We start from the raw sequence: 57671 nt of genomic DNA, 5'->3' as shown, positions 1-57671 counted from the left end.
CCTGGGATCGCTCGCCGGCGCAGGGCTGCTCTCCGCACTGTTACTCACCGCAGTGCTTCGTCGCCGAAGCCGCCAACGCCAGCACCGTCGGCCCGGTCGTCGGCTTTCGCACCCTCGCGGGGGTGCCACGGAACGAGCGCTACGCGTGGCCGAGCAGCCGGCCGACGTCGACCGGCTCGACCTCGCCCTGCGCAGCCTCGCTGCCGCACTGGCCGAGCGGGAGCAGCCCTTACCCGACATCGCCGCCGCATGGATCGTCGACCAGGCCGTCACTGTCGTGCTCACCGAGCCCGGCCCACAGCCGCCCGCTCCGTGGATCGACGACCGCAGGCACTGGACCTTGCCTGCAGAGGCCACCGTGCCCGCCGTCACCGAGCAGTTGGCGCCGCTGCCCACCCTCGTCGCCGTCGGATCGCAGCCCGGCCGGCACCTGCTGCTCGATCTCGAACGCCTCGGCAGCCTCACCATCGCCGGCAACAGCGAGCGCACACTCGCCCTTCTGCGCTACCTCGCCTGCGAACTGGCCTGCAACGCCTGGTCGGACGAGGTCGAAGTCGTCGTCACCGGCTTCCCATCGCAGGAGACTGAACTGCTGATCGCCCTCAACCCGGACCGAGTGCGTGCGGTCTCGTCGGTCGATGAGGCCGCCGCACGACTCCGGCGCCGGGCCAGGGCCGTGAGAGGAGCCCTGACGGCATCTGGAGCAGCTGACACCTTCGCCGGTCGCATCACTGACGTCGGCGAGGCGTGGGCGCCTCAGGTGCTACTCGTAGCCGATCCGGACGAAGACGACCTGGGCATTCTCGATGAGCTCGGCACGGAGCTGCAAGTTGCCGGCCGGTGCGCCGTCGCCGTGGCCAGCACGACCATCGCCCACGCGACCGCCGGCCCGAATACCGCCATCATCGACGAGGACGGCCAGCTGCACCTCGCCCTGCCGTTCCTCCTCGTAGACGGAGCCGCAGCAGGACTGCCCGTACGTGAGCTGGAACCGCTCGTCGAGATCATGACGCAGGCGCGGGCCGCCACGGACGAGCGGACACCGCCGGCCGCCGAGCCGGAAGCGTGGGCGGACGGCACCGACGCCGCCGGCTCCGTTCTCGACCTGCTTACTGCGGGGGAGCCCGCGACGGCAGAGAGATCCGATGACGCGGATACAGCTTCTGTCGACACGTCGGCTTCGCCGGATCCCATCGTCGCCGTGCCCCACATCCAGCGCACCCGTATGGTCACCACCGTCCCGCGGCGCGAGGTCACCGCCGCGATTCGCCAGCGACGCCGCCAAGCCGACCCGGAGCTCGATTCGGACTTGCGGGCGTGGCGGGAGCAGAACAAGACCCGTCCCCGCATCAGCGTCCTCGGGGCGGTAGCGGTCGAGGCACCCGGCCCGGTGCCCGACCAGCGCCGCCGCTTCCACGCGGAGCTCATCGTTTACCTCGCTCAGCGCGGTGCCCGTGGAGCATCGGCCGAGCAGCTCACCGACGCGTTGTGGCCCGACCAGCAGGTCAAGGACGCCAGCCGCCGGGTGGCCATCACCCGGGCCCGTCGATGGCTGGGCGAGACCCCGGACGGCACTGCCTGGCTACCCGAGATGGGGCCTGATCGGCTCTACCGGTTGGAGTCGGGCTACCTGCTGGACTGGCACCTCTTCCGCCGGCTGCGCAGCCGCGGCGAGAGTCGGGGCGCCGCTGGAGTAAAAGATCTACGAGCCGCATTGGAGCTCGTTCGGGGCGTGCCGCTCGACGGCGCAGAGCGCGCGTACGCGGCCGGCACCCGCAACCCCTTCACCTGGTTGCCCGAGTCGGACATCTATCCGGGGCATCTCGCCTCCGCAGTCGTGGATACGGCCCACGAACTTGCCGAGCTCTACCTCGACGCCGGCGACATCACCGGCGCGCGGTGGGCCGTTCAGCAAGCCTGGCTGGCCGACCCGGAGCGTGGCGACGACGGGCCCTGGCACGACATCATGCGAGCCGCCAACGCCGAGGGGCACACCGCAGAGCTGCGCAACCTCCTGGGGGAGCTGATGCGGGTCCGCGAGGCTGAGGTGCCGGAGGACCTGGCGCCGGTCACGTATGCCCTGCTGCGCGAGCTCCTGCCTGATCTGCTCGCAGCCAGCAGCGGCGCCGGATAAACCGACCGCGCCTACCCGGCCAGTGGACGTGGTGATCCGGGACCGCGAACCGACATGTTGAACAACCGACCGAACGGAGTGGACGGCCTTGCTGACATCGAACAAAGCTGACGGCATGGAATACATCGAGGCAACGAGGCAAGTCGGGGCTCGCCTCGCGGACGCTGCAGACCAGACCGCCGCGGCGGGAGCTGTCCAGCTGGCGATCGAGGCGTGGAAGTCCCTGGCCGGGAGCGACCTCGCCTGGGACCAGTTCGGCCTGGAGCTGCTCGACATCCGTGCGAGGCTTTATTCGGATTACGACGACGTGGTCGTCGATGCTGCAGCACCAACCCGCGATGACGTTGAGACCCGACTGGCCCTGACGGAATTGGTGGAGCAACTTGCGCGACACCACGAGCGTCTGGCCGCCGACGATCGAGACGACCTGGCTCGTCGCCTCAGTCACGACGCCGGCGCCCAGCAGCTGCGACGTGCGGCGGCGGCCCTGGCATGACCGTTGGCTACTGGCACAGGGAGGCGTATCAGGCCCTGCGTGCGGCGGCCACGGCAATGGGACAGCGGCCCGCCGACCACGCGGCCGACATCAACGCCGCTGTCCTCGCCAGATCTGCCGTCTACGGTCAGCTGGCCCGAGTGACCGAACTGCTGGTCGGTGGCCGCCCGGCACCCGAGGTGCCGGATCGGGCCGGCGCCTCGACCATCCTGAGGCGGCGCGGGCAGCGGCTGACTCAGCTCTACGTCGGGCTTCGGGCCGCTACGCTCGTTGAGCGGCAATTCCCGCCGTCTCCCACCCCAGTGACCGCCGAACCGGCACGCTCGCTGCACCGGGCTGCGGACGCTGTCGGCGTAATCGGCGACATCCTCGCCAGCCACGTTCCTCCGGGCCAGGGACCGCGGACACCGGAAGGGCTCGCTATTCGAGCGGGTGGCGGCGTCCAGTCGGGCATCGCCGACGTCGCCAGGCTCACCTCGAGCCTGGTCATGGTCGATCTCGCATTGCCCGGATGGCTCAGCCACGGGCGCGGTCACCTGACCGAGATCTACCGCCCGGTGGCGGAGACCGCCCGGTGGACCGCCAGCAGTGGCCTGGGCGGGATTGCCGGCGAACTAATCGCCGCTGGGCGAGACCAACCTCCGCTGGACGGACTCGACATCGCGCGCTCTCCGCTGAACCCCGCGCCCAGCGTCCGGACCGTCGACGACGCGATCGCTTCTGTGGCCGCGGCGCGGAGCTGGATGTGGCAGAACCCAGGGCAGATCACGGGGTCCCATCTGCAGCTCGGAACCCAGCTCGGACTCGCCGCGCACATCCTGATCAGCGATGGCGCCCCGACAATGGTGGGCGGTTGGCGGCAGGCGGCCATCGCGGCCGCCGATCTGCGGGCCACCCCGCCGGTCGGTCTGGCCCGCGACGCTGCCGCTGAACTGGCGGGGGTCCTTCGGTGGGCGCGGTCACAGGCGGCGGTCGGCCGCAGCGAGGGCGCACAGGCAGGCAACAAGCAGCTTGTACGCCTCAGCTCGGAGCTTCCGTTCCTGGCCGCCACTCTCCATCGGGGGCTGTCCGCCGCTCTCCAGCGGGGCGAGCTGTTCGTCAAGGCCGAGATGCCGTTGGCGCGTCCAGCCGGCTCGCTCATTTTCCGTGCCGCCGAGCGGTGGAGACCGGCCGTCAGCGATGACGACGTGGTCCAGGACTTGAATCGGGGGCTAGCGCAGCGGCATCAGCCAGGCAACGACGGCCGGGGGACTGCGGCTCGGGCATTTCCCAACCCGCCCCGCCCAAGAGGATTGATGGCCCAGACGCCGACTCGAGCAACGCCCGATGGATTGTCGGGACGTAGTCGGGGCCGAACGCGCTGACCGCTGAGCAGGGCTAACCCAGCAGCGTACGGGCTCGCTGGCTCGGCTTCAGGGTCCTGACCTTGAACGGACAACTCCTGTCGGTCAGCAAGGTGTAGGCCCGGATGGCTCGATCGGCAGCATCCCAAGCTTGCTCGGCGGGTGTCATGCCTCGACCTCGGTTGCGGAACAGGGCGCCGTAGAACGCGGAGCAGAAGACGCCGCTCTCATGCCAGCCGATGATCGCCGAGGTGCCGATGTAAGTGACTTCTCCCTGCAGACAGTCCCGCACCGCCTTCTGCCATACGCCGGTGCCGGTCTTGCAGCCGTCCGCGATGATGGCGCTCGTCGAGATCCCCTTGCTCTGGCCCGCTGCGACCTCTCCCAGCTGCTCCAATGAGATCTCGATCGTGCCGTCCGTGCTGCTGAAGGTTGGCGTGACTGTGTGGTCCCCGTGTGCCATGACGTGCAGAACGTCGCACGACGCGGTGAATGCGGAGAGCACGGTGTCGGGATCCCGTGAACGGACGAAGTCGATGTCGACGACGGGGTCCTCGCTGCCGGCGTTGATGTTCTGCAGGGTCGACTGCACGAAGGTCATCGCGGCGTCGAACGAGGAATCCAACCCCAGATCCAGCAGGCTAACCCTCCTGGGCTTCAACGAGACCGTCCTCCCTGCGCTCTACACCGTTGGTAGAAGGCAGCTCGACTGTATGTGCGCAGCCGGGCCGCGTCGGTCGTGAAAGCGTCTCGGCGCCCCTCCTGCTTTCGGCCCACATCGGTTCCGGTACGACCGTCCAGCCCGGCATGACCCCTCGTGTCGGGTGGCTGACTGCTCGCCATGGGTCCGTTGACGCTCTTGATCACCATCCAGTACGGTTCGTGTTCGCGAAAGAGCCGAACGTTCAGCGGGGGAACATGAGCGGCTTCTACGTAGATCCGGCCGGCATGGACGGGCTGTACAACGTGCTGCACCGGGCGTCAGGGGATGTCGAGGACACGCTCGGCTACGTCAAGCGGCATTGCGACCTCAGTTTCGGCGCGGAAGGTCTACTGGTCATCTTCGCGAGCCCGCACCAGCTGGTCTACGACCGGATGTCGAAAGGCCTGCACCGCCTGCAGACGGTCGCGCAGGGCGCTGCTACCCAGGTCAACCTGGCTCAGCGTGCATACGCCACCTCCGACGCGGAGTCGGCGGGCCGGCTCGACCAGACCTACCCGGGTGCGAAGGATCCGGCCGCGATGCGGAGCGCGTTCAGCACCGGCCGTCCCGACCTGTGGCCCACCGCGCCTCGCTCTTCGTTCGCGGACGTGGCTGAGCCAACGAGCAAGCTGGTGTCGCCCAACTACGCGACCGCGGTGGAGATGTGGAAGATCAATCCGCTCGCGGATCTGATCAGCCCCGCTGCCTGGCTGCGCCAGGTCAGCGTGTGGCTGTTCGGATACGACCCGTTCGAGGACTGGACCAAGCAGCTCAGCGGCGACTGGGACGCCTACATCCATTGCGCCGCGGCTTGGCGGATCATCGGCAACGCGCTGCTCGACGTCGGCCGGAACCTGGTCACCACCGCTGGGGACGTACCCGAGGTCTGGCGCGGCAAAGCCGCGGAGGCCGAGCAGGAGTTCCAGCTCAAGCTCGGCAACGCCGCCATGGCCCTGCACCCGGCCTGTGACCAGTACGCCGAGCTCTACACCAAGGCGGCCGAGGCGGCCAAGCAGCTCTTCGACGTGGTCAGTGGTCTGATCACCAAGCTCATTGATGTCCTGATCGTCGTCAATCTGGCCTCGGCCGTCGGTACGGCGACGATCGAGACTGGGGTCGGGCCGGTCGTCGGCTATGGGGTGGCCGCCTACTACGCCTGGCAGGCCTACGACCTCTACAACGAGATCTCGACCTTCTACGGCAACGCCGAGGCCACCTTCAAGGGCATCGCCGGCACCATTGGCATGATTCAAGCGGGCGCCGCCGTCGCGGCGCTTCCTGACCTCCAGCCCTACCAACACCCCGGACAGCAGGGATAGTCCATGACAGACGAGACCCACCGCCAGCCCCTAGCCCGGGCAGTCCTCACGACAATCGCCAGGAGCCGTGGCGGTAACGATCCCCTGGGCTCCCTGGCAGGCACCGTCCTTCGCGGCGAAGCGGACCTCCGTACGGCGATCCAGTTCTCCTGGCACGGCCGTGCCCTGGACGACGCCTTCACGGCTTCGCTGGCCGAGCGCGACGCTATTCCTCGCGACGAGCGCGCCGAATGGGAGCGGCAGGCGCAGCAGCTGCGTGAGGCAGGCGCGGCGCTGACCGTCGACATGGATCCGTGGGACGGCACCGCCGCCGACGGCCGTGAGGAGCGACGGTGAACGCCCGCATGCGATGGAGGCTGGCCGTTCCACTGATCGGCCTGAGCCTGCTGATGGTCGTACCCGCGGTCTACGGCACCTGGGTGTTCTGGTCCGAGTTCGGCGCCATGTACCGGGCGCTGAGCGTGGTCATCTGCGTAGCGCTGCTGACACAACTGGGGTTGGCGGTGTCGGTCGGCGCACGGCCGACCCGGGATGTGCCGTGGCTACGGATCGGGCTGATTGCGCTCGCGTTCCTGCTGGCCTGTGGGGTCGCGGCGGTGCGGAGATCAGTGTAAGCACGAGGATCAACGTCACGCTTCAGTTCGGATCCGCCGCTGAGGGTTCCGGGGGCGCCTCGCAAAGCAGGTCGCCGGCGCGCTGAACACGCATTCCCGAACCCGGGACGCGTGAGACCAGCTCGCGCATCAGATTTTCGGCGTAGGCGCGGGTCAGATTCGTAGCGACGAACACCGGGCCGGCGGCGGTTGACACTTCCTTCGGAAAATATCCCGGGGTCACGTCGTCGTGATTTGCGCCGACAGCGCCTTTGATGATCGTCGCCGGGACACCCTCGCGCTCCGCGACGAACTTTACTAGATCACGTACGGCCCGCGCGGCGGCGACGGGCCGCCGGACGCCGTTTGGCTCCTCCAAGGAATAGATCGTGAACCGACCACGCACGCGGCGGAGCCGTAGGCGCAGCAGTTGCTGCCGGTCTGCATCCTCGGCAGTTTCGACGTATCGGTCGCGGAAGATGGCGAGCAACTCGTCGTCCAACTTCCGAACGCGGGTCGTCTCGGCCGGATAGTCCATCAGCCGGGCTACCTTGCCCTTTTCGAGATTGGAGAGCGCCGCTTCGAGTTGGCCGATCGTGGTCACCCCCAGCGCGGCCAACTGTTCGACGAGGACGGCGAGCGAGGGCAGGTCGCCCGGCTCATCTGTCGGGAAGCGGTTGGCGACAAGGTCGCCCAGAGTTGCTGGGTCAAGTTGAGTCGGGTCAAAAGCCTCCGGCGACGGCTCGTCCACCCCGATCACCGGCTCATCAGCCGACGCGACGTCGCTGGTGTCCTGCGGCCGGAGTAGATCTTCGATCTCGTCGAAGATCTTATCCATGTACCGGCGCATACCGCCCGCCTCAATAAAGTATTGATCCACGAGGCCCTTGTCGCTGGGTGTCAGCTCTTGGTAGGCGCCGGACTTGTAGCGAATGTCGTGTTCGTACTCCGCCCATGCATGACCCGCCACGCTGCGTACCTGGATTTCCAGGCCCGCGTACTTGTCGAGGTACTTTGCGAGGACCGGGAAACGTTGTACGTCAGGGCCCTTGATGCCGGAGATGATGATGTGTTCACTGTCATACCCGTTGTGCTTAGTTTCGCCGGGGTTCTCCCATTCTAGATACGGGCAGCGGCTGACGATAAGGTCTGCCAAGTCCTTGCGTGCTCGGGTGGTGTAGACGATTACTCGCGCCGCCACGGAGTCCTGGATCTGCGCAGCAGGGTCGGTGTACTTCGGCGTTCCGTCGTCCTTCTTCTTTTCTGATTTTCTCCTGTAAGAGTCCAGGGTCTTGGGGCGTGCCTCCACCAAGTGGACATCGATACTGGCGTCCCGCGCCAACTCGGTAAGAAACCGCTTCATCTCGACGGCCGCATCGGCTAGGAAAGCTTGGTCCTGCGCGTACTGCCACAGATGGGAGGGGATCTGTTCGAAGCCTTCGTCAGGGGACACGCCCGTAGCTTAGCCAGAAGGCGCTCCAAAGTGGAGGGCTCAGGCTCTGTCGGACCGTCGCACTACCCTGCCGGATCCAGTTGGCGCAGCGACCTCCGTTAGCCTCGAGCCATGGGTGCTAGAGGAGACGCGTGGGCCTGCTTCGGAGACGACTGGCCGCATGTAAGGGAGCCGAGCCTCGATGACACGGACGGATGGGTACGGCTCGGGGAGATCCCGGATGATGAGTTGGCGTTCTGGAAAGCGTGCCAGCTTCAGCAGAGCGGCGGTCCTCGGTCGGCTTGGCGAGCCAGGGTTGACTTCTATCTCCATGTCTTCGCTGACAGCCCGGCGCTATCCCTCGACTCAGCTGAGGTGAAGAAGACGGAACCGTTCTGGTTGGGTTTTGTTCCGTTCGTGGGCACGAACCAGCTGTTTGTCTCCCGCTCGAAGGTCTCCCGGGCCGCGCTCGTTCGTCGTGCTCCGGACCGGCACCCTGGCCTAGTCACGGTGCCGCACCGAACGTTGGGCTTTCGGCTCAGGCTGAGCGAGCAGGGCAACTATTTCGACCACGCGGTATAGGGATTTTGACTCAGGGCGGTATCCGGTTCACCCGCGACTGTCTCGTTCAGGAGGGCTGGTCAATCGTCGCTGCCGCCCGCTGAGCGCAGTACACGGCTATGGCGAGTAGCCCGACACCGGTAGCCGCGATCCAGGGCAGAGCCGCCTCGAACCACCGGGTGCCGAAGCGGGCCATCGCGAGGTCGGCCACCACGAGCAGCCCCCGGATCTCGGTGGGGCCGACCCGACCGCGCTTCAAGCGGGTCGTCCCGGTTGCGGCCGACTCCAGATGCGCGTTGACCAGGAACAACATGCACACCACCAGCAGCGCGGCGGCGGCGGGCCGCGCGCCGGGCAGCGCCACCAGGTAGCCACCGAAGATGGCGGCGACGAAGACCGCGTCTAGGAAGTGGTCCATGTGATATCCCCAACGCACATGGCCAGACTCCAGGATGCGGCCGACCTCGCCGTCCACCAGGTCGGTCAAATACTGGGCTGCCACGAGCGCGGCCGTGACGGTCCACCAGTGGGCCGCACTGGAGGCGAAAGCCGCGACGGCGAGCGGCAGGGTGACCATGGTGAGCGTGCGGGTGCCCACGAACCGAGAAACCTGGGCCGCCAGCCGGCGTTTCAGCGGCCGTTCGGCGAACGACAGCAGGGAAGTCTCGGTGTTGCGGTCGTGGGCGAACGTCATGAGGCGCAATCCAGCGGGGTAGAGACGGCCAGAAGGTAGCCGTCGGCCGCATAGGTGAGGGGGAAGGCGCGACGCGCCCACGCCGTGATGGCCGGATCGACGAACTTCGCCCGGTCCGGCGGGGCGAACAGGACACCGACGGCGCCGTTCGCGCCGGCGATGATCTCGGCAGTGGTTAGGTGGCCGCTGCTGATTCGTACGCGTGAAGTGTCGGCCAGCCAGGGCGGTGTGCGCAGGCCGGCACGGGCGGCGATTTCCTGATCGTCGGTGACCAGCACCGACCCAGAGGGCAGGGCCCGAAGGCAGCGCAGCATGGCAGTACTCTCCAAACGCGGACTGACCGGCAGCATCAGCGCCTGCACGACGCAGATCAGCGCCAGCGCCGCTGTCGTCAACACTTGCGCCTTCGGTTGCAGGAACGCGAAGAAGCCGGCGGCCGTGATCGCGGCACCCGAAGCGACGAACAGCAGCAAATGGTGCTCGAAGATCGGCCGGTGCAGGCCCGCGAAGACCACCCCGGTGGTTCCCCACACCACGAGCGCGACTACCGGGAGGCGCCGATCCCGGGGCAGACGACGCAAGCAGAGGTAGGTCCCGGCTCCGGACAGCAGGCCGAACGGCACGATCCACAGGGTGAGCATGCTGATAGTACCGCCGGGGACCGGCTGGTCCTGGATGTCCGCCGCGGTTAGGTGTAGCGCGACGATCTGATCCCACGCCTGCTCTGGCGGACTGGTCACGGCCAGGACTAGGGCGCACACCGCCACGGCCGAAACTGACACCGACGCGAGAGCCGCCAGTCGCCGCCGGCACGCCAGCGCCGCCACGAGCAGGGCGGGTATCGCAACCACCGTGATGAGCTTGATGACCCCGGCCACGCCCAGCAGCGTCCCTGAGGCAAGCCACCAGCGCGGCCGTGCCCGGACCGCGCAGACCACCGACCAGGTGACCAGAGCGGCGGTAGGCAGGTCAGCTCCGAACTGGAAGCAGTAGCGCTGCACCGGCGGCAGCAGCGCCACCAGCAGGGCTGCGGCCATCCCGGCATACCGGCCGGCGAGTAGTCCGCCCAGCACGCCGGCTCCGGTCGAGAGCAGCAACGCCCAGCCGATCGTGAGTAGCCGAGACCCCACTTCCCCAGCGTCTAGAGCGAACGGCAGCGCGGACAGCCATGCATAAAGCGGCGGCTGCGCGAAGAACACGTCCGAGTACGGCTGGTATCCGTCGGCCACCGCCAGCGCGGTCTGCCAGTACACCCCGTCGTCGTAGTCGAGCCGTACGGCCCGCCGCTGGCTCGCCCGCGCCAGAAATGTCGCAAGGACAGCAAGGCCGGTAATGACCAGCATACGGCGGGCCGTGCTGGAGACATTCACAGGCGGCACTCTAGTAATCCTTTTCATCGCTGGCATCAGGCCAGAGGTATCCCGGCCTTCGGCCGTCAGCAGCAGACCAGCCTGTCGGAGCGGCTGCTGCGCGCGGGCAACCGGCGGGGCACGACTGCTGTCACTCGCACCTGCTGCGGACCTTGGCGAAGGCGGCCCGTGGGATCCGGTTCAAGTCGTGCTGTTGGCTCGACCGATCTTCTCGGATCTGTTCGCCCCTCCAACCCGCGAACGACCGCCGATTAGATGGATCTGCTCTTGTGCCTACCTCTCCGGAGCGGGGTCTAGATGTCCTTGGACAGCGGGAGTGGCCTGGCGCATCTGATAGGCCCCAGCTGGCGGGAACAGCGGAGGAGGTTGGTCGGGTCAGGCTTGTCGATCCGTACCCGCGACGCCCCGGACCGGCTTATCAACATGTTCGGGGACCGGGTCTGTCGGCGACGCGGGTCATGTTGCAGGTCGGGGATCCGGCCGGGCACGCCGTAGCCAGCCCTACGGCCCTGGACGAGGCGGGCCGGGTGGCCGAGCATCGTTACCCAGACCGGTGCCGGGCCGGCACCGTCGCGATCACCGCCTCGAATACCTGGAGAATGCGTTACACGCTCTCGGCCTGCCTATTGGAAACGGGTGCAGAGCCAGGTACGGCGTGCCGCATACGGGCTGGAGCGTCAACGCCTGCCCCGAACCACTCTTGCAGCTCGATGTGGCGGTACTGATAGCCGGTGCCCGAGATGCGGAAGAGGCCAGCGGTCCGTGCCCAGTGTAGAAAGGCGCCAAGCCGCCAGGGGAGTAGGCCGCGTCGCTTCATGATCGACATGGCGATCACGTACCGCAGCCACGCCTGCAAGCTCAGCACGAAAGCGCCAGCGAATCCCATGACGAACCCGAAGACCGCCCCGGCTCCAGCCGGGTAGCTCAGCGCTGATGGGAAGAAGACTGCGCCCGTAACGCCCAGCGCCGTAGCCAGCACCATGTCGTTCAGCCAGGCCAGCCCGGGATGGAAACCGCCGGTTAGGCCGCGGTCGAGCCGAACACGGTCCATGGCCGCCGCGAACCCACCCCCAACCACCAGTCCAATCAAGATGGCGGCCGGCGGACCGGCGAGCAGATAAGCGAGTAGCGCGAAGGATCCGCCGATCGCCAGGGCAATCTCAATCGCCGCGACGACCCGCTCGCGGATCGACATTTGCCGCATCTTCAGCGTCCGTACCTGCGCGTATCTGGTCTTGGACCGCCACGGATGCTTTGTCACACCGAGCCACCACGCCCACACATAGAGGGTCGCGACTGCGCCCACGAGCCAGGACAGTCGCAGCATGTCCAAGCCATCCAGCTCGGAGAGTGCTGTGGGCAGGTCGGTGATTGTCGCGAGCCCGTGACCAGCGCCGCCTAGGACAGCGAGCAGGCAGGGAACAGCGAAGAGGGTAACTGCAACTGCATGAATCGATACGTGCACGAAGCGGACCAATCGGTCGCCAGCGATTGGCCACATGGTGTGTAGGTTGAGGTCGGTGCCGGAGATCGCCTCACGCGCTGAGATGGGAGTGCCCCCGTAGCGCTTCAGGAATCGTGCCAGTTGTCCCAGCCAGGTTTCCAGGTCCTCAGGGCTACGCACGGTGAATGACTGGTCCGCTTTGCCGATGTCCGTCAGGCGGCCGTGTGTCGCCCTGGCGAACCGGCCGACGAGTTGGCGCTGCACCTCTTCGACTCGCTCGTCCGCCACTGCCTCGGGCTCATGAACCAGCAGATCGGCTGGGTCGAAGAGGCCCTGCCCACTCGCGGTGAGCGCGAGCATCAAGCGCCACGGAGTGCGCAACACCCGCTCGGCGAAGCAGCCTCCCGCGGCCGCTAGCTGCGCAAGCACCGGCTCCCACCGGGAAGACAGATCGGGCCTTGCCTCGAGCCGTTCCCGCACGTAGCGGACGATCTCGTCTGCACCGAAACTGTCAATCGTCACAATCGTCGCACCAGACAACCGAGTGCCTAGCCGCGTGTACGTCTGGTCTCGGCTGGTGAGCACGTAGGGCCGTTCGTCAACGTGCTCGCGGTGATAGTCGTTGATCTGCAGGATGGCGCGGCGGGCGCGCGAGGCGGCGCTGGACCACGCTGCGCCCCCCACCGGAGTCTCTAGCCGATCCATCTCGTCCAGGCCATCGAGTACCGGCAGGATCAGGCCCTCATCGACCAGCCGCTGCGCCAACACCTCGGGCAGGCCGTACTCGGCGTGCAGCTGGTTGCTGAGAAACCTGCCGAAGTCCGCCCCTTTTGCATGCACATCGTGCCAATTCGCGAGATTGAAGCGGACCGGCACGGGATAGCGTGATGACTTGCCCAGGGTCCCGTTACGAATACCGTCCCGGATGATCGCGATAATCAGCGCAGTCGCCAGGACAGTCTTTCCCGACCCTGCCTCGCCAAGAATCACTAGCCGACGGGACGGGGTAGCTTCGTAGAACCCGTGCACGGACTCCAATGTGCCCGCTCGCTTGCCGCTGACGTCGCGATAAGTAATAGAGTGCTCACGAAAAGTCACGTCGGCTGGTCTGTCACCCGGATCGGTGACGTAGGTAGCGGACGCCTGGTTGCGCTGCTCTCGCGCATAGATCGTCTCCCCGAAGCGCTTGGCCTCTTCTCGCAGCTCCGCGGCTCGTTCGCCGGTCGCGCCGGGGCGCTTGCGCCATCGGGTCACGACTGATTTTATCGCCCAGCCGACGCATAGCACAGGTGCGAGGGCCACCGGGAACGCCGCCAGTCCGAAGAACCGCTCGGGCACAACTGCGCTGAGAACTGCGAGCAGGAGCGCGGCAACCGCGATCACCGCGCCTGCGAACAGCAAGGGCCACAGGAGGGCCGCAACCCAGTTGTAGAGTGCCGGCTTTTGTGGGGGATCACCGATTTCGATGAGCCGGATCTCGACGCCGTCCTTTCCGATGGCACGCCTGGCCTCTGCGTCCTCGATCAGCCTAGTGATCGGGCAAAGCAGCAGTCGGGATTCGGAGACGCTAGTGCTCTCGACCAGCGCGCCTACCAGAAGGCTCTCGTCGCCGAGATCGGATCGGCCGTCCACGAAGATCGCCGCGCCGGAAACCCCCGCCCATGGCTCGTTCTGGCTTCGACGCGGCCACCTGGTCTGCTCGACGATTTGCAACCCGCGTTCAGCCGTCGACAGCGGATACATGGTGCCGTCGAGCTGCTCCACATGCCGGGTCGACGTACCGTAGCCGGCAAAGTCAGGAAACCCCAGGCCGGTGTAAGCGTACGGCCTCCTCCCACTGTACCGAACAAGAGTGGTAGATCGCGGCGGGCGTAGGTCGTCAAGCGGGCTGATGCGCACGAGGGCAAGGTCTGTCTTGTCGCCGCCGGACCAGACGACCGTCCCGGTACGCCACTCCCGATCTCCCATCGACGGGTGGCCGATCAGCATGAGGATGTCCGGATAGGGCTGTCCGTCGCCGGTCTGCACCACGTGTGCGGCGGTGAGCACGAGGCTTCGGCCGATCCGATAGCCTGTGCCGCATCTGACAACCTTCTCGCCCACACCAGCACGGATGTCGACGAGGCTGTTCTCGTCCACTCAGTCCTTCCAGCCACGGCGTGCGGTGGAGCTGACCTTCGCATTGCCACCAGCCACCTCGTCAGTGACGGTGAGCTTCAGGCTTATGCGATGAGTCTGTGCGGTGCTCCGCTTGGCCTCCGCGCCAAGCTCAACGCCGCCAAGTGCGACTACGTCGATCTTCACCTTGCCGCCCGGGCCACCTTCCCGGCTAACCGCCACCTCCAGCTCTACCTCGGCCTCGGTCACCTCAAAGCGCAGACGCTGGCCATCCCCACCCTGCTGCGCGAGCGACAACTCGGCACGTAGCTGGCACAACACCTCGGCTAGACCGATCTGGGACGGTTTGCTCATTGTCTCATCCTTCTCATCTCACTGGGACGACGGGAGTCGACATAAGACGGTCGGACATCGACGATAACTAGCGGCCGGGTGGTGCGGATCCGCCTTCCACTCTCAAAAGTCAGCTCTATGAATGACTGAATACAGTTCTTCCGGCCTGATAAGGGCGTCCATCAAGCCCAACCCATCCCGTGGCTGTGGGCTTCCCGGGGGCTGTCTCGCTATCGGTGTTTCCGGCGATCTTGGTTAGTAGGTTTCAGCGGCTGGGAAGCGGTCGCTGAAGGTGATGGCGAAGGCGTTCAACGCGGGTTTCCAGCGCATCGTCCATCGGGTTCTGCCTGCTCCGGTGGGGTCCAGGGACCTAGTCACCAGGTACAGACACTTCAACGCGGCCTGCTCGTTGGGGAAGTGGCCGCGGGCCTTCACTGCCCGCCGGTAGCGGGCGTTGAGCGACTCGATCGCGTTCGTGGAGCAGATGACCTTGCGGATCTCCAGGTCGTAGTCGAGGAACGGGATGAACTCCGCCCACGCGTTGTCCCACAAGCGGATCACCGCCGGATACCGGCCGCGCCACTTGTCGGCCAGGTCGTCGAACGCCGCCCGGGCGGCGGTGGCGTTGACCGCGGTATAGATCGGCTTGACGTCACGCTTCAGCTCGTCCCAGTACCGGCGCGACGTCAGCCGGAACGTGTTGCGGATCAGGTGGATCACGCAGGTTTGCACCACGGTCTGAGGCCACACGTTGGTGACCACCTCCGGCAGCCCTTTGAGGCCGTCGCAGACGAGGAAGAACACGTCCTTGACGCCTCGGTTGCGCAGGTCGGTCAGCACGCTCATCCAGAACTTGGCGCCCTCACCGCCGGCGCCGGCCCACAGGCCGAGGATGTCCTTGTCGCCGTCGAGGGTGACCCCGATCGCGGCGTAGAACGGCCGGTTCGCGACCTGCCCGTCCCGCACCTTGACCACGATGGCGTCGATGAACACGGCAGCGTAGATCTCGTCCAAGGGCCGGTGGGACCAGTCGGTCATCTCCTCGATCACCTTGTCGGTGATCCGGGAGATCGTCTCCTTGCTGACTGAGGCCCCGTAGATCTCGGCGAAGTGCGCCGAGATCTCTCCGGTGGTGAGGCCTTTGGCATACAGCGACAACACGACCTCATCGACCCCGGACAGGCGACGCTGCCGCTTACGCACAATCTGCGGTTCGAAGGTGCCAGCCCGGTCCCGCGGCACGTCGATGCGCACCGGCCCCGACGCGTCGGTCAGCACCGTCTTCGACCGGCTGCCGTTGCGGATGTTGCCCGAACCGGCGCCGTCAGGTTCGTGTTTGGCATAGCCGAGGTGCTCGGTCATCTCCTCGTTCAGTGCGGTCTCCAGGACCGTCTTGGTCAGCTGCTTGAGCAGCCCGTCCGGGCCGGTCAGCGACAGCCCTTGTTCCTTCGCGGCCCGAACCAGCTCGGCGGCGGCCTTCGCCTCCGCCGACGGCTCAGGCCGCTTCTTGCCTCCGGTCTGGTCATTCAGTGTCGCGGTCATCACGGCACCCTCCTCACCAGGCACAACGCCCGATGGGTCAGGCCGGAAACACCAACTTGTTGGATTGGTGGCGGAGATCAGGGTCTGCAGCCATGATCTTCGAGGTTGTGGTCGGGGTCGCTCGGGAAACACCTGCCGCCCACGGGCTGGCCCTCGAACGGCCTGCGCCCCGGCCATAACCGCCGGCGAGAGTGGCTCGAGAGAGGTCTGTTAAGCCCGAAGTTGGTGTGCCCACCTCGCCGGATCCCCCTTTTTCCGGTCCTGCAAGGAGAACCAGTGCCCGCCGCCGCGTCGTCAACACCACCCCGGGTCGTCATCGCGATCGATCCCCACAAGGCCTCCTGGACCGCCGTCGCGGTCGACAACCGACTCCAGCCTCTGGCCGCGATCCGCGTCGAGGTCAACCGTGACGGCTATCGGCAGTTACGTCGCTTCGCCGGCCGCTGGTCGCATGCCGTCTGGGCGGTCGAAGGTGCCACCGGCCTCGGTGCCACGTTGACCTCTCGTCTGGCAGCCGACGGCGTCGACGTCGTTGATGTGCCCGCGAAGCTCGCCCGCCGCGTTCGGATGCTCTCCACCGGGCACGGCCGCAAGACTGACCAGGCCGACGCCCTATCGGTCGGGATCGCCGCGCACACCGCTGCTCGGCTCAACACCGCCGTGGTGGATGAGGCGATCGCCGCCCTGCGATGCCTCACCGAACACCGCGATGACCCCGTCCGCAGCCGCACCCAGATCGTCAACCGGCTGCATGCGCTGCTGGCACAGCTCGTTCCCGCCGGCCTGTCCCGCGGACTGACCGCCGACAGCGCAGCCGCTGCGCTGCGCAGCATCCGCCCACGGGCGGTGCTGGCCCGCACCATGCGCCAGGTCGCCGTGGAACTGCTCGGCGAGCTGCGGCGCCTCGATAGGCGCATCGCCGAGGCGACAGCAACGCTGTCCGCTGCGGTCGCAGCGTCTGGCACCACCTTGACCGATCTGCACGGCATCGGCGACGTCACCGCCGCGAAGATCCTGGCCCGCTCCGGCGCCGTCAACAGGTTCCGGTCGGACTCCGCGTTCGCCTCGTACTGCGGCGTCGCACCGATAGAAGTGTCATCCGGTGACGTCCAACGCCACCGCCTCTCGCGCGCCGGCGACCGGCAGCTGAACTACGCCCTGCACGTTATGGCCATGGCCCAGATCAAACGAGCGACCCCGGGCCGGGACTACTACCAGCGCAAACGAGCCGCCGGAAAGACCCACAAGGAGGCCATGCGCTGCCTGAAGCGGCGCTTGTCCGACGTCGTCTACCGCACCATGATCAAAGACACGGAGACCTCTCTGCTGCCGACGCCTTGACACAGAGAGGTGCCGTTAGATCCACACTCCCGCTTCCCGCTGAGATGTAGGGAGTGTGGATCTAACGAGCAGCCCCCGGCTGACCTTCACTTTGGATGACCACTCTGCTGATCGCCAAGGACTGCACCAGTTGCCCCTGAGTGGCGAGAGGCATGCTCTGATCCGTCGGACCGTGTGCTCGCAGGCTCTCGACCAGTTTGGCTGTGTATCGCGGGTCAATGACGGTAAGGACCTCGGCGTGGCGCAGTAGGTCACGGACAACATAGGCGTCATCCAGGTTGAGGGCTTGCTGGACTAGGCCTGCGGCGACTCGCCGTGCGCTGGGATGATCAACGCCACCGACTGCATCGATGATCGCAAGCCCAAGGCGAGTATGAAAGACGGCAAGGTGAGGTATCGACGGCAGCCGTCGATAGCTGCTGATCAGGGGGTCGAGGTAGGCCTCTGCCGTTTCGCCGGCGGCACGGGCGCACAGGAGGGCCAGACATGCTGTGACGGCTTCTTCCCAAACCTCACCAAGGGTGGTGTCATCGATCATCATGCGGGCGTGTTCGATGTCTCCAGCGGTCGCGCGGGCGATGACGGCGACCTGTCGCCCGTCGAGCATCCGCTGGCCGATGCCGTTGTGCCGCTGAAGGTGCTCGTACGCCTCTTGCCATCGGCCAGCGCTAGTCAACGCCCGTGCTCCGTCAGCGAGAAGCACGCTCCAGAGCCACTGCCGAACTTCGCGATGGTCGTCCTCGCTTCGGATCAGCCTGCTCGCCGGCAGCGGGCAGCCGTCGATCAGGGCGTCGGTGCGCGATGAGACCGCCCGGAAGAGGTCGTTGAGGAGCTCAAGAGCGGCGTCGCCGCTGCCGTCTCTGATGTGCAGGCGGGCGAGATTGACCAGCGGCTCCAGTGCATGCCGCGCGGCCTGCGCGCCCAAGGGGAGGGCGCGCAGGTACGCGTCGGCATGTTCGTGGCACCACTGCCGGGCCAGCTCGGCCTGGCCGCAGTCCGAGGCGATCAGTGCCGCCTGGTTGTAGACGGCAGATGCCCCGGCGAGGTCGTTCTCTCGATTGGCCCGGTCGGCGAGGGCGCAGAGATCATTGATGCGGACATTCAGCGCCTTGGCGGTTGGCCGTGGTCGGGCCACGAGAGGGAAGTACCTGAGGGCCGGGTGGTTGGGGTCCACACTGTCACTGCCAGGTGACGGTGATCGGGTGGTGGGGCCGATGGAGGACGAACCGTCCCGCTGCCGGGTTCGCCTCGGCCGGCACGTCGGGGATCTCGATGCGCACGCTCCGGTCGCGATAATCGGCGTCCCAGAGCTGGACCTCGTCGGCGACGTGCCCGGTGAGGTCCTTGCCGGAGGGGCCGTGTCCGATGACGCCGACCTCGTAGAGCTTGCCGCCGTCGGCGACAGGTGGTGCGGGGCGGATGGTGAGGTAGGCGAGGTCGGCGCCTCGGGTGGTGGCCATCGCGCCCCAGGGGAACATGGGTGAGACGGTGCCGGACTCGATGGCCTGCGGTGTGGCGTTCATGCGCATGATGGCGTTGTCGAGCCGGCAGGCCAGCCACAGGTCCAGCCACTCGTAGGGCACCATCGGTGGGAAGAGCACGCCGGTCCAGATCTCGTGCCGCTCGGTCTCCAGTACGCCGGCGAGCTCGGCCGCGTCGACGTTCTGGTCCTTGTGCACCTGCAGGGTTACGTCCTGCTCACCGGTCAGGGTGACGATGCGCCGGGCGTCGTCGGCGATGCCGCGCAACGGCATGAAGACGGCCAGCTCGCTGCCGACGTCGCGCCATCCGCTGTCGTACCGTTCGAAGATGACCGAGCGGGATGCGGCCCCGCCTAGCCGTAGCGGCACGACCAGCCTGCCGTCAGCGGTGAGCTGTTCCAGCCAGGCGGTGGGGGTTTCCCAGGCGCCGACGGTGGCGATGATCCGGTCGTACGGTGCGCCATCGGGATGGCCGAGCGCGCCGTCGCCGCGAACGACCTCGACATTGGCGACGCCAGCGGTCGCGAGGTGTTTTCGAGCTGCGTCGACGAGGTCGTCGTCGACGTCGATGGTGACGACATGGCCGGTGTCGCCGGTGACTGCGGCGAGGAGAGCCGCGTTGTAGCCCGTACCGGCGCCAGCTTCCATGATTCGGTGGCCCGGTCGAGCGTCGAGTTGTTCGAGCATCATGGCCACGATCCGGGGTTGCGAGGCGGCGCTGATGGAGGCGCCCCGTCCGTCGGTCTTGGTGTAGACGGCGGTGTCGGCGTAAGCCTGCTCCAGCGGCACGCCGGGTAGGAACAGGTGCCGGGGCGTCTGTCGGATTGCGGCCTCGACGGACGGCGTCCGGATGATGCTCTCTGCCCGGAGCCGGTCGGCGAGTTCGCTGCGCAGGTCAGCGGGGCCACGATGCGTGGTCATCGGGTCGACGCTAGTGGCCGATGGGGTGGGTTCTGCGGTGGACACGGTGCTCCTCCTGGTGGGGTCGAAGACGTTCCTGACCGCGAGCGCGGCAAGGGTGGACTGGTCATGGACGGACAGTCCGACGCGGTTGGCGTGGAAGATGACGTGGTGGGCGATGACGGCGCGCAAGCCCCGTCGGAGGTGGCCGCGCCGTGCCAGGTCGGCGAGGGCCTGACCGGCGGTTCCGAACGCGTCGAGCCACGCCCCGTAGCCGCCGAGCGGGCTGTCGGAAGGGGGACCGCTCAGGCTGCGGATGTCGGCGGTCATGAGTCGGTTCATCGCCCGAACCAGGACGGCGGTGACATCGCCCTCCGCGGGCAGGCTCGAGGCAGGGCGCAGGTCGGTGACCTTGGCCCAGACATCGCCCTGCTCGTACCAGTCCAGGCCGGCGCTCCGCATCAGGACGCTGCACAGCAGGACGGCGAGTTCGCGTCTGCCGAGGGTGGCCGGCTCGGCGAGGCCTGGCCCGAGGAGCAGCTGTCGGCTGTCATGGTGGAAGAGGTTGTGGGCGGCGTGCATGCCGGCAGAGCCGCCGAAGGCCAGCGTTTCCGGCTCGTAGATGCCCCGGGCCCAGTTGACGACGCGGTCGTTGACGGCGAGCGTCTCTAGCAGGTCCTCGAAGAGATGAGAGGTGGGGTCATCGGCGATGTACCGCCACCGCCACGACGGGTACTTGCGGACGAACCACCAGCCGTGCAGGACTCCGTCCTCCTGAGCAGCAGCCAGTGCTGGGGCGAGCACGGTGGTGGCGATGTGCTCGGCTGCGGCGGGGTCGGGAAATTCGACGGTGTATTGCCGCCAGTCAGGTGTCGACATCGGTTCAGCTCCTCACGTCAGGACGGGCGAGGCGGGCGGTGAGCAGGCAGGAGTCCCAGGAACTAGCCGGCGTTGACTCGGTGCTGCAGCTCAGGGCGGCAAGGGCCACTCCGGCGGCGCCTTCGAGCAACCCAGGGCCCGAGGCGGCGGCGATCAGGTCAGCAGCCGTCCGCCGAGGGCCGAGACCCGCAGGGTCGATCCTGCTGAGCAGTGAGGGAATCTGAGCGTCGAGGCGAGCGGCTGTGCCAGGGGGAGCGTCGGCGGCGATGCGGTGGGCGATGTGGGCGAGACCCGCGTACCCGTGGCACAGCGAGGGGTCCGTCGTTGCCGCCTGTTGGCCAGGATCAATCAGGGCGCGGGCGAGCGCGTCTCCGGCAGTCACGCGGCAGACCTTGTCACCGGTCGCGAGAGCGGCGAGCTGCTGCGCACGTGCCAGGCCCGCCGTGCCGTAGCACCATGACGGCCGCTGGGCCGCCGGCGTCGGTGGGCGGTCTGCGCGCAGTTGCGCTCTGGTGATCCAGTACGGCCAGGTTGCGCCGGCGCCGGTATCGCTGCGCCATCGGTCGAGCCACGAGCAGACGGTGGCGATGGCCGCGAGCTGCCCCCGGACGACGAAGCCTTGCCGGGCGGCGAGTGCCAGGAGGGCCAGGGGCCCGGCGATGCCGTGTGCCAGTCCGTTGTTGCCGTGGCCGCCGGGGAATCGGGTATCGGCGCGTCCGTTGAGGCCGCTGCCGGTCCACCAACCTGGTAACACCTCGGCGTCGCGGTCCAGGGGAGCGGTCAGGCGGACCAGGTATTCGAGTACGGCGTGAAGTGCCTCGCCCGCGGACGGTCGGCGGAGCAGGTACGCCCCGATCCCGGCGAGCCCTCGGATGGCGTCGAACTCGGCGAGGGCCGGCAGTTCGCAGGCGTCGATGCGGGCGTGGGCGACGGCCACTCGGCGCCGGGCGTCGGCGACGATCGCTTGGTCGAGATCGTCGAGCGCGCGGGCGTAGAGGCCAGGCTGGTGGGTGCTGGCGCAGGCGAGGACGTGGGCGAGCGCGGGTGCGCCGTGGAAGGGGTGGCTGTCAGGGCCCGCCGTTACCGGGCCGCTGGTAGCGGCGGTGAGCCAGTGGTGGGCTCGTTGCCAGGGCCTTAGCCCCGCCGCTGCCAGCTCTACGTGCAGCAGGGCGATCCCGGGTACGCCGAGGGCGAGGGACTGTCGCCACCAGGGTTGGTGGATCGGCAGGCTGGGATCGTCGGGGCGGATGAGCAGGTCGGCGACCGCGATGGCCAGCTCGTGGCTTGCGTACGCCAGGCTCATGACCGGCTCCGGGCGAAGTAGGCCAGGGCGGCGGCCCGGGCGAGGTAGCGGCATTGGTCCTCGTCGTCGAAGTCGATGCCGACCGCGCGGATGTAGTGCGCGTGCATGAGCGAGCCGAGGACGTCGTCGGTGTCGATGCCGTCGGTGTGCGGGCCGGGTAGGTGGGTCCCGTAGGCGGCGAGGCTAACGTCTCGGTTCTTCCAGGCGTCGACGATCGCCATGCCGCCCGGGGCCGCGCGGAGCGCTGCCCAGTCCCCGCCGGGGTGGGCGAGGCGGACGGCTTCCTGGAACAGCGGCCGGGGGGCCGGCTGTGGCGCTGCTGCCGGGACGCGGTCGATCAGCCAGCGCATGCCGGCCTCGACGCTGCCGGTGTGGGCGACGGCGATGGCTGCGATCTGTGCGGCGACCAGCGCCTGTCGGCTCGGGCGCACGGGTTGGCGCAGCTGCGTCAGTACGGCGTGGGAGTCGGCGATGAAGACCGCCTCGGCAGCCTGCATGGCGGGACCGGATCCCCACCGGCCGGTCTCCGGATAAGAGGTGGCGTACTGGATCTCTCGGAGCAGGCCGCGTCGGCGCAGGTCGTTGGCCCACATGCTGACCCGCTCGGCCGCCGGTCCGAATGAGGACGCGTCGGGCAGGGCGACGCGCAGCCGTAGGTGCTGGTCGGGATCGCGGAACCGGAGGAACCACCAGTCGGGCGGGGTGTCCCACTCGGCGAGCAACCGAGGCAGGTGCTCAGCCAGGAGAAGGTCCTGACGGCGGATGTCTCCATACAGCTTGGCGAGCAGGATCCGCGAGGCGGCGGGAGTCTGACCCTGGTCGCGTCCGATGACCCGGGCAGGGGCCGGTGTGGGCAGCGGCGGCCAGGGCGGTGGTTCGGTGGCGCGCAGCGCGACGATGACCTCGTGCGGCCGGCCGCCGCACCACTCGAGGTCCTCGGGGCTGGGTGCCTCCACGAGCACCGCCCGCAGCGAAGTGAGCAGGTGGCTACGCAGCAGGACGCGGTGCGCCGACTCGTCGAGATCCAGTGGCAGGCGGCGGTCGGCCTCGACCAGATGCACCAGACGCGGCAACCGCCGGCGAGCGCGCCATTCGTCGAAGGCGTCGTCCCAGGCGTACCAGGGCTGTTGTCGGTCGGGTAGCTCGGCAGCCTGCAACCGCCAGGTCGCCGGAGCCAGGATCGCCCGCCCGTACCGCACCCGGGGCAGGAAGGGCAGCTTCGCTCGGGCGGCGGCGCCCCAGTCGAAGGCAGTGACCTGTGCGCACTGGGCGCGCCCGAGTTCGATGAGGAAGCGGGCCAGTGGGGGAGTGTGGGTGCGCAGGTTCAGCGCGTGCATGCCGACCGCTTCGATCCGGTGGCCGTCGTCGGGCACTGCGAGGTACATGCGTCGGCCGTCGCACCCCACCGCCAGGTCGTCGATGGTGAGCACCGATCGACTTGGCCACCGGTGCTCGGCAAGGCTGATCACCGTGGGCAGCACCTGGACACCGCGCGCTACGTGCGCCGTGCCGGGATCCAACGGCGGGAACGACACCTGGGCCGGCACGGTGTCCCGGTCGCCGGCGGGTAGGTCGGCGAAGCCCGCGGCCCACCTTCCTGCGTCGCTCGGCCGCAGCACACTGAGGAACCGTCCCGTTAGTCCGCCGGCAGCCCGGGACACGGAGGTGACCTCGATCGTGAACCTGCCGCGCGCCAGGTCCTTCTCGTCGGCCACCTGCAAACGTATGCACGCCTCCAGGTGCGGAGGTAGGCGTAGCCGCTGTGGCCCGAGCTCCAGTTGCGCGATCAGACCCTCATCGAGAACGACTTCCGTCGCGCCGTCCAGTGCCGCACGCTGCGCCAGGTTCAGCAACGTCTCGTCCCGCTGGGACATCGGCGAGCGAGGCTCGGGCACGGGGCTGCCGGGGTAGCCGTCAGGTAGGCCTATGCCGCTGTCCGGGTCGACGACCTCCCGCACCGGCACGAGCGAACCGATGCCATAGCGCTCATAGAAGCGCTGGTGGTAGGCCCGCCACGCGGCAGTGCCATACGGGTACGCGCTCAACCGGGCCAGCACCAGCGCGGCACGTTCCACCTCCTTGGCTACCTGGTCGGGGAGCGTCACCGAGGCGTCCAGTCGGAGATCCACGGCGAGCGGCTCGTGCGTCGAGATCGCGAGACTCCGCATCCGCGAGGCCACCAGCCGCCGTGCCGCTGGAGCGTTGTCTAACTGCGCCGTGTTGTGTTGCTGGAGCTCGGCATGAATGTCTCGGAGAGCGCTGACCACGCTGGCGACGGGCGTACCCGACTCGGCGCCGGCCTCGTCCAGCTGCCGCAGCAGGTAGGCGAGCGCGTCGGGCTCGGTACTCGGGGCGTGCAGGCTGGTGATGAGGACGCGGTGTGCGATCAGCTGGGTGAGCATCGCCATGATGACTGCTGCAGACGCCTGCGGAAACGCGCCACGGAGCTGCGCGGCGAGGACCTCCACCCGGACCGGGCTGCGGGCTGCCGTGATGGCAGCCCGTACCGGTGCTGAGTGGCGCAGGGACACCTCCGCTGCTCCCAGCTGGCCGTCGACCCCAGGATGCGGCTGGTAGGGGACGATCAGGCGGTCGTCGCGAACCGTGAGCGTGCTGTTCGCGACGACGGCAAGCCGGGGGAGCAGCCCCGGGGAACGTTCGAGATGGTCGATCAGGTCGGTGAGCCAGCCAGCAGATGCCCGGGCGACCGCCTGATGCGCTGAGCCCCAGCGGCTGGGCGCCCGCGAGCCGAACACGGCGGGTGCCACGCCGGCGAGAAGCCCGAACGGCGTGGGGCGACCGAGAAGGCGCTGTACGTACCGGGTGACGGCGTGGACCGTCCGCCGCGTCTCGCGTACCGAACCGACTTCACCCGCACAGAGCTTGCCGACCTGCTCCGCGAGTATGGGGCTCGAGAGCGCCACCGCCTCGGCTACCGCGTCGATTGCCCACACCTGTCGCAGCCAGCTGACCCACGATGGGACGAGGTCGGGGCGAGGCTCTGTCAGGTCCGGCCACGGGGGTAGCTCGACCGCCGGGTGGGCTACGGCGCGAACGAGCGCCGCATCCATTGACCGGTAGGCGGCGGAACGGCTCACTTGATCACCTCCATGAGAGACAGGGGTGACCGGCCGGCGCCGACGGTCGTGGCGGCGCCGGCCGGCCGTGCAGAGCGGATTGATCAGGCGACGTTGGTGGTGCAGGCGGTGCAGGTGCTGCCGCAGCCGTCGTCGGTCAGGTTGACCAGGCCGGCGAGGTCCGCCACCTCCAGCAGGCTGACGTCGAGGTCGAACTCGTCCTCGTTGCCGGTTGCGCCGAGTTCCAGCGTTCCGCTTGCCATGTGTTTCTCCTTCTCGGTTCCGCGGATCTTCCTGACCCGCGATGAAGCTCGGCGTCCGCACCTCTGGGCCGGTCGCCGCTACCGCCGATTCAGGCGGAGAACGAGATGCCAACGGCGTCGGGCTATTTCAGGCGAATGACCACGGTGTCGTCGGACCCAGAGCTGGGTGACGGCGGCACCAGTCGGAGGGCTGGGACGGGCCGAGTGCTCTCCGGTCGACGATCCTGATCCGCGGATCTGCCAGCTGCTGGCGTCGGCGTGCGGTAGGTGGCGATGACTCGTGCCGCCCAGGAGCGGTACTCGCAGGGGGAGGGCTTGAGCTGGCGGAAGTAGACGTAGCAGCCGAGACAGAAGCCGTTATCGTCCCGATGGACGTTCAGGACCACGCGCGCGGTCGCACGGAATTCGTTGTCCGGGGAGGCCTGCGCGGACTGGCTTCTGGCCACGCCGGCGGCCTTCATGACGATCTCTCCTTCTCGAAGTCACCGGTCTCGCCATCGATCCAGACCAGCTCGGCACCATGGATGAGTTCGCAATGAGCAGCTCTGCTGCAGACGGCGACCGCCTGGTCGTCGATGCTCGCCGAGACGGCGGAGCCATCGGGCAGCTCGATACCCCAGGCGACGACCATCCGGCTGTCATCGCCGTCGGGGTAACGCACCAAGGCGAACCGACGCGGGACCGTCGGATGCTGGTCGATCATGAGCCGCTCCTGAAGCCCTCGGTGCCCGGCTGCGGGAGACCCACGGCCGTTTGAACTGGCTGCTTTCGGAGTGGTCCGCGATGGCGCGCCGGCGCTCGACGGCACCGGCACGCCACCACGGCACCGGCGGTCCGGCTCGGGATGGCACGGGGGACGGCGATCTCGAGCAGCACAGACCTCCGGTGTGCGCGGACGGGAGAGCGGCCGACGACTCGGGTCAACGCCTGCGCGCTCTCCGGCCGCGCATTGGTCCGAGGCGAGCGGGCCTCCTGCACAGCACCCACCCCGAACCCGTCCGGGCCAGCCTCGTGACAGCCGCCGCCTGCCGGGGTCGGCACCGGTGTGTGATCCGCTCCGGTCGCCGAGCCCTTTGCGAGAACGCGGAGGAGGCGATGGCGTCTGACTGGCATGCCAACGACCCTGGCCGATGCGGTCTGTCGCCAGCTAGCCAACGGTGAGCGCCTCACGGTGGGCCTCTCACGGTGAGACGGCGGGCCGCAGGACGGGTGCAAGGGCGGACATCTCGCAGGCGGACGACTACTGTGCGCAGTATCCGCGGTCGGAGGGAGTGACAGTTCCATGCAGCGGGTCGTCAGGCCGCAGTGGTGGCACGAGGGCACGTACCGCAGCGTCGGCATGCGCTTTCACCTCGCTCGCCACGACATCGGCGCGGTCTTCGGCTTTCTGAAGGAACGCGGCTTCAGTTGGTCGGCGATCGCGAATGCAACCGGTCTGGGCGCCAGCCGGGTCTCGGAAATCGCCTCAGGCCGGCGCATCGTCACCGACTACTCGGTGCTGGAACGCATCGCGGAAGGGCTGTCTATCCCGCGCCACTACATGGGGCTCGCCCTCGACGAACAGGCTGTTCGCCACCGGCAGGGCTCGTCCTTCGAGCAGGCCGAAGTTGCGAGGCCGCTCGATCCCCACGAGCTGCTGGGCGTCGTCGCCAGCATCGCTGTGGGCGCCATACCCGCCGGTGTAGAGCGGTGGCTACCTACCTCGCAGGAGGTCACCGTCCCGGCCACCGTCGGCCAGGACGAAGTAGCCACCGTTCGTGCCGTGACTGCCTTCCACCGCCGGCTCGACGCCGCTGCCGGGGGAGGGCGCTGCCTGCAGTCCGCACGTGGGTATGTGGCATGGGCGACGCAGCTCCTGCAGGTGAGGTGTAGCGATGTGGTTGCCGCCGACCTGAGGGCCGCCCTCGCCGAGCTGCACAACCTCGTCGGTTGGGTGGCGCACGATCTCGACGATCACGACATGGCGCGTCGGCATCTCACCCAGAGCCTCGTACTGGCACGACAGACTGACGCTCTGCCGCTGCTGGCCAACACGCTGTATCGCCTGGGGCGGGTCAGCCTGCACCAGGAACAGCCGGCCGAAGCGCTTCAACTCTTCGGGCTCGGCCAGCTCGCGGCACAGCAAGCCGGCTGCCATGCCAGCGTCGGCATACTGCACGCCAACTCCGCGTGGGCCTACGCGCTCCTGGGTGCCGATAACCAGGTCGTCGACAGCCTGACCCGGGCACGACGCGAGCTCGATCAGGCCGACCGGGACACCGCGCCGGCCTGGACCCACTTCGCGTTGACCGAGGCCGACGTACATGGCATCTCCGCCGTCGTCTATTCCGCCCTGGCCCGGCATGCCGAGCACGTGCGTTACGTAGACCGGGCCACTGAGTACTCCCATCAGGCGGTGCGGCTACGCCGCCCGCAAGATCGCCGATCCTTCATCTTCGACACGATCTCGGTCGCCACGGCGAGTATCCTGGCCGGTGATCTCGCTACCGCTGGCGAGTACGGGACGAAGGCGGTGGGCCTGGTGGCGGACGGGATGCGATCGGCTCGCGTCAACGATCGTCTGAACGCACTTTGGGAGCTTGCCGCGCCGCAGGCTGCGCGAGAGCCCGCGCTGGCTGCTCTCGGCAGCCGGATCGCGGAGTTGCAGGCTGTCCGATGACCACTGCACTTAGCGATGCTGTCGCCTCGGAGCTCCATGGGCACTTAAGCGACGTCTGCGAGCAGATTGGCGTAGACCCGGTTGGTGCCAGCCTCGTCAAGTACACGATGAACGCGGTGTTCGTGGCGCCGCCGTTCGTGATCAGACTCGCAGCCGGTCCCCATGCTGCGGCGCTAGCCCAGCGGGTTGTGTCGGTCGCGGCATGTCTGCAGCAGGTCGGCATGCCTACCGTGCGGCTAGCCTCCGGTGTGGCGTCTCAGCCGATCTGCAGCGGGGAGTGGGTCGCCACCGCATGGCAGTACGTCCCGACCGTCAGCGGCGAGCCCAAGCCGGCCGACCTCGCCGCGCCACTTCGCGCCCTACACAGCCTGGACCGGCTAGATGTAGCGCTGCCGCGTTGGTCGCCGATCGAGAAGTTTCGCCGGCGTCTCAACGCTGCCGTAGCGCTACCACCCGAGGAAGCCGCCGAGCTTGAGCAATGGTCGAGGACGGAATTAGGGATCCCGGCCGCCAACCTGCTGCGCGATCTTCACCTGCACTGCGACGAGGTAGAAGAGGATCTTGATCGGGTCGCGTGGCGGCTGTCGCCGGGCGTCATACACGGGGACGCGCACACCGGGAACATTCTCCTGCCGGCACCAAGTGACGGTGCGGCCGCTCGCCTGGAGCCTCTGCTCTGCGACTTGGACGGGATGTGCATCGGGCCGCGGGAGTGGGACCTCGTACCGACCGCCCACGGAGCTACTCGGTTTGGGCGCTCAACGGCCGACTACCAAAGATTTGTCGATGCCTACGGGGCTGACCTCACCGCCTGGGCGGACTGGCCGGTCTTGCGCCGGGTTCGGGAGCTGCAGCTGGTCACCAGTACCATCGACGCTCTTACTGGCCGTCCCGACGTCGCCCGCGAGTTGGCCCACAGGCTTCGATCGCTCTTTTCCGGCGATCTCGGGATCACCTGGCGTCGCTACCGGTAATCGCTGGGTCGAGGGCTCCCGCTTCATCGGACTTTTGATCATGATTGACGGCCCTGAGGAAGAGGCCATCGGTGGTAGCACGGAAGCAGTACCCGGAGAGGCTACAAGCGCGTGCTCTGTGGTTGTACCTGGAGTCGAGCCAGGGCAACTTCGCTGCCGCCCAGCCGTTCCAGGGTAGTTCCGGACTCCCGTATGCACTGCAAGCCATCCCCTCACCAGCCTGCTGTGGCCGTGCGAACGCAAAGCGCTCTAGCCTTGCGTATACCTTCCCGGCAACCCCGCCTGGTCGCCAAGATCGCCTCGGCGTCGACCCGGCTCCAGGAGAAGCTCTCCGTGGCTGTCGTCGTGGTGAGCGGCATGGGTCATTCCCTTGACGTCCCGGTAGACGGCCGCCCAACGCTGGTCCTGGGTGCGGCTGTCAGCCGGCACCGCGAAGACCTGTTTGGCGGACGGGATACTAACGAGCCGGGAGATGTTCTCCAGTACCCGCCGGCAGGTGGCCACGCAGTGCTCCCACTGCTGGTCACGCAGCTCGGCCTGCGCCTGGCGGAGCCGGGCAGCAGCTTGACTCAGCGAGGCCGCGTCCTTGTCGGAGGCCGCCGGCGGCGGCGTGAGGGCCGAGTCGGTTAGTGGGCTGGGCACCCTGAGCAGTACGCCCACCTCCGTGCCGGCCTGGTCAAGCAACTCCAGCCAGCGGCCGCGCGGAACGCGGACCGGTGGCTCTCATGGACCACCGGATGCACGCCGCCCGGCGGCGAGACCAAGGTTGCCTGAAGCCTGAGTCGCAGGACGATATCGTCCTGTCCGCGGGCGCCTTTTAGGGATATGAGCTGGTCGTCGGTGAGGGAAACGACCAACTCCTCTGCCGCCGGATAGCCGCAGAGGGTCACGACCTGGGGCTCCAGGCCCGGCGCCCAGCGGAGGGACGGCCGCTCTAGCCAGACGGTGCCGACACACAGCACCTGCACGTTGCTCTCCGGGGCCTTGGCGCCCAGCCAGGTACCGGCGACCTGGGCCGGGATTATCAGACGGTGGTTGGCGACGCCGGGCGTCGGGCCGGGGTAGAGACAGACCGATTGCCGGTGACCGCCAATCGACGGCGCGCAACAGCGGACAGGCCGTGGGGGTACCGAACGTCGATGCCCAGCCGCCGACGGATGAATCGATTTCCACGATGAGCGCCCTGCTGCGGGAAGACCGTCCGAGTAACGGCGCAACCGCTCGGCCGGAAGCGGTCCAGGTCAGCAGCGCAGATTGCTCGAACCGAGGGGTCGATTCAATTCGTTCACCTCGCCGCCTTCACTCGGCTCGAGCTTGCGGTCGAGCCCGCCCTGTGTCACCCTGGTGGGCTCTGCCGTTCAGATCACCCCACTGCGCGACGCTCGCACTCCTCCTGAGGCTGTCGGTGCAGGACGCTAGGCTGCAGCAACATCGATGTCGCACACCCCGGAGCAACGAGTAACCGATGAAGGCCGATTCGCCCAACTGGAAGGTGATGGGCCCGCCCGCGACGCCGGAGGAAGCGGCCGCGCTCGAGGCTTTCCGTGAGGTTCTGCCTGACGATGGTCGCACCACGGCGTGGGTGAACCTGACCTTCATCGACACCAACAACCGCACGGCCGAGGTCGACGTCCTCCTGCTGACTCCGGTCGGTCTCTTCTGCGTCGAACTCAAGGGGTGGCATGGCACCATCACCGGCAACTCTCAGCGCTGGTACCAGCCTGGCAAGACGCACCCGAACCCGTTCCTGATCACCGACCGCAAGGGCAAGCGTCTCGCGTCACTGCTCAAGTCGTACGCGTCGAGCCCTCACATGGAACGGAGCGTCCCGTGGGTCAACGCGCTCGTCGTTCTGCACGGACAGGGATCCACGTTTGCGGTTGACGCCTCGGGCCGTGCCGGCGTCGTCAAACTTGATACGTACGACGTCACCTCCAAGCCTCCGCTGCAGCGGTTGAGCGAGTTTCTGGCGACGCCGCCGGCCAACCCGAAGGATGCCATCGACCCGCAGCACGCCCGCCTCGTGCGGCACCTGTGCGACAAGGCCGACTTCCGTCCCACTCCCAAGACGCGGATGGTCGGCGACTACGCGGTCGCCGAGTCCGACCCGGTGGCCGAGGGAGTCGACTGGCAGGACGTGGTGGTCACGCACCCGAACCTGACCAAGATCAAGCAGCGGCTGCGCCTGTACGACGTGCCGCCCAAGGCGTCCGCGTCGGAGCGCAAGCGTATCGAGCAGCTTGCCCAGCGCGAATACCAGCTCACCTTCGGCATCCGCCACGAGGGCATCGCGGTGCCCCAGCAGTTCCTGGTGACCGACGACGGTCCCGCTCTCGTCTTCGAGTACCAGGACGCCGAGCGGCCGCTCGACGCGTTCCTCGCTGACGAGGGCGCCGCGCTCACGGTTGACGACCGCGTTGCGATGGTCGAGCAGCTTGGGGACATCCTCCGGTTCGCGCACAACCGCCACCTTTTCCACCGAGCCCTTTCGCCGCAGCGGGTGTGGGTGCGGCCCTCGCCGGACGGACCCCGTCTCGAGGTACGCGACTGGTACTCGGCGCAGAAGGACCGCGAGACGGCCGCATCAACACGCTGGACCGTCATCAGCCGTGGCGTGACGGACCTGCTCGGCGTCGCGGGCGCGGAAGACCTGGTGTGGCTCGCGCCCGAGGCGCGCCAGTCGGTCGCCGACGTGCCCGGGGCTCCCCTGGACGTCTTCGGATTCGGCGCTTTGGCGTTCTTGATCCTGACGGGCAAGGCGCCGGCGACGACGATCGCCGAGGTCCAGGAAGTCCAGCAGCATGCCGGACGGTTCGATCCGCGCGCGGTCACCGCAGCCCTGCCCGACACGCTCGCTGAAGTCGTGGCCAACCTGACCTCCGTTGACGAGGCGGCGCGCCCTGCATCTGTGGAGGACGCGCTCGAACTGGTCCGGATGGCGTGGGACGAGGTGCGCCGACCTGACGACCAGGCCCCGCCGGTGGAGATCGAGGATCCGCTCGACGCCCAGACCGGCGACATGATCGGCGGACGGTTCCTCGTCGTCGGTCGCCGCGGCGAGGGTTCGTCGGGCGTTGCCCTTGCCGTGCTGGATGACCAGGCGGGCGATGACAGGGAGCTCATCCTCAAGGTTGCGCGCAACGACGCCGCCGGACGCAGGCTCGACGTCGAGGCCGATGTGCTCGGCGGGCTCGAGCACCCCCGCGTCGTCCGGCTTGTCGAGACGCTTGAGCTCGGCGGCCGTCGCGTGCTGCTCATGTCCGACGCCGGCAAGGAGACCCTCGCCACGCGTCTGGTCAAGGAAGGTCAGTCGACCCTGGAGCAGCTGCAGCGCTGGGGCGCCGACCTGCTGGAGGCCATGGCCTACCTGATCGACGTCAAGGGCGTCTTCCACCGGGACATCAAACCCGCGAACCTTGGCATCGCCCCGGACCCTGGCTACCGCAAGCCCCACCTGACCCTGTTCGACCTCTCGTTGGCCCGCGAGCCGCTGGACAACATCGCCTCCGGCACGCCCGGCTACCTCGACCCGTACCTCGGCAAGGGACGCCGCACCCGCTACGACCGGGCGGCCGAGCTGTGGGCAGTATCGGCGACCCTATTCGAGATGGCGACTGGCGTGCTGCCCTGGTGGCCCAACGGCGCAAGCGCACCCGCCAGCGCGACCGATCGCCCAGTGGTCGAGCCGACGTCGTTTGATCCCGCCATCGGCGCCCAACTCACGGAGCTGTTCCGCAAGGCACTGTCGCCGGAGGTCAAGGAGCGGTTCGGCAACGTCGAAGATTTGCTGCGCGCCTGGAGTGACGTCTTCGCAGGCCTTGCCCTGGACGACGACGCACGGCAGAAGGACGACGAGCTCGCCTCCAAGGTCACGTTGGAGACGCCGCTGGAGCAGTCCGGTCTGTCGGCGCAGGCACTCTCCGCGCTGCGCCGCCTGGACGGCGTGGTCACGGTGGGCGACGTCCTCGGCGTTCACCCCGTCAAGATCAACGGCATACGCGGCCTGGGGGAAACCTACCGCAAGGAGATCCAGAGGCGCATCACCCAGTGGCGCACCGGATTGCGCCCCACCGAGCCTGCTCCGGGACTCGAGGTAGCGCTCGGCGTCGACCGCGTGGTCGACAACCTGCTGGAGATGCTCCCCGCGGCGGACAAGCCGCTCGCGCGCGGCCTCCTCGGCTTCGGCGACGGTGCCCCGTGGCTCACGGCTGCCGAGGTCGCGGCCAGCTTCCAGACCACGCGCGAACGCGTCACCCGCATGCTCGACGACGCCGTCGGCGAGTGGACGAAGGACAAGCCGTTCCTCGCCGCGCGCAGCGAGCTGACCAATATCGTCGCAAACGCCGGGCGCGTCATGACCGTGCCCGAGGCGGTCGCCGCGCTCCTGACAGTGCGCGGCTCCACGCTCGACGGCGCCGAGCGAATGACCTACGGCACCGCGCTGGTGCGGGCGATCGTCGAGCTGGACGCCCGCGACACCGAACCTGACTTCGTGCTCCGACGCCGTGCCGGCGCAAAGGTCGACCTGCTCGCATTGAGCGAGGACGCGACGGTCTCGGACGAGGGCGACTCCTTCCCACCCGCTGACTTGCTCACCGACCTGGCTGGCGAGCTCGGCAGCAAGGCCGACGACCTGGTTGCCGGCGGCGTCGTCGCCGCCAGTACGGCGATCAGCGAACTCCGCGGGGTGACCGACGAGCTCGACGGCGCCGGCCAGTGGCAGGTGACCGACGCGCGCCTGCTGCGACTGGCCGCGGCCGCGAGCCAGACCGCGGCCGTGTCAGGGTTCCGGGAGCTGTACCCGCGCGCACTGCCGATCAAGGAGGCGCTCGAGCACGCGATGCGCGGCAAGCCGGGCCGCTCCATCAGCCAGATGGCGGTGCGGCGCACTCTCAGTGCTCGGTTCCCGCACCTGACCGAGCCGCTGCCCAACTCCGACAGGCTCGACGCGCTCATGCGCGAGCTGTACCCCGAGCTGGTCAACCGGAACGGTATCTACGCACCCAAGAGCACCGTGCTGTACACCACGGGCACGGTCTCGACGACTCAGTTCGCGCCCACACCTGCCGCTGAGGTCACGCGCAAGCTCACCGAGTCGCTCGACAGGCATTCGGCGCTCACCCTCACCGTCGCGCCCAAGCGGTACGTCGCTGCCGCCAGGGCGCTGGCCTCGAAGTTCGACATCGACGTGCTCGACGTCGCCGAGCTCGTCATCAGCGCGACCAAAGAGCAGATCGAGAAGGCCGGCGGTATCTGGAGCGGTCTGCTCGGCTATGACGCGCTGGACCGTGACAGCAAGCAATGGAAGGCACTCGAAGGTGTCGTCCAGAGGTCAGTCGAACCCGTCTGGGCCGAACGACTCAGCTCAGACCGGCCGCTTCTGCTGACCAACGCCGGCCCGCTGGTGCGCTACGGCATGACCTCCCTGCTTGCGACGCTGCTCGACACCGGCAGCAAGCGGCCCGCCGTGCGCTGGCTGCTCGTCGCCAAGGCCGGCGACGCCCGGGCTCCGCTTCTGGAAGGACGATCGGTACCGCTCGGACCGAGCGGCTGGATCGACCTTCCCCGCGACCTCACTCTGCTCACCGACGACGATCACGCTGCAGCACAGCGCACCAGCCCGACCGGAGACCGTGCATGATCAACTCTTCCGCCCTCCTCACCGACCTGAAGGCCCAGCTGCGGGTCCTACAGGGCGACCTGAAGGAGCGCGCCGACGACCCGACCACCACCTGGGGAGCCACCCTCCAGCGCCAGTACGCCAAGGCACTGCGCCGCGAGCGCACCGGGCTGTCGTGGACGGCCTGGCGGGACAACGAGGTCGACCAGGCGGCCGTCGCGTGGATCGTGGCGACGACGTTCGTCCGGTTCTGCGAGGACAACGACCTCCTCGTTGGCGCTACCCTCGACGGCTTGCCCGTCCCCGTGGGTTGGATCGCCGGCCCTGGTGACCGCACCCTCCGCGCACGCGAAAACCAGACCGCGTACTTCCGGGTCAACACTAGCCACCACGACCGCGACTGGCTCCAGCAGTCCTTCCGCGTGCTGGCCGCCCAGCCCGCCGGAGCAGCTATCGTCGACCCACAGCACAACCCGGTCTGGACCGCCGAAATCAGCGCGGAGGCAGCCAAGGGCCTCGTCGACTTCTGGCGCCGCACCGACGCTGGCGGCGCGCTGGTGCACGACTTCACCGACCCCGACCTGGACACCCGCTTCCTCGGCGACCTGTACCAGGACCTGTCCGAGCACGCGAAGAAGACCTACGCACTGTTGCAGACGCCGGTGTTCGTCGAGCAGTTCATCCTCGATCGCACTTTGACTCCTGCAATCCAGGAGTTCGGCCTCGACGGGCTCAAACTCATCGACCCGACCTGCGGGTCCGGTCACTTCCTCCTCGGAGCGTTCGAGCGCCTCAACCAGCAGTGGGCTACCGAGGCGCCCGGCGTGGACCCCAAGCAACGGGCGCGCAAAGCGATGGACTCCATCCACGGTGTCGACCTCAACCCCTTCGCGGTCGCCATCGCACGGTTCCGGCTAACCGTCGCCGGCATCAAGGCGGCGGGAGAGAAGACGCTCGTCGGCGTGCCCGAGCTCGGCTTCCACCTCGCCATCGGCGATTCACTCCTCGGCGAGCAGGGCGGCGGCGTCGGACTCTTCGACAACGACGAGACCTACACCTACGGCACCGAGGACCTCAGCGAGTACGCCGACATCCTCAAGCCCGGCCGCTACCACGTGGTCGTCGGCAACCCGCCCTACATCACGGTGAAGGACCCCGTGCTCAATGCCGCCTACAGGGCCGCCTACAAGACCGCGCACCGCCAATATCAGTTGACCGTCCCATTCATGGAGTTGTTCTTCCGGCTCGCAATTCGGGGCGAGCGGGGTAGAGGAGCCGGCTACACCGGCCAGATCACGTCAAACGGGTTCATGAAGCGAGAGTTCGGCAAGAAGCTCATCGAGGAGCTTTTCGGCGGCTTTCATGTGGACAACCCGGTTGATCTCCTCGAAGTCATCTCGACAGATGGTGCCTACATTCCGGGACACGGCACACCAACGGTCATCGTCGTTGGGCGCAGGAGGCGTCCTGTGAGCCGCCAGGTGCGTGCAGTTCTCGGTGTGCGCGGCGAGCCGGGTCAGCCGGACGATCCCGCAAAGGGTCACGTGTGGGTCGAGATCGTCGAACATGTGGACGACCCAGGGTTCGATGGCACCTACGTCTCGGTCGCGGACATAGATAGATCTGATTTTTCGACGCACCCATGGTCGCTCTCTGGTGGTGGAGCGGCAACTCTCTTCGCACAGGTCGAAGCCGGCTCGGCGACCAGGCTGAGCGAAGTACTCGATCGACCCGTCGGCGGGGCGATCCGGGCAGGAGCCGACGAGGTGTACATGCGCCCACGGCTACTTGCGTCGGAGCGGGGACTGAAAGACTTCACCCGCCAGTTCGTTGTGGGCGACGGAATCCGTGATTGGCGCAACGCCGGTACCGAACAGATCCTGTTCCCCTACGAAAAAGAAGCACTTAAATCTACCGAGGCGCTGGATGCAACACTCTGGCCGTGGCGGACCATGCTCGCGAAGAGAGCCACATTTCAGGGAGTAATGGCAGACGCAGGGTTGCGTTGGTCGGACTACATGCAATTCACGCGCTGGGGAATCACGGCGAAAATGGCGATCACGTTCGCGTTCGTGGCCACGCACAACCATTTCGTGCTCGACCGTGGCGGGAAGGTCTTCAAGCAGTCCGCTCCGGTCATCAAGCTGCCGGAGGGGGCGACCGAGGAGCAGCACCTCGAACTGCTCGGTGTCCTTAACAGCTCGGTGGCGTGCTTCTGGCTCAAGCAGGTCAGCCACAATAAGGGCAATGGTGGAATTGGCGGTGGCATCGGAGACGAGGACTGGGAGCCTCGATACGAGTTCACCGGGACCAAACTTCAGGAGTTTCCGCTGCCGACGAGCCTTCCCGGCCAGCGGGGGGCGGCCCTGGACGAACTGGCGCGGGAGCTCACTTCGGTGGCGCCTCGAGCGGTGCTCCAGGAATGGCGTGCGGGGCGCGTCGAGGCCGGGCTCGCTGCGGCGCTCGGAACCGCGCATGAGGGTTGGTCAACGTTGCGCGACCGTCTCGTCTTTGAGCAGGAGGAGCTCGACTGGGAGACGTACGCGCTTTACGGGCTCGTGGATGAGCCGCTGACCTACGACGGTTCGGCGGTTAACAAGATCCGGCTCGGGGAACGTGCATTCGAGATCGCTCTGGCTCGTCGTGTCGAGGCTGGTCACGAGGAATCCGCCTGGTTCGAGCGCCACGGGTCCACCCCGATCCTCGAGGTGGCTGAGGACTGGCCGGCCGATTACCGCGCAGTGGTGCAGAAGCGGCTTGCGCTCATGGAGTCGGACCGGAACATTCGCTTGCTGGAGCGCCCGGAGTACAAGCGCCGGTGGGCGATTACTGGGTGGGGTAAGCAGCTCCAGGAGGCACTGGAGACGGCGATCCTCGACCGTCTCGAGGATGCGGAGCTGTGGCACGACTTTCAAGGGCCGAGCACCCGTTCGGTGGCCCAGCTGGCGGACCTGCTGCGCAACGACGAGGTCCTGCTCGAACTGGCACGAGAGCTGACGGGCAACCCTGAACCGGATCTCGTAGCGGTGATCGGCTCTCTGGCGCCGACCGAAGCTGTTCCCTACCTGGCGGCGTACCGGTACAAGCCCTCAGGCCTGGAGAAGTTCCGCGAATGGCAGGTGGTCTGGGATCTGCAGCGGCGCGAGGACGCGGAAGAGAAGGTGACGATCCCGGTTCCTCCGAAGTACTCGACTCCCGACTTTCAGAAGGTGGAGTACTGGAAAGCGCGCGGCAAGCTCGACGTGCCCAAGGAACGGTTCGTGCTCTATCCGGGGGTCGGGCGCGAGGGTGACCTCAGCCCCGTCCTCGGCTGGGCCGGCTGGAACCACCGCGATCAGGCGATTGCGTTGGTCCGCGAGAGCATAAACCAGCAGGCCCTCGGTGCGTCGAACGACGCGCTGGTACCCATGGTTGCCGGGCTCGTTGAGCTGGAGCCGTGGCTGCACCAGTGGCACACCGAGCTCGAACCGGAGTTCGGATCCAGTGCCGCGCAAGCGGTCACCAGCCAGATCGACCAGTTCCTGGCTCAGCTGCAGATGACCCGCGACGACGTGAACGCGTGGCGGCCCCTGGCGGCGGCGCGAGGTCGACGTCGGCGCACCTGATCGCACTTGGCTGTGGCAATCGTAGCGACCGACAAGCGACGTACCTGATGAACGGAAGTTCCCACCGATGAGCACTCCCACCGCTGGTGCCCTAGCGATGATGCTGCGCGACGCGATCAACGTACCCGAGGCCGTCCACGACGACGACTTCGTCATGCGGATTCACGAGGGGGTTCCTGCTGCCGAGCAGACCCTCAGGGACTACGTCGTCACGGAGAAGATCGCCGGCGCGTTCGGCGACGGCTTGACCCTGGTGAAGTCCTCGCTCACTCGGGGCAACGCCAAGGGTGCGTTCATCCATGGCTCGTTCGGTGCAGGTAAGTCGCACTACATGGCCGTGATGCACCTGCTGCTCACGGGCAATCCCCACGCGCGGGCCCTCGAAGGGCTGCAGGCCGTCGTCGCCGAGCACGCAGACGTCTTGTCGCGGAAGTTTCTGGCGGTCGACTACCACCTCATCGGGGCCGAATCCTTTGAGGCCGCTCTGTTCTCGGGGTACATCAACACGGTCAAGGCGAAGCACCCGGAAGCGGCCGCCCCGGTGCTCCACCAGAGCGACCTGCTGTTCCAGAACGCACAGGCTCTCCGGACGCAGATGAGCGACGAGCTGTTCTTCTCGAAGTTCGCGGCGGACTTCGACCCGGTGCTGGGGACCTTGAGCGGGGGCGGGCTGACTGCGGCGGAGCTCGACGCGGCGACCGACGGCACCGCGAGCGAGCGCGACCGGCAGGCGGTGGCGGCCAAGTTGGTAGAGACCTACTTCCCGGCCTACACCTCCACCTCGGCCTGGCTGCCCATCGACCAGGGGCTTCGGATCATGACCGAGCACGCCAAGGGGCTGGAATACGACGGTCTAGTGCTGTTCCTCGACGAGCTGGTGCTGTGGCTCGCCAACCACCTGCGTGACTCGGCGTTCATTCAGAACGAGACGTCCAAGGTGGCCAAACTTGTCGAGACCGGGTCGGGGCAGATGGCGATCCCTATGATCTCGTTCGTTGCTCGGCAGCGCGCGCTGAAGGAGTTCCTCGGTGGCGGCAACGTCGGTGCCGAGCAGGTCGCGCTCGAGGATTCGTTCCAGTGGTGGGAGGACCGGTTCGACAAGATCACCCTCGCCGCCGCCGACCTTCCGGAGATCGTCAACAAGCGTCTGCTGACCCCCACCTCGGAGGCAGGCAAGACGGCCCTGGCCTCCGCGGTCGCTCGCGTGCGTGCCAATCCGACGGACTGGAAGCACCTGCTCACGGATGGGGCCGGTTCGGGCGCCGTCGACTTCGAGAAGGTCTACCCGTTCTCCCCGGCGCTCGTGGACGCGATGGTCGCGCTGTCGGCAATCATGCAGCGCGAGCGCACCGCGCTGAAGATCATGAGCGAGCTGCTGTACCGCGGGCGTGACGAGCTCACCGTCGGCGACGTCATCCCGGTTGGCGACCTGTTCGATGTCGTCGTGCTCGGTGATGCTAAGCCGCTGACCGACGACATGGTCAAGATCTTCGAGGCGGCCGCCTCGTTCTACCGCGGCAAGATGCGCCCGTACCTGCTGGACAAGCACCACGTCAGCGACGCGGACGCCCGGACGCTCGACCGCAACCACCCGTTCCGGCGCGAGGACCGCCTCGCCAAGACTCTCCTTGTCGCGGCGATCGCACCCGGGGCCACGTCGCTAAGAGACCTGACGGCGTCCAAGCTCGCCGCGCTCAACTTCGGCAGCGTCGTGTCCATGTTCGGCGGGCACGTGTCCGGGCAGGTCGTAACCCTGGCCACCGAGTGGCAGGGCAAGTTCTCTGAGATCACCGTCGGCTCGACCGCGGACCCGGTGATCAGCCTGCAGCTGACGGGCGTGGACTTCGACTCCATCCTCGCGCACGTCACACAGGAGGACTCCCACCCGAACCGCCGCCGGCTCATCCGCGACACGCTCATCACCGAGATCGGCGCCGTCGCCACTGGCTCGTACGCGGGCGAGTACACACTCGACCACGTCTGGCGAGGCCAGAAACGCTCCGTGGACGTCGTGTTCGGGAACGTGCGGGACAAGGCCGCGCTTCCCATCGAAGCGCTCAAGGCGTCGGACGGGCGATGGAAGCTCGTGGTCGACTTCCCGTTCGACGACATGGACGACCGCGGACCGTCCGACGACGTCGAGCGCATCTACACGCTTCGGCAGGAAGGCGTCGTCAGCGACACGATCGCGTGGGTGCCCCACTTCCTCACCGCGCAGCGCATGGAGGACGTGGGCAAGCTCGTCCAGCTCGAGTACCTGCTCACCGGCGACCGGTTCGACCAGTACGCCACCAGCCTGCCGGTCAACGACCGCGAGCCCGCACGCCGACTCCTGACCAGTCAGCGCGACTCGCTGCGCAGCCAGCTCGCCGCGCTCCTACGCCAGGCCTACGGCGTGGACGCCAGGAACGAGGAGAACATCGGAACCTTCGTCGCTGGGACCAACTTCGTCACCCTCGCCGACGGCTTCACACCGATGCAACCCTCGGCCGCGACGTTGCGCGACGCCGTGGTCGGAGTGCTCAGCTCTGCGCTGACCGCCCGCTACCCTAAGCACCCGGAGATCGAGCGCGGCACCGAGGAAGTCCGCCGTGCCGAGCTGAACGCCGTGCTGGACCTGGCGCGCAAGGCCGTGGACGCCGGTGGTCGTCTGGCCGACGTCGACCGGGCTACCGGAACTCGGGTACGCCGCATGGTGACCGCCTACGGCGTCGGGGCCCTGCGCGAGACGACCTACGCGCTGGACGCCCAGCACTTCGCGTTCTTCGACGAGTTCACCCGCGCTGCAGGCACCGGCGACGTGACCGTCGGGACCCTGCGCGGCGTGCTGGCCGAGCGTGGCATGACGACCGACGTCATGGATCTGCTGGTGCTGGCGTGGGCGAAGATCACCGACCGCGAGTGGTACCGCGCCGGCGCTCGCACACCCGAGCCCGGCATCGGCTCGTTGGCCCCGGACATGCTCTTGCGCGAACCCGTGCTGCCGTCCGAGGAGGAGTGGCAAGTGGCGCTGACCCGCGCCAAGGCCCTGTTCGGCGTGGGAGCTGACGAGTACCACCTGTCGACCGCCGCGCTGCAGCGCGTCAGTGATGCGCTCCTGGGCAAGGTCCGTCCAGCCCTGCACACGACCGCGGACGCCGCGGCGGAGATGGCCGCGCACCGCGAGACTCTCGGGCTAGACGAGACCGCGCCACGATGGCAGACGGTGACGCGCGGCCGGGACCTGGTCGCCGTGATCGCCGCGGCCGATGGATCAGTGGCGAGGATCCAGGCGCTCGCCCAGTTCGACCTCCCCGCCGAGTCGCAGGCGATCGCCCGTTCCATCAGCACGGCGGGCGACGTCGTGGCCGCGCTGCGCGGCGCGAACTGGGGGCTGATAGATCGGCTGCCCGCGCTCGGCGGGGATCGCGCGGCCCGCGCGCTGACGCAGCTGCGGGAGGCCGCTTGGCAGGCGGAGCTGCACGCTCCGCTCAAGCCAGCCCTTGAGACTGCCGCGCGTGAGGCGACCGATGCTCTTCTTGACGACCCCGACGAGATCGAGCGTCGTAGACGGGAGGAGGAAGAGCGGCGTCGCCGTGAGGCGGAAGCCGCACGCCAGCGGGAAGAGGCCGAACGCAAGGCTGCTGAGGAGCGTGCGGCTCGCGAGGCGGAGCTCCAGCGCGAGCGAGAGCGGCTGGAGGCCCAGCGTCGTGAGCAGCAGGAGCGCGAGGCGGACATCGCCCGCAAGCTCGCCGAGCTCGATCGGATTCGCCTGGAAGAGGAGGAGCGCCAGCGGCAGCGCCTGGCTGAAAAGAGCCAGCTCGTCGCACGCGTCGTCGAGGTCCAGGAGATCGGCCGGCAAATCAGCGACGAGCTTGCTAACCCCGTTCCGGGCAAGAAGCTGCGGGTGAGCTGGAGGTGGGAGTGACCAGCGCCCAGCCCGAGGTGACGCGCACCGTCGCCGTCTCCGAGGCGCTCGTGCGCTCGCGCGCCGCCGAGCTCATCGCCAAGGGCGGCGACTCACGTGTGCTCGTGATGCGCGCCCAGCCGCGCTGGCACGGCGGGGACCTGACGGTCGAGGGTCAGCGCGTCCGGGTGGTCGAGGGCATCTCCCAGCTGGCGATCCTCGATGCCTATGCCGCGCAGCGGGACGACGAGTACCTGGTGGTGCTAACCGACCGGCCACGCACCGATCTCAGCGACACGGTGCTTGCCCGAGCCTACCGCCAGCAGATCGAGGACCCCGACGAATGGGGGAGCGTTCCGGCACTGTTCGGCGCAGCGCGCGAAGTCAGCCGCGAGCTGCGCCGGCTCGACTGGGCGGCCACGGCTCTGCTCGACCACGAGCCTGCGGGGGGATGGGCGCCGTCGACCGATCTCGCCGTGACCGCCGAGCACGCCATCGGCGGCCTGCTCGCGCACCTGCTGGGGATCGACTCGGGCGACCTCGACGGCGTTCTCATCCTCACCGCGCTGAACAACGGGTCCCGCGCTTCCTGGTCTGCGGTGGATCCGGAGCTGCAGGATCACCTGGTCAAGTGGGCCGAGCAGGAGTATGGCCCCGCCGCCGGGTTCGCGCTGCGCACCACTGCCGCCCCGGGCGGGCTCGTCAAGCCCCTCGCGCTCGGGCTGGCCATTGACGTGCTGTGGCCTCACCCCGCCGGCGATCTCACCGAGGAGCAGGTTGCCGCGCGCACCCGGTTGCTCGAGCGCTACGTGGGCGGTAGATCCGTCACACCGCTGCAGGCGCGGGAGATCGCCAACGCCTCGGTGTCCGCGGTGCTGCGCCTGTCGAGAGAGGGCGACCCCGAGGGACGGCTCGGCGTCGTGCTCGACCAGGCCGAGGCGCTGCTGCGCGACAACCTGGGCTGGCCCGCCGGCGCCGAGCGGTCGGCGATCCTTCGCCCAGGATTCACCGCTCGGCTTCGAGTCCTCGGGCAGGCACTCGATGCCGGGGCAGGGGCCGAGGAGGCACTGGCCGCGGTGCTCGACCACCGCGAAGCAACCCTGGACGGACATGACCTCGCACCGAGGATGGCCGTGCGACTTGCCCGCTGGCTGGCCACTGCGGAGCGGGACGTGCACAGCCTCGGAGGAGACCTCCAGCGGCAGCTCGACGATGGCACCTGGGTCGATGCGGCCCTCGGCGTGCTCTGGAGTGGTTCTCCTGACGCGGAGATAGGCGCCGCGTACGGCCGGTTGATCGAGCGCGTGCGTGCTCGGCGCCGAAGGCGCGATGAGACAGCCGCGACGCACCTGGGCGACTCGGCTGTAGAGCGTTCGCTCGACCTGCTGGCCGATGGACGGGCGCTCGGAATCGAGAACGTCCTTCGCGCCGTCGTCGACCCGTGGAAGTCTCACGGCGGAGTGCTGCTGGTGGTCATCGACGGCATGAGCGGTGCAGTCGCCGTCGACCTCGCCACCGAGGTCGGGCGCTCGGGGCTCGTCGAGTGGGTACCGGCCGCGACCAAGCGCCGACTTTCGGCGGTGGCTGCGCTGCCGTCGATGACCGGAATTTCACGCACGAGTCTGTTGTGCGGCGAGATTCGCGTCGGCAACTCGGCGACGGAGAAGGCGGGCCTCGCTACCGCGTTCCCCGGCGCGCGGCTGTTCCACAAGGGGGATCTGCGGGCCAGTGGAGGGGCGCAGCTGGCGGACCGCGTGGCCGTGGCGATCGCCGATCCGGCCGTCCCCGTCGTCGGCGTGGTCATCAATGCCATCGACGACGCGACACACAAGAATGAGAGAACTCGGCCATGGACGATGGCCGAGCTCGATCCGCTGCGGGCGCTCCTCAACGCCGCGTCGATTGCGGGTCGTGCCGTCGTGCTCACCTCCGACCACGGCCACGTCGTCGAGCGTGAGACCGAGATGCTGCCTGCCGCCGCGGGGGGTGACGCACGCTTTCGGCCAGCATCGTCTGGTCCTGCCAAGGATGGCGAGGTGCTCGTCAGGGGGCCGCGCGTTGCAGTAGACGCAGGCGAGGTCGTGATGCTGTGGCGCGACGACGCGAGATACGGAGCTGCTCGGGCCGGGTACCACGGCGGTGCGTCGCTGGCCGAGCTGACCGTGCCGGTGCTGGTGTACCAGCGATCGCTGGCACAGTCAGCGCCTGAGGGATGGGAATTGGCGCCGCCACAGGCGCCGGCGTGGTGGAACGACCCGGTCGTCGAGGCCAAGGTCGAACCAGCTGAGACGGCTGCGGCGAAGAAGTCGCGCAAGAAGGCCGTGGTGGACAAGGTCCCCGCGCTCTTCGAGTTGGAGATGCAGTCAGGAGCGCCGCACCCCTCGCTACCGAGGAAACCGCATGATTTCGTGGCGCGAGTGCTTGATTCGTCTGTCTACGCCGACCAGCTGAGGCTGGCGGGTCGTGCAGCCGCGGGGGCAGGGCTGCTCGTGGAGACCGTGCTGCGCACCCTCGTCGACCGCGGCGGGCGAGCGCACCAAGAGACGGTCGCCTCGGCGGCGGGGCTGCCGTATGCCGGCATCGGGCAGGGACTCGCAGTCGTCAAGCGCATCTTGAACGTCGAGGGGTACGAGATCCTTTCCTTCGACAGCGACGGCGAGACCCTGCGGCTCGACCTCAAGCTGCTGAAGGAGCAGTTCGAGGTGGCGTGATGGCGGACGTTGCGATCAGCCCTCCGGCGGCGCAGGCACGTGGATGGTTGGCCGCCGACCCGCTCGGCTTCGAACGCCCTGACCTGCCGCTTCGTCTGCGTCTTGGATGGGGCGGCATTTTGGTCCCTTAATTCCGCGTCAAGCGCTGCAGACGTTGCCAGCTGTCGCTACACCAGGTGTTTCGACGAGCCTGAATGCGAGCAGGATCCTTGGCGCTCTCTGGTCCTGGTCTTCACGAGTTGACCGGTGGACAGTGGAGCAACCTGTCGTCCCGTCGGCGAAGAGGCCGACGTCGGCCTGGCTCGGCGACTACCTCCTGAGCAGTTCGATGATGGCGGCGTCGGCTTGGGCCAGGATCGGCAGGCCGCACAGCGGTGTGGCCAGGACCCAAAGGCAGTGGTCGAGTTCGAGGTAGACCACTTCGCCCGTGATCGTGGCGTCCAGGTACGTCGCGCTCGGTGATCAGCTTCCGCCAGCGGTATCGATGAAGGCCGCGACGTAGTCCGGAGCGTCCCGGTCGCCGAGCGGCGCGGGCCTCCTCAACGACCGAGTTGCGGGCGCCCGAAACACTTCAGCGCATGGATGCAGCGCTTCCGCTCCTCGGAGCCACCAACGCCTGGATCACTCCGCCGGTGGCTATCTCCGTAACCGCGCTGATCTTTACGCTCGCATCGTTTTGGTGGATGCAGGTCCGCCGCGGTCGCCTGCGCGTGGAGACAGGGCACGTGTTTAGCGGCGCCATCACCAGCAACAAGATCGTGCTCTACATACCCCTGGTCTTCCACAACCCGGCCCCCGCCTCCCTCGTGGTCGCCGACATCAAGCTGCGCCTGAGCGGCGGCGCCGGCGACGAGGACTCCCCGGACCACAAGGCGCTGCCCAAACGCATGTTCTGGATCGCCTTCCACGGGTCCGTCTATCCAGAATCGGACAAGCACCGGCAGTACGCGATGCCGTTCGCCGTCGAGGGCCGCAAGTCGGTCGAGCGGGTGATCGAGTTCCAGTGGGACACCCCGGAGACCCAACTGAAGGACGGTCCCTACACCGCCACCGTAGAGGTGCTCGTCCTGCCACAACGTTGGGGGCGGCGACGATGGCACACCACATGCACCTTCCCGTTGCGGACCGACCTGTGGTCCGGAAACCGGAACGCGCTCATACCTCGAACCAACGACCCCGATTTCTACGAGGCCATCAAGGACGTCACCGGCTAGACCAATAGCCTCACAGCCTCGCCGAACGGCAGATCACTACGCCAGCTCCTGCGCCGGTTCGCAACCTGGCACGTCCTGCCCACGGCTCCGGGCTCGCGCCGAGACTCGGCCGATCACCCCGGCCGTGCGCCGCTACGCCGGCGAGCAGATCAGCCAGGTCGCCGACCTGCTCGAGTGGCTGGCCGCCCGTGACCGCGCGCTCGCCGACTGCGGTCAGGCCGACGTCGACACCGGCTCAGCCCACGGTTCGAGCTGTCGGCCGCCCAGGGACCGGCCGCCGCGGCGCTGCCCGAGCGCGACCGCACCAACCGCGAATCACGCTGGCTGTTCCCGGGCCGCCGCGCCGGCCGGCCGCTCCAGCCCCGCACCCTGTCGCCGCTGATCCACGAGCTCGGCGTCCCCACCACCGCGGGCCGCACCGCCGCGATCCGCCAGCACGTGCTCGACATGCCCGCCCCGATCGTCGCCACCGCACTCGGCTACCACCACGTCACCACCGCCCGCCTCGCCGCCGACGCCGGCGCCACATGGTCCAGCTGCGCCCCCCACCGGCCGGGCGGGCACGGCCTGACGCGTCCGAAATCCAGTGATCCGAGTGCCGCGCCGGCCACCTGCCCGCCAGGTGACCGGCCCGCCAGACGGGCGAAGTCACCGCCGCCAGATCTCACTCCCCTGAGTGGGGCGACGTCAGACCTGACCTGTTCACCGCTGCCGCCGACCGGGCCCACCTCAATGACCGATCGGGCAGGGCGGATGCTGAGGCGTCGGTTTGGTCTTGAACACGCCTCGGCTTGCTTGCATAGTCGCCCTACCGCGCTGACGACCCCCAATCCAGAAGAGGGAGACCGTGTCACACGCATCCGAGATACTTCGGCTCCGGGAAGCCGAGTGGGCGCCAGCCCTGCGCGCGGTGTCGCTGGTCGCCGAGATTGACGCACCGGAGGACCACGCCAAAGAGGTCATCCGCGCCCTGGGGCGGGCTTTTTGGTATTGCAAGCCCCTAGAGCGGCAGCGGTTGCTCACCCGTCACTACCCCGCGTGCCTGGTCGTCGGCCTGGCTGGAATCGGTGCCGTCGGGTACGAACACGGCGACTACTGGAGCGCCGTCCACAACGAGGCGCCGGGCCAGGTCGATCAGACGTTCTGGGGGAGGGCCTTCCGCCTCAACCTCGACTACTTCCGGCTGGCCCGGTTCCCTGGTCTGCCGCAGGTCTACGTCGGTGAGATCCTCATGCATGCCGGGGTCCCCGCGTACTGCCTTGGTGACCTGCTGAATCTCCTCCTGCACCGCCAGGCCCGCGAGCCCGGACTCACTGGCGAGAGCTTCCTCGCCTGGGCGCTCGCGCCCGGCCGTGAGTCGCGCCTGAACGGGACCGACAAGCCGGTGCAGCGGTTCATCCAGCGCGGCGAGGACTACGCGGCGGACCTTGTCGACCGCTGCCTCGACCTGTTGGAACGGCTGCGGCAGCCGGGGTTCACCGCCGACGGACTCGGACTCTCCCCACATCTGATTGCCAAGGCCCACGCCCTTGGGGAGGCAAAGCAGCTCGACTGGACGGGCAGCTCGGAGCGCATGGCATTGGCTGCGGTGGCGGCGCAGCAGCGCCCCCACCTGGAGTTGGAGCCGTTCGGCCGTGGCCTGATGGTGTGGTTGCCGCCGGTCCACGACGCACCGGACGGTCGCGTCATGTGGCAGTTGCGCTTCGATGGCGAGGTCGAGTCGGTCGTCAGCCAGTCGCGCTGGCCCGGCACCAGCGAGACGGCACCCGCAACGGCGGTAGCCATCGCCCGCCCTGCCCGCCAGGTGACGGTGGAGTTGGCCGGCTACGACCAGGAGTACGAGCAGGATGTTGTCGACCCGCGGGATCCCCTGCTGGTCTTCACCGAGGACGGCCGACGGGTGCCGGCGACCGCCGGATTGCCGCCTGAGCCGGTCTGGTTGCTGTATCCACAAGAAAGTGACGGCGGTGGGCCGCTCGAGCTGCAGGTGGATGGCGATCTGGTCGACACGTACGACGTGCCGGCCCCGTACGGCTGGCTCGGCTGGACGCTGCGCCGCGCCGACCTTCGCCAGGTGTCGCAGCTGCGGCTTGGTGGCGGAACGCCCCGCCGGGTCAAGGGTGCCCGCCGCGCCCAACTGCAGCTCGCCCAGCCATTGCCCGGAGTGAGCAGCCTCGCCGGCGCACCGGTGATCGCGACGGCTCCGCGGCTGACCCTGCCGACCGAGCCCGGCGTGAGCACCGACTGGTCGATCCGGATCCGCCGACCCGGCTCCGGTCAGCTCCTGCATACCGAGAGCCTCTCCGCCGACCGAGACACGACGGTCGACCCGTGGCGGGACCTTGCCCGCCCCTTGGTCGGCCCCTACGAGATCACCGTTCGGGGTCCGCTTGGCCGCGGCCTGGCCCGCACGTTGGAGTTCGCCGAAGGGCTGTCCGTCATCTCCCACCCCGCCTGGCGAGAGATCACGGCGGACGGGCTGGAACCGGCCACCGTAGGAGCCGACGCCACCCTGCCCGACCTGTCGGTAACGCCCCCAATGACCCACCTAGGCCCCGCCGACACCGCTGTCGAGCTGCAGCTCGACAGCCCGGGCGGCGCGACCACCGTACGGGTAACGCCCGCCCACATGGCGCTTCAACGGCTCGGCGGAGGCAGCCGCGGCGAATGGTCCCTGCAGCCACTGCGTCTGGACACCGAGACGATCGGTGAGGGCGAACTGCTGGTGCGGCTGCCGCGGGCGGCGGACGCGCGGCTGATCGTCCGTTCCGGGGGCCGCGAGCTGCAAACTGTTCCGTCTGGAGCGACTCATGGGCAGCCGATGGCCCGGTTCCCGCTCGCGGCCATCGCCGACACGGTCGGCGCCCACGGGCTCGCCCAGCTCGATGTCCGCTTTGACGGGCATGACTTCCCAGCGGCGCGCTGCGTACCTCGACGCCTCGCCAGCGCGGTGCATTTCGAGGACGACCGGCTGGTGCTGGTCGACGGCGTGCGGGCCGAAGGGCTGACGGCCGCGCTGTACCAGGTGTACGCGCCGTGGGAACCGCCGTACCTCGCACGCCTCGGCGCGGACCTGGTCAGCGACCCACTGCCCACCCGGATCACCGCGGCGGGGCCCCTCGTGGCGCTGCTGCGCATCGAGGATCCGTGGTTGCCGTCGGACTGGCCGGAGTGGCCTGGCCCCGACAATGCCTTCGACCTCGCCGAGCTGAAGTGGCATCCGACCGGCCAGGACCCGGCGGGTGAGGCGGTCTCGGCGTACCTGGCCGGAGCAGGTGCCCTGCCCGACCTACCGGACATCGCGCCGCTGCTGTTCGACCTCTACCCGCGCGCGGACGACCTCCGTGTCCGTGGCGTCACGGCCAACATCCGGGGCGCCGCGGCGCTCCTGCGCCCGCATCCCGCCGCCGCGCTGGCTGCGCTCACCAAGCACCGCGCCTCGGCCGACCAGGTGGTCGCGCCCCTGGTGCACTCCGGTCTGATCGCCCTGCCTCCGGGCAGGTACGTCAGTGCGGCCGACGAGGCGCGGCTATGGACGACGAGCCCGCTGGCTGCAATGCTCGCCTCGGCCCACCGGCTGCCTGACATCGCCTCCCAAACCGATCTGGGCGAACAGATCGCCGCGGTGTGCGGGGAGGTGGCGGCCCACCTGCTCGCCGGTCGCCCCGATCCGTACGAGACGGTCGGCAGGTTCGACCAGTCGGCCGAGGTGTTCGCGTTGCTGCCGGCCGAGGAACGCGACCGGGTGTGGCGGGCGATGCGCGTCGTTCCCGGCGGCCTGCTCGACGCCGACGAACGGATGGTTGCGGCCCGCCACCTGTTCGAGGTACGGGTGCGGCCCGGCCTGGGACGGCTCTCCAGCAACGCGGAGGGGCTGCTGCGCGCCCTGCAAAAGCCCTTGGGCGAGTGCGGTGGGCCACGAGTGGTAGCCGCGCTACAAGCCCGCAACCCGACTCGAGGGTGGCTCGCTCTCCCCGCGCTGTCGCTGGCGTTCGCCTTCGTGGCGCGGCTGGCCGCCCGAGGGCACGCGGCCCCGGCCGGGCTGCTGCCACGAATCCTTCCCCTACACGCGACGCTCGCTCGCAGCGCACCCCGTCTCGTCGCCATCGACCTTCTCCTCGCGGAGTTCCTCCTGACCGGAGCCGGAGCAGCCGAATGATCCTCGACCCCCTCGCCACCAGCGACGCAATCGTCTCCACCTACCGGCGCTATCTCCGTTCCCTCGTGGAGCCGAAGGATCCCCGGCTCGCGACCGCGCTCGAAGCTGCGATCGGCGACGCGATCAACCAGGAGATCACCAAGGGGCCACTGCTCGAGGCGACCCCGCCCTACGTCACCAGCGCCACACCCCGGCAGCTCATCGACGCGGGCGTGCTCGTTCCCGGCATCGCCAGCTTGGGCGCCGGACTGGCCATGGACCGTCCGCTCTACCAACACCAGGAGCGGGCGATCAGGAAGGCAACCGCAGGGCGCAACATCGTCGTCGCTACCGGCACCGGGTCCGGCAAGACCGAGAGCTTCCTCATCCCCATCCTGAGCCGGCTGATGGCCGAACGTGCGGCGGGCAGCCTCGGGCCTGGCGTGCGGGCGCTGCTGCTGTACCCGATGAACGCGCTGGCCAACGATCAGATGAAGCGGCTGCGGGGCCTGCTGGCCGAGGCGCCGGACATCACCTATGGCCGGTACACGGGTGAGACCCGCCGGAGTCGCCGGGAGGCCGTGGAGGTCTTCGAGCAGCAGAACCCTGGCGAGCGGCCGCTGCCCAACGAACTGCTCAGCCGGGAGGAGATGCAGCAGCGACCGCCGCACCTCCTGCTGACCAACTACGCCATGCTCGAATACCTGCTGCTGCGGCCCTTGGACATGGACCTCTTCGAGGGCGAACACGCCGGGCACTGGCAGTTCATCGTCGTCGACGAGGCGCACGTCTACGACGGGGCTCGCGGGGCCGAGCTGGCGATGCTGCTGCGCCGACTCGCCGACCGGGTGGATTCGGGCCGACCGGTGCAGTGCATTGCGACGAGCGCGACCGTCGGTAGCGACATGGGAGCCGTGGTCGACTTCGCTGCCTCCCTCTTCCCCGTCCCCTTCGAGTACGACCCCGCCGATGAGGCGAGGCAGGATGTCGTCACCGCCGACCGGGTCCAGCTGCCGCCCGGGCCCGAGTGGGGACCCCTGCCCGCCGCGGCGTACGAGAAACTGCTAAACGCGCCGGACCCCGCCGGTGCCGTCGTGGCCCTCGCCCGAGAGCACGGGTACGCCGGGGACGACCCCGCCGAGGCACTGGCGTACGAGCAGCGCGTTCGCCGGCTCAAGGCGCTGCTCGCCCACGGGCCGATACCGCTGCACGAGGTCGCCCAGGCCCTGTTCCCCAGCAGCGACGCGTCCGCGACCGCGTCGATGGTCGCCCTGGCCAACAGCGTCCACGATAAGGACGGCACACCGGTGCTCTCCGCCCGCTACCACCTCTTCGCCCGCGCGACGGAAGGGGCTTTCGCCTGCCTCGGAGCCAACGGGCCGCACGTCAGTCTCACCCGCCACGAGCGCTGCGGACGGTGCGGCGACGCCGCCTTCGAGTTCGGCACCTGCCGCCGCTGCGGCACCGTCTACCTGATGGGCACGCTGGAGCGGGTCGGCACCTTCACCGTGTTCCGGTCCCGCCGCTCCCGCGACGAGCAGCAGGTGTGGATGGCGCTGGTCGACGAAGTGGCGACCGACGAGGACGAGGAGATGTTCAGCGGTGCTGCCCAGGCGGCCGGCGAGCTGGGCGCGCTGTGCACCCGGTGCGGGGTGTTCCAGATCGGTAAGGCGGCCAACTGCCCGCGCTGCCCGGACGGCGCCATGCGCGCCGTTCGTTTCCTACGGCAGCGCAGCGACGAGCTCACGGCCTGCCTCGCGTGCGGTGGACGCGGAGCCGGCCTAATCCGACTCTTCGCCAGCGGTAACGAAGCCTCCGCCTCGGTCCTGGCGACCGCCCTCTATCAGAAGCTGCCCGTGGCCTCCGATCCCGTCCAGCAAGGCCTGCGAGGCGGCGGGCGCAAGCTGCTGCTGTTCAGCGACAGCCGGCAGTCTGCGGCGTACTTCGCGCCGTACCTCGAAGACTCCTACGAGCGGGTGCAGCGTCGGCGGCTGCTCCACGAGGGTGCCGTCGCCGCTGCGGCGGCCGACGACGAGGTTCGCCTCACCGACGTCGTCTACCACACCTCCCGAGTAGCCGACCGGTACGGCATCTTCGAACGGCGGCAGAGCCGACAGGCTCGGGAGAGGCAGGTCGCCCTCTGGGCGCAGGTCGAGGCTGTCGGCGTTGACGAACGCAACTCCCTGGAGGGCAGGGGACTCATCGCCTGGGACATGTCCCGCGACCCTGCCTGGCTACCACCCCAGCCGCTGCTTGCCCTCGGCCTCAGCGACGAGGAGGTCTGGGCGCTGCTCGCGGAGTTGATCCGATCGATTCGGCTCCAGGGCGCCGTCGGCGCCCTTGACGGAGTGGACCCCCGCGACGAGGCGTTCCAGCCGCGGCTCGGCCCGATCTACGTACGCGGCACTGGCTCCGACGCGCGCCGCAAGGTGCTCAGCTGGCTGCCGACCAGGGGGACCAACCGGCGGGCCGACTTCGTGACCCGCGTGCTTGCTCGGCTCGACCGGCAGGCGGACCCGATCCAACTGCTGGAGGGCGTGTGGCGCCTGCTGACCAAGGGGCCACAGGCCGAGTGGCTGATCGCCGGCACCGAAGCCGGCATCGGGCAGGTCCATCAGCTCGACTCCGCTTTGATCACCTGCACGCCTACGGTCGGCGGCCTGACCATGTGGCAGTGCAGCAGGTGCCGCAAGCTCACCCCGTTCAACGTGCGCGCCACCTGCCCCACCATGGCCTGCACCGGCGATCTCGAACCTTGGACGTCGCCTGCGGTGGACACCGACCCGGACCACTACCGCAACGTCTACCGGGACTTGAACCCAGTGCCGCTGCGCGTACTCGAACACACCGCCCAGTGGACCAGCGAACGAGCCGCGGAAATCCAGCAGCAGTTCGTCCGCGGCGAAGTCAACGCCCTCTCCTGCTCCACCACGTTCGAACTCGGTGTCGACGTCGGTGAGCTGCAAGCCGTCATGCTGCGCAACATGCCTCCGACCACCGCGAATTACGTCCAGCGGGCCGGTCGGGCCGGCCGCCGAACCGATTCAGCCGCGCTCGTGCTCACCTATGCCCAGCGCCGCTCGCATGACCTCTCTCGGTTCGCCGAGCCCGACCGGATGATCGCCGGCGAGGTCCGGGCGCCGTACGTGCCCCTGACCAACGTGCGGATTGATCGGCGGCACGCCCACTCCGTCGCGCTCGCCGCATTCTTCCGGCACCAATTTCGGTCCCACGGCACCATCTGGCGGACGGCAGGGGAGTTCTTCCTACCAGGTGACGACGGGATCGCCCCAGTCACGTTGGTCCGCGACTTCCTTAACCCAGTTCCTGGGCGGGTCACCGACTCGCTGCGGCAGGTGCTGCCGGCCGAGGTGCGCGACATCATCGGCGTCGACTCCGAAGAGTGGGTCGAGCACCTGGTCGACCTGCTGGAGTCGGTCCGGGTCGAGCTGCAGCAGGATGTCGACACGTACGAGCAGAAGCGGCAGGAGGCCTTCACCGCCCGCCAGGACGACAAGGCCGCGCGGTACGGCCGCGTGATGAACACGATCACTCGCCGCGAACTGCTCGGGCTGCTTGCCAACCGAAACGTCCTGCCCAAGTACGGGTTTCCCGTCGACACCGTCGAGCTGCGGCTGGCCTTCGCGGACGCCCCCATCGCCAAGCAACTAGAGCTTTCCAGAGACCTCTCGTCGGCCATCTATGAGTACGCACCCGGTGCAGAGGTCGTCGCCGGGGGACTGGTCTGGCAGTCGGCTGGCCTGTACCGGCTGCCCGGACGCGACCTTGAGCGACGCTACTACGCGGTGTGCGACGGATGCGGCCACTACCGCGACTCGATCGACCGCCTCGACCAGGAGTGCCCGGCCTGCGGCTCCGCCCTCGTCGGCGTACCCCGTCAGTACGCCATTCCCGTCTTCGGCTTCGTCGCGGCGCGCGGTACGGGCCGGCGACCCACCAGCGCGCCGCGCCGGGCCTGGCACGGCGCAACCCATGTCGTGTCTCCCGGCGCTGAGCTCTACGCGGACAAGTTGGACCTCGCCGGAGGCGCGATCACCATCCGGGCCGGTGCCCGGGGCGAGCTGGTGGCAATCAGCGACGGTGCGATGGGACGCGGCTTCCTCGTCTGCGCGACCTGTGGCTTCGCCCGCCGGGCCATCGACGGTCGGGTTGACCACCAGAGTCCACTCAGCGGCCGCGAGTGCCGTGGCCGCATGGAGAACCTGTCGCTGGCCCACAAATATCAGACGGACGTCCTCGACCTGAGCTTCGACGGTGCGGTCGTGATCGGAGTCGAGGACAACGCCTGGCGATCGGTCGCGTACGCACTGGTGGAGGGGGCGGTGCGCGCGCTCGAGATCTCCCGCGACGACATCGACGCGACGGTCTACCGAACCGAAGCCGGCCGCAGCGTGATCATGCTGTACGACACCGTGCCCGGGGGAGCCGGCCACGTCCGGCGCATCGCGGAGCGACTGCGGGACGTACTCAACCATGCCCTGCAGCGGGTCCGCGACTGTGAATGCGGCCCGGAGACCAGCTGCTACCGCTGCTTGCGGGTGTTCCGCAACGAGCGTCACCACGAGCAGCTACGTCGCGGCGTGGCGGCGGACGTGCTCAGCCGCCTCCTCGGTAAGCACGACCAAGCGCCCGTCGGGGCGCTGCGGGTCTCGCTCTCGGACGTCGGGCCCGCCCTTACCGCGACTCGCCGATTCCTGGTGACGGAGGCGCCCGGCGAGGTCTTCGAGCCCGTCACCTCCGGACAACTCGACCTTTACGAAGGTCGTGTCGTCCTCGCCCGCCGTGACGGCGACGCCGCGGTAGGGCGGCTCTGGCTCCGACGCGATGCCGACGGTGTGGTCGGAGCGGGCCTGCAGCCGATAGCCGGAGCGCCGTTGAATGACGGGGCAGACGATCTCATGCTGATCGGCGTCGCTGTGTGGTGATTTGGAGCTGGCTGTTGCTCCGCATACCCCTTCTGGTCGCCGCCTTGGGCCGTGGCCCCCGCAGAGCGTGGTGACTTCGATAACCGACACCCGCCGATGCAACTCAACTGGAGAGGTGGTCGAGTCCTATGGGGCGCTCGGCTAGCAGAGAGGTAGCCGGCGTTGATGCGCCGCGGCAGAAGGTAGGTCGCATCGCCTCGGAGGACGAGGCCAGCGAGCTAGCGCACCGGTTGTTGGTGCCTGGGCGGCGGTGGCCGGTCGTCGTGCTGACGATTCCGGCGGGGTATGACCAGCCGTTCGGTGATCCGGACGAGATCAAGCAGGCGGTCGGCGACCTGGCCGAGGTGGTGCTGATGCCCACGAGCGACGTCTCGTGGGCGTTCTCGCGGGTGATGCCCACCATGACACAGGTGTACGGCGGCGCGGGTCGGGTGTACCCGGTCGATCATGCCTGGGTTTCTGACCCTGGGCGTAGCAGGTTGCGGTTCGCCTACTCGCCAGACGACCGCAAACGCATCACCGATCAGTTGATCAGCGATGCGCTGCAAGCGGCCATGGCAGCCGGACTCGTTGAGCCCCGCCCGCGTTCGGAGTCTCAGCAGCGGTCGGGACGGGTGCAGGGCGTCATCGGTTCGCGGGCGCTGGTCACGTTGGAAGACATGTCGGCGGCGACGGTGTGGGAGGAGTTGACCCTTCCCGGCGTGACGCTGGACCAGGTGCTCGTCAAGGGGCAGTCAGTCGCGGGCAGCTACGACCGGGACTCGCGGCGCCTGGACGTGCGGGCTGCGCTGCGGTTTACCGACCTCGCCAGGGCCCTGGAGGGTGTGAACGAGGCGTACGAGACCGGTGACGTGGTTCTGGCTGAGGTGGCCGCGGTCACCGATGACGCGGTCACCGTGCGGCTGCTGCCCGGCCTCGCGGTCGAGGTCGGCCGGGAGGCGGTAACCACCAACCCCATCGACACGCTGAGCGGCCTGTTCAGCGTCGGCGAGATCGTCACTGGCCGCCTTGTAGCGCTTGAGCCGCTGCGGATGCGGTTGGATGACGTCGATGACCAAGAGCGGCCGAAGCCCGCGCCGAGTCTGCTTCCGGGCGGGCCGCCGTGGCTGCGTCCGCCCGCCCCGCAGCCCTCAGCCGCGGCGGCGCCCCCAACACCGGCACCGCCGCCGTCGACTACACCACCGAAGCCTCTCGTACGGAGTACGGCGCCGCGACAGCCGACCCCATCCGACCTTGCCCGACAGCTTGCCCCGCCGCAGCAACCCGTGCTGACGCGACCTGCCGAGGCTGTGTCAGCGCGGGAGCAGGCGCGTGTCCTACACCTGAGCAACGAGCTGGCGGCCGAGCGGGCTACCCGCAAGGCCCTAGCCGACGAGCTGACGGGTCTACGAGCCCGAGCCGCTGACCTGGAGGCTGAGCTCACGCAGGCGACTCGGTCCATTGGGCAGCTACAGACCCGCTACCGCGGCGCCGACTTAGCTCGGCAACGGCTCGTCAAGCAGCTCAAGAGCGCGCAGAGCCGTGCCGACCAACCTGCGGCTGCGGAGGGGCCGCTCTTCCTCGATCCCGAGGACCAGTTTCGCTACGAGGTCACCTGTGAGTGGGCACAGCGCGTTCCCGCCGTCGAGAAGGCCACCAAGCCGCTTGCCACGTATGTGGTGGCCCCCGACTTCCTGGATTCCATTCAACAAATGGAGGGCATCAGCAGGGAGAAGGTCGTAGCCGTTGTGGTCGAGGTGCTCACTGGTCAGGCACAGCACATCGCCGGGCGCGACGTGCACCAACTACGGAGTGGCAGCGCGGGCAGCCCCTACGTTCGCCGCGCCGATGGTGCGACCTGTTGGCGAGTGGCGCTGCAGCGGGAATCAGCCGCCGCGCGCCGGCTGCACTACTGGCGTACCCAAGACGGCTACGAGTTCTCCCGCGTCGTTCTCCACGACGACTACCGTCCCTGACGATCGGCGCTCCTGCTCTGGCCATGGCAAACCGGGTCGCTGATCGCCAGTCTAGCGGTGCCGGCCGGCGTCAATCAGCCGCCGGCCGCATGGTGGGCGGGTCGCCTGGTCGTCCATCTCCTTCGGCGGTGCTGGGGGCGGTCGTGGCTGCCAGACCTGATCGCCGCGCTCCCGTCAGGGGGCCCGGTTTTCGATTCGAGGTAGCTCTATCGTGCCGCCGATCGGCGGATCAGCTCGTCGGTGTCCTCGTCAGCTGCCGTCTCCCACTTCTCGCCGTTACCGAACGGCTGGTAGGTCAGCTTCGCTGGCCTACCCCGGTGCCCCTGCGTCACACCGTCGATGACGGAGATCTGCCACTCGCCCCGGGCCGTACCCGGCCGGGCCGTCATCCACGGGCCGGTCGGGATCCACGAGTCGGTGCCGGGCCGGTACAGGCCGACCGAGTTCTCTTCGGGAGCAGAACTGCCGATCCACTCGGCACTCGGCAGCACCGGGCCGGTGCCGGTCACCCTGAACGCCGAAACGGTGTACCTCTTTGCATTTAGGGCGTGTTTCATAAGCCGGTCAGAGCCACTCGCAGATGATGGTGATGGTCAGGACGGCCTGGAAGCGGACGGCTAACTTGTCGTAGCGGGTG

General features: G+C 68.3%; 32 protein-coding genes (1 of these 32 running past the window's edge). 17 read left to right on the top strand and 15 right to left on the bottom strand.

Features of this window, described 5'->3' with window-relative positions:
• From AB0B20_RS25380 to AB0B20_RS25370, 3 genes are all read left to right on the top strand, one after another.
• Positions 1 to 2134, top strand: partial view of a LysM peptidoglycan-binding domain-containing protein gene (locus tag AB0B20_RS25380; RefSeq protein WP_357474048.1) — the 3' portion only. Its footprint begins 1319 nt before the window's first position; 2134 of the gene's 3453 nt are visible here — the last part of the coding sequence; its start codon lies off the left edge, out of view; it ends in the stop codon at positions 2132 to 2134.
• A gap of 115 nt (positions 2135 to 2249) precedes the next feature.
• Positions 2250 to 2630: a hypothetical protein gene (locus AB0B20_RS25375; protein WP_357474046.1), complete on the top strand. Its 381-nt coding sequence runs from the start codon at positions 2250 to 2252 to the stop codon at positions 2628 to 2630.
• Entirely contained in the window at positions 2627 to 3994 is a 1368-nt protein-coding gene (locus AB0B20_RS25370) for a hypothetical protein (RefSeq protein ID WP_357474043.1), read from the top strand. Before AB0B20_RS25375 ends, AB0B20_RS25370 begins: the two co-directional genes overlap by 4 nt.
• A 13-nt stretch (positions 3995 to 4007) precedes the next feature.
• On the opposite strand, the gene AB0B20_RS25365 is transcribed toward AB0B20_RS25370, so the two are convergent.
• Positions 4008 to 4574 carry a hypothetical protein gene (locus AB0B20_RS25365; RefSeq protein ID WP_357474040.1) on the bottom strand — a complete coding sequence of 189 codons (567 nt, stop codon included), beginning with the start codon at positions 4572 to 4574 and terminating at the stop codon, positions 4008 to 4010.
• 317 nt (positions 4575 to 4891) lie between these two features.
• Here AB0B20_RS25365 and AB0B20_RS25360 point away from each other — a divergent pair, with 317 nt between their 5' ends.
• From AB0B20_RS25360 to AB0B20_RS25350, 3 genes are read left to right on the top strand one after another with little or no spacing between them, the layout of a single operon-like run.
• A complete protein-coding gene (locus AB0B20_RS25360; RefSeq protein ID WP_357474037.1) occupies positions 4892 to 5995 on the top strand; it encodes a hypothetical protein in 1104 nt (367 codons plus the stop codon).
• Positions 5996 to 5998: 3 nt separating this feature from the next.
• Entirely contained in the window at positions 5999 to 6331 is a 333-nt protein-coding gene (locus AB0B20_RS25355) for a hypothetical protein (protein ID WP_357474034.1), read from the top strand.
• Positions 6328 to 6609 carry a hypothetical protein gene (locus AB0B20_RS25350; protein WP_210891784.1) on the top strand — a complete coding sequence of 94 codons (282 nt, stop codon included), beginning with the start codon at positions 6328 to 6330 and terminating at the stop codon, positions 6607 to 6609. Before AB0B20_RS25355 ends, AB0B20_RS25350 begins: the two co-directional genes overlap by 4 nt.
• 22 nt (positions 6610 to 6631) lie before the next feature.
• Here AB0B20_RS25350 and AB0B20_RS25345 read toward each other — a convergent pair whose 3' ends face one another.
• The 6 genes from AB0B20_RS25345 to AB0B20_RS25320 form a co-directional block, all read right to left on the bottom strand.
• A complete protein-coding gene (locus AB0B20_RS25345; protein ID WP_357474030.1) occupies positions 6632 to 8041 on the bottom strand; it encodes a hypothetical protein in 1410 nt (469 codons plus the stop codon).
• Positions 8042 to 8648: 607 nt separating this feature from the next.
• The gene (locus tag AB0B20_RS25340) at positions 8649 to 9275 is read right to left on the bottom strand and encodes a CDP-alcohol phosphatidyltransferase family protein (RefSeq protein WP_357474026.1); all 627 of its coding nucleotides are present in this window, start codon (positions 9273 to 9275) and stop codon (positions 8649 to 8651) included.
• A complete protein-coding gene (locus AB0B20_RS25335; protein WP_357474023.1) occupies positions 9272 to 10645 on the bottom strand; it encodes a glycosyltransferase family 39 protein in 1374 nt (457 codons plus the stop codon). Before AB0B20_RS25335 ends, AB0B20_RS25340 begins: the two co-directional genes overlap by 4 nt.
• A gap of 604 nt (positions 10646 to 11249) precedes the next feature.
• A complete protein-coding gene (locus tag AB0B20_RS25330; RefSeq protein ID WP_357474020.1) occupies positions 11250 to 14228 on the bottom strand; it encodes an NACHT domain-containing protein in 2979 nt (992 codons plus the stop codon).
• A complete protein-coding gene (locus AB0B20_RS25325; RefSeq protein WP_210891793.1) occupies positions 14229 to 14561 on the bottom strand; it encodes a trypco2 family protein in 333 nt (110 codons plus the stop codon).
• Between the two features lie 234 nt (positions 14562 to 14795).
• Positions 14796 to 16082, bottom strand: a complete 1287-nt coding sequence (locus AB0B20_RS25320) for an IS256 family transposase (protein WP_357474016.1) — start codon at positions 16080 to 16082, stop codon at positions 14796 to 14798.
• Between the two features lie 276 nt (positions 16083 to 16358).
• On the opposite strand from AB0B20_RS25320, the gene AB0B20_RS25315 reads away from it, so the two are divergent.
• The gene (locus AB0B20_RS25315) at positions 16359 to 17423 is read left to right on the top strand and encodes an IS110 family transposase (protein WP_357474014.1); all 1065 of its coding nucleotides are present in this window, start codon (positions 16359 to 16361) and stop codon (positions 17421 to 17423) included.
• 61 nt (positions 17424 to 17484) lie between these two features.
• Here the strand turns inward: AB0B20_RS25315 and AB0B20_RS25310 are convergent, their stop codons facing one another.
• The 6 genes from AB0B20_RS25310 to AB0B20_RS25285 all read right to left on the bottom strand — a co-directional run bounded on the left by AB0B20_RS25310 (position 17485) and on the right by AB0B20_RS25285 (position 26029).
• Positions 17485 to 18558 (bottom strand): hypothetical protein, encoded by a 1074-nt coding sequence (locus AB0B20_RS25310; RefSeq protein ID WP_357474011.1) that lies wholly within the window; start codon positions 18556 to 18558, stop codon positions 17485 to 17487.
• Positions 18559 to 18601: 43 nt separating this feature from the next.
• Positions 18602 to 20683 carry a methyltransferase, FxLD system gene (fxlM, locus tag AB0B20_RS25305; RefSeq protein WP_357474008.1) on the bottom strand — a complete coding sequence of 694 codons (2082 nt, stop codon included), beginning with the start codon at positions 20681 to 20683 and terminating at the stop codon, positions 18602 to 18604.
• A 4-nt stretch (positions 20684 to 20687) separates the two neighbouring features.
• The gene (locus tag AB0B20_RS25300) at positions 20688 to 21986 is read right to left on the bottom strand and encodes a lanthionine synthetase C family protein (RefSeq protein ID WP_357474005.1); all 1299 of its coding nucleotides are present in this window, start codon (positions 21984 to 21986) and stop codon (positions 20688 to 20690) included.
• Positions 21983 to 25084: a lantibiotic dehydratase gene (locus AB0B20_RS25295; RefSeq protein WP_357474002.1), complete on the bottom strand. Its 3102-nt coding sequence runs from the start codon at positions 25082 to 25084 to the stop codon at positions 21983 to 21985. The genes AB0B20_RS25300 and AB0B20_RS25295 overlap by 4 nt, the downstream gene beginning before the upstream one ends.
• A gap of 83 nt (positions 25085 to 25167) precedes the next feature.
• A complete protein-coding gene (locus AB0B20_RS25290; RefSeq protein ID WP_357474000.1) occupies positions 25168 to 25326 on the bottom strand; it encodes an FxLD family lanthipeptide in 159 nt (52 codons plus the stop codon).
• Between the two features lie 457 nt (positions 25327 to 25783).
• Positions 25784 to 26029, bottom strand: a complete 246-nt coding sequence (locus AB0B20_RS25285; protein ID WP_357473997.1) for a hypothetical protein — start codon at positions 26027 to 26029, stop codon at positions 25784 to 25786.
• 579 nt (positions 26030 to 26608) lie between these two features.
• Here AB0B20_RS25285 and AB0B20_RS25280 point away from each other — a divergent pair.
• Both AB0B20_RS25280 and AB0B20_RS25275 read left to right on the top strand, forming a co-directional pair.
• A complete protein-coding gene (locus AB0B20_RS25280) occupies positions 26609 to 27985 on the top strand; it encodes a tetratricopeptide repeat protein (RefSeq protein ID WP_357473994.1) in 1377 nt (458 codons plus the stop codon).
• Positions 27982 to 28959 (top strand): phosphotransferase, encoded by a 978-nt coding sequence (locus tag AB0B20_RS25275; RefSeq protein ID WP_357473991.1) that lies wholly within the window; start codon positions 27982 to 27984, stop codon positions 28957 to 28959. The genes AB0B20_RS25280 and AB0B20_RS25275 overlap by 4 nt, the downstream gene beginning before the upstream one ends.
• 249 nt (positions 28960 to 29208) lie before the next feature.
• Here the strand turns inward: AB0B20_RS25275 and AB0B20_RS25270 are convergent, their stop codons facing one another.
• Positions 29209 to 29619 (bottom strand): hypothetical protein, encoded by a 411-nt coding sequence (locus AB0B20_RS25270; protein WP_357473988.1) that lies wholly within the window; start codon positions 29617 to 29619, stop codon positions 29209 to 29211.
• 805 nt (positions 29620 to 30424) lie between these two features.
• Between AB0B20_RS25270 and pglW the strand changes: the two genes are divergently transcribed.
• The 8 genes from pglW (at position 30425) to AB0B20_RS25230 (ending at position 57034) form a co-directional block, all read left to right on the top strand.
• Positions 30425 to 34600 (top strand): BREX system serine/threonine kinase PglW, encoded by a 4176-nt coding sequence (pglW, locus tag AB0B20_RS25265; RefSeq protein WP_357473985.1) that lies wholly within the window; start codon positions 30425 to 30427, stop codon positions 34598 to 34600.
• Positions 34597 to 38184 (top strand): BREX-2 system adenine-specific DNA-methyltransferase PglX, encoded by a 3588-nt coding sequence (pglX, locus tag AB0B20_RS25260; protein WP_357473982.1) that lies wholly within the window; start codon positions 34597 to 34599, stop codon positions 38182 to 38184. The genes pglW and pglX overlap by 4 nt, the downstream gene beginning before the upstream one ends.
• A gap of 67 nt (positions 38185 to 38251) precedes the next feature.
• Entirely contained in the window at positions 38252 to 42091 is a 3840-nt protein-coding gene (locus tag AB0B20_RS25255; RefSeq protein WP_357473979.1) for a hypothetical protein, read from the top strand.
• A complete protein-coding gene (gene pglZ, locus AB0B20_RS25250; RefSeq protein ID WP_357473975.1) occupies positions 42088 to 44781 on the top strand; it encodes a BREX-2 system phosphatase PglZ in 2694 nt (897 codons plus the stop codon). The genes AB0B20_RS25255 and pglZ overlap by 4 nt, the downstream gene beginning before the upstream one ends.
• A gap of 578 nt (positions 44782 to 45359) precedes the next feature.
• Positions 45360 to 45995, top strand: coding sequence for a hypothetical protein (locus AB0B20_RS25245; RefSeq protein WP_210891810.1), 636 nt, complete (start codon positions 45360 to 45362; stop codon positions 45993 to 45995).
• Positions 45996 to 46905: 910 nt separating this feature from the next.
• Positions 46906 to 50154: a hypothetical protein gene (locus AB0B20_RS25240; protein WP_357473972.1), complete on the top strand. Its 3249-nt coding sequence runs from the start codon at positions 46906 to 46908 to the stop codon at positions 50152 to 50154.
• Complete coding sequence (locus AB0B20_RS25235) at positions 50151 to 55079, top strand: DEAD/DEAH box helicase (RefSeq protein ID WP_357473967.1); 4929 nt, start codon at positions 50151 to 50153, stop codon at positions 55077 to 55079. Before AB0B20_RS25240 ends, AB0B20_RS25235 begins: the two co-directional genes overlap by 4 nt.
• A 263-nt stretch (positions 55080 to 55342) precedes the next feature.
• Positions 55343 to 57034 carry a hypothetical protein gene (locus AB0B20_RS25230; protein ID WP_357473964.1) on the top strand — a complete coding sequence of 564 codons (1692 nt, stop codon included), beginning with the start codon at positions 55343 to 55345 and terminating at the stop codon, positions 57032 to 57034.
• 206 nt (positions 57035 to 57240) lie between these two features.
• On the opposite strand, the gene AB0B20_RS25225 is transcribed toward AB0B20_RS25230, so the two are convergent.
• Positions 57241 to 57543, bottom strand: coding sequence for a hypothetical protein (locus AB0B20_RS25225; RefSeq protein ID WP_357473961.1), 303 nt, complete (start codon positions 57541 to 57543; stop codon positions 57241 to 57243).
• Positions 57544 to 57671 lie beyond the last annotated feature (128 nt).

Source organism: Micromonospora sp. NPDC049151, from assembly GCF_040648395.1.
Lineage (GTDB): Bacteria > Actinomycetota > Actinomycetes > Mycobacteriales > Micromonosporaceae > Micromonospora.
This window is presented reverse-complemented; position numbering and strand designations above follow the sequence as displayed.

Excerpts from the sequence above, each read along its gene's own strand:
- fxlM (WP_357474008.1), bottom strand. The coding sequence starts at position 20,683 with ATGTCGACACCTGACTGGCGGCAATACACCGTCGAATTTCCCGACCCC.
- AB0B20_RS25360 (WP_357474037.1), top strand. The coding sequence starts at position 4,892 with ATGAGCGGCTTCTACGTAGATCCGGCCGGCATGGACGGGCTGTACAAC.
- AB0B20_RS25325 (WP_210891793.1), bottom strand. The coding sequence starts at position 14,561 with ATGAGCAAACCGTCCCAGATCGGTCTAGCCGAGGTGTTGTGCCAGCTA.
- AB0B20_RS25340 (WP_357474026.1), bottom strand. The coding sequence starts at position 9,275 with ATGACGTTCGCCCACGACCGCAACACCGAGACTTCCCTGCTGTCGTTC.
- AB0B20_RS25355 (WP_357474034.1), top strand. The coding sequence starts at position 5,999 with ATGACAGACGAGACCCACCGCCAGCCCCTAGCCCGGGCAGTCCTCACG.
- AB0B20_RS25245 (WP_210891810.1), top strand. The coding sequence starts at position 45,360 with ATGGATGCAGCGCTTCCGCTCCTCGGAGCCACCAACGCCTGGATCACT.
- AB0B20_RS25370 (WP_357474043.1), top strand. The coding sequence starts at position 2,627 with ATGACCGTTGGCTACTGGCACAGGGAGGCGTATCAGGCCCTGCGTGCG.
- AB0B20_RS25365 (WP_357474040.1), bottom strand. The coding sequence starts at position 4,574 with ATGACCTTCGTGCAGTCGACCCTGCAGAACATCAACGCCGGCAGCGAG.
- AB0B20_RS25275 (WP_357473991.1), top strand. The coding sequence starts at position 27,982 with ATGACCACTGCACTTAGCGATGCTGTCGCCTCGGAGCTCCATGGGCAC.
- AB0B20_RS25320 (WP_357474016.1), bottom strand. The coding sequence starts at position 16,082 with ATGACCGCGACACTGAATGACCAGACCGGAGGCAAGAAGCGGCCTGAG.
- AB0B20_RS25255 (WP_357473979.1), top strand. The coding sequence starts at position 38,252 with ATGAGCACTCCCACCGCTGGTGCCCTAGCGATGATGCTGCGCGACGCG.
- pglX (WP_357473982.1), top strand. The coding sequence starts at position 34,597 with ATGATCAACTCTTCCGCCCTCCTCACCGACCTGAAGGCCCAGCTGCGG.
- AB0B20_RS25300 (WP_357474005.1), bottom strand. The coding sequence starts at position 21,986 with ATGAGCCTGGCGTACGCAAGCCACGAGCTGGCCATCGCGGTCGCCGAC.
- pglW (WP_357473985.1), top strand. The coding sequence starts at position 30,425 with ATGAAGGCCGATTCGCCCAACTGGAAGGTGATGGGCCCGCCCGCGACG.
- AB0B20_RS25375 (WP_357474046.1), top strand. The coding sequence starts at position 2,250 with ATGGAATACATCGAGGCAACGAGGCAAGTCGGGGCTCGCCTCGCGGAC.
- AB0B20_RS25285 (WP_357473997.1), bottom strand. The coding sequence starts at position 26,029 with ATGATCGACCAGCATCCGACGGTCCCGCGTCGGTTCGCCTTGGTGCGT.
- AB0B20_RS25235 (WP_357473967.1), top strand. The coding sequence starts at position 50,151 with ATGATCCTCGACCCCCTCGCCACCAGCGACGCAATCGTCTCCACCTAC.
- AB0B20_RS25280 (WP_357473994.1), top strand. The coding sequence starts at position 26,609 with ATGCAGCGGGTCGTCAGGCCGCAGTGGTGGCACGAGGGCACGTACCGC.
- AB0B20_RS25290 (WP_357474000.1), bottom strand. The coding sequence starts at position 25,326 with ATGGCAAGCGGAACGCTGGAACTCGGCGCAACCGGCAACGAGGACGAG.